This window comes from Candidatus Glassbacteria bacterium (assembly GCA_019456185.1).
Classification (GTDB): Bacteria; Gemmatimonadota; Glassbacteria; order GWA2-58-10; family GWA2-58-10; genus JAJRTS01.
On the sequence record VRUH01000009.1, the window covers coordinates 6,019 to 63,689 of the forward strand.

The 57,671-nt window shown below is 59.8% G+C and carries 40 protein-coding genes and 1 pseudogene (2 of these 41 only partly in view); 31 read left to right on the forward strand and 10 right to left on the reverse strand.

The window, feature by feature from the left end; translation table 11 throughout:
• From mfd to FVQ81_05175, 15 genes and pseudogenes are all read left to right on the forward strand, one after another.
• Positions 1–2,939: pseudogene (mfd, locus tag FVQ81_05105) on the forward strand (transcription-repair coupling factor) (it extends 463 nt beyond the left edge of the window).
• A gap of 143 nt (positions 2,940–3,082) precedes the next feature.
• Entirely contained in the window at positions 3,083–3,514 is a 432-nt protein-coding gene (locus FVQ81_05110; GenBank protein MBW7995946.1) for a hypothetical protein, read from the forward strand.
• 179 nt (positions 3,515–3,693) lie between these two features.
• Complete coding sequence (locus FVQ81_05115; GenBank protein MBW7995947.1) at positions 3,694–3,924, forward strand: hypothetical protein; 231 nt, start codon at positions 3,694–3,696, stop codon at positions 3,922–3,924.
• A gap of 27 nt (positions 3,925–3,951) precedes the next feature.
• The gene (locus tag FVQ81_05120) at positions 3,952–4,320 is read left to right on the forward strand and encodes a hypothetical protein (GenBank protein MBW7995948.1); all 369 of its coding nucleotides are present in this window, start codon (positions 3,952–3,954) and stop codon (positions 4,318–4,320) included.
• A gap of 129 nt (positions 4,321–4,449) precedes the next feature.
• Positions 4,450–5,091: a hypothetical protein gene (locus tag FVQ81_05125; GenBank protein ID MBW7995949.1), complete on the forward strand. Its 642-nt coding sequence runs from the start codon at positions 4,450–4,452 to the stop codon at positions 5,089–5,091.
• Positions 5,092–5,270: 179 nt separating this feature from the next.
• Complete coding sequence (locus FVQ81_05130; protein ID MBW7995950.1) at positions 5,271–5,594, forward strand: hypothetical protein; 324 nt, start codon at positions 5,271–5,273, stop codon at positions 5,592–5,594.
• Between the two features lie 546 nt (positions 5,595–6,140).
• Entirely contained in the window at positions 6,141–8,591 is a 2,451-nt protein-coding gene (locus FVQ81_05135) for a DNA translocase FtsK (protein ID MBW7995951.1), read from the forward strand.
• Positions 8,592–8,843: 252 nt separating this feature from the next.
• Complete coding sequence (locus FVQ81_05140; protein MBW7995952.1) at positions 8,844–11,555, forward strand: N-6 DNA methylase; 2,712 nt, start codon at positions 8,844–8,846, stop codon at positions 11,553–11,555.
• Between the two features lie 144 nt (positions 11,556–11,699).
• Positions 11,700–12,386: an outer membrane lipoprotein carrier protein LolA gene (locus FVQ81_05145; GenBank protein ID MBW7995953.1), complete on the forward strand. Its 687-nt coding sequence runs from the start codon at positions 11,700–11,702 to the stop codon at positions 12,384–12,386.
• A 47-nt stretch (positions 12,387–12,433) separates the two neighbouring features.
• Positions 12,434–13,150 (forward strand): DNA alkylation repair protein, encoded by a 717-nt coding sequence (locus tag FVQ81_05150; protein MBW7995954.1) that lies wholly within the window; start codon positions 12,434–12,436, stop codon positions 13,148–13,150.
• 1 nt (position 13,151) lies between these two features.
• Positions 13,152–14,075 (forward strand): hypothetical protein, encoded by a 924-nt coding sequence (locus tag FVQ81_05155; protein MBW7995955.1) that lies wholly within the window; start codon positions 13,152–13,154, stop codon positions 14,073–14,075.
• Between the two features lie 198 nt (positions 14,076–14,273).
• Positions 14,274–15,647 (forward strand): 30S ribosomal protein S12 methylthiotransferase RimO, encoded by a 1,374-nt coding sequence (gene rimO / locus FVQ81_05160; protein MBW7995956.1) that lies wholly within the window; start codon positions 14,274–14,276, stop codon positions 15,645–15,647.
• A gap of 225 nt (positions 15,648–15,872) precedes the next feature.
• A complete protein-coding gene (locus FVQ81_05165; GenBank protein ID MBW7995957.1) occupies positions 15,873–20,282 on the forward strand; it encodes a hypothetical protein in 4,410 nt (1,469 codons plus the stop codon).
• A gap of 19 nt (positions 20,283–20,301) precedes the next feature.
• Positions 20,302–21,216: a hypothetical protein gene (locus FVQ81_05170; GenBank protein MBW7995958.1), complete on the forward strand. Its 915-nt coding sequence runs from the start codon at positions 20,302–20,304 to the stop codon at positions 21,214–21,216.
• 123 nt (positions 21,217–21,339) lie between these two features.
• On the forward strand, positions 21,340–21,753 hold the full coding sequence (locus FVQ81_05175) for a hypothetical protein (protein MBW7995959.1): 414 nt from the start codon (positions 21,340–21,342) through the stop codon (positions 21,751–21,753).
• A 119-nt stretch (positions 21,754–21,872) separates the two neighbouring features.
• Here the strand turns inward: FVQ81_05175 and FVQ81_05180 are convergent, their stop codons facing one another.
• The 4 genes from FVQ81_05180 to FVQ81_05195 form a co-directional block, all read right to left on the reverse strand.
• Positions 21,873–22,400: a transposase gene (locus FVQ81_05180; protein MBW7995960.1), complete on the reverse strand. Its 528-nt coding sequence runs from the start codon at positions 22,398–22,400 to the stop codon at positions 21,873–21,875.
• A gap of 443 nt (positions 22,401–22,843) precedes the next feature.
• Positions 22,844–23,623 carry a hypothetical protein gene (locus FVQ81_05185; GenBank protein ID MBW7995961.1) on the reverse strand — a complete coding sequence of 260 codons (780 nt, stop codon included), beginning with the start codon at positions 23,621–23,623 and terminating at the stop codon, positions 22,844–22,846.
• Positions 23,624–23,641: 18 nt separating this feature from the next.
• Positions 23,642–25,318, reverse strand: a complete 1,677-nt coding sequence (locus tag FVQ81_05190) for a D-aminoacylase (GenBank protein ID MBW7995962.1) — start codon at positions 25,316–25,318, stop codon at positions 23,642–23,644.
• 49 nt (positions 25,319–25,367) lie between these two features.
• Positions 25,368–27,476 (reverse strand): PBP1A family penicillin-binding protein, encoded by a 2,109-nt coding sequence (locus FVQ81_05195; protein MBW7995963.1) that lies wholly within the window; start codon positions 27,474–27,476, stop codon positions 25,368–25,370.
• A gap of 225 nt (positions 27,477–27,701) precedes the next feature.
• Between FVQ81_05195 and FVQ81_05200 the strand changes: the two genes are divergently transcribed.
• The 11 genes from FVQ81_05200 to FVQ81_05250 all read left to right on the forward strand — a co-directional run bounded on the left by FVQ81_05200 (position 27,702) and on the right by FVQ81_05250 (position 40,972).
• Positions 27,702–28,928, forward strand: coding sequence for a tyrosine--tRNA ligase (locus tag FVQ81_05200; protein MBW7995964.1), 1,227 nt, complete (start codon positions 27,702–27,704; stop codon positions 28,926–28,928).
• 7 nt (positions 28,929–28,935) lie between these two features.
• Positions 28,936–29,721: a radical SAM protein gene (locus FVQ81_05205; GenBank protein MBW7995965.1), complete on the forward strand. Its 786-nt coding sequence runs from the start codon at positions 28,936–28,938 to the stop codon at positions 29,719–29,721.
• 20 nt (positions 29,722–29,741) lie between these two features.
• Positions 29,742–30,989 carry a DegT/DnrJ/EryC1/StrS family aminotransferase gene (locus tag FVQ81_05210; GenBank protein MBW7995966.1) on the forward strand — a complete coding sequence of 416 codons (1,248 nt, stop codon included), beginning with the start codon at positions 29,742–29,744 and terminating at the stop codon, positions 30,987–30,989.
• A gap of 7 nt (positions 30,990–30,996) precedes the next feature.
• Entirely contained in the window at positions 30,997–32,307 is a 1,311-nt protein-coding gene (locus FVQ81_05215) for a bifunctional folylpolyglutamate synthase/dihydrofolate synthase (GenBank protein ID MBW7995967.1), read from the forward strand.
• 23 nt (positions 32,308–32,330) lie between these two features.
• On the forward strand, positions 32,331–34,538 hold the full coding sequence (locus tag FVQ81_05220) for a VWA domain-containing protein (GenBank protein MBW7995968.1): 2,208 nt from the start codon (positions 32,331–32,333) through the stop codon (positions 34,536–34,538).
• Positions 34,539–34,708: 170 nt separating this feature from the next.
• Positions 34,709–35,221: a hypothetical protein gene (locus FVQ81_05225; protein MBW7995969.1), complete on the forward strand. Its 513-nt coding sequence runs from the start codon at positions 34,709–34,711 to the stop codon at positions 35,219–35,221.
• Between the two features lie 93 nt (positions 35,222–35,314).
• Positions 35,315–36,865: a leucyl aminopeptidase gene (locus FVQ81_05230; protein MBW7995970.1), complete on the forward strand. Its 1,551-nt coding sequence runs from the start codon at positions 35,315–35,317 to the stop codon at positions 36,863–36,865.
• A gap of 213 nt (positions 36,866–37,078) precedes the next feature.
• Positions 37,079–38,377, forward strand: coding sequence for a hypothetical protein (locus FVQ81_05235; GenBank protein MBW7995971.1), 1,299 nt, complete (start codon positions 37,079–37,081; stop codon positions 38,375–38,377).
• Between the two features lie 13 nt (positions 38,378–38,390).
• Positions 38,391–39,356 (forward strand): hypothetical protein, encoded by a 966-nt coding sequence (locus FVQ81_05240; GenBank protein MBW7995972.1) that lies wholly within the window; start codon positions 38,391–38,393, stop codon positions 39,354–39,356.
• Positions 39,357–39,572: 216 nt separating this feature from the next.
• Positions 39,573–40,004 (forward strand): hypothetical protein, encoded by a 432-nt coding sequence (locus FVQ81_05245; GenBank protein ID MBW7995973.1) that lies wholly within the window; start codon positions 39,573–39,575, stop codon positions 40,002–40,004.
• A 14-nt stretch (positions 40,005–40,018) separates the two neighbouring features.
• Positions 40,019–40,972: a hypothetical protein gene (locus FVQ81_05250; GenBank protein MBW7995974.1), complete on the forward strand. Its 954-nt coding sequence runs from the start codon at positions 40,019–40,021 to the stop codon at positions 40,970–40,972.
• Here the strand turns inward: FVQ81_05250 and FVQ81_05255 are convergent.
• The 3 genes from FVQ81_05255 to FVQ81_05265 form a co-directional block, all read right to left on the reverse strand.
• A complete protein-coding gene (locus tag FVQ81_05255) occupies positions 40,969–42,465 on the reverse strand; it encodes a sodium-dependent transporter (GenBank protein MBW7995975.1) in 1,497 nt (498 codons plus the stop codon). The two genes, FVQ81_05250 and FVQ81_05255, sit on opposite strands and share 4 nt — an antisense overlap.
• A gap of 115 nt (positions 42,466–42,580) precedes the next feature.
• Complete coding sequence (locus FVQ81_05260) at positions 42,581–43,246, reverse strand: hypothetical protein (GenBank protein ID MBW7995976.1); 666 nt, start codon at positions 43,244–43,246, stop codon at positions 42,581–42,583.
• 203 nt (positions 43,247–43,449) lie between these two features.
• Entirely contained in the window at positions 43,450–47,049 is a 3,600-nt protein-coding gene (locus FVQ81_05265) for a hypothetical protein (GenBank protein MBW7995977.1), read from the reverse strand.
• A 322-nt stretch (positions 47,050–47,371) separates the two neighbouring features.
• On the opposite strand from FVQ81_05265, the gene FVQ81_05270 reads away from it, so the two are divergent.
• Entirely contained in the window at positions 47,372–48,343 is a 972-nt protein-coding gene (locus FVQ81_05270) for a sensor histidine kinase (GenBank protein MBW7995978.1), read from the forward strand.
• A gap of 46 nt (positions 48,344–48,389) precedes the next feature.
• The gene (locus FVQ81_05275; GenBank protein ID MBW7995979.1) at positions 48,390–49,637 is read left to right on the forward strand and encodes a hypothetical protein; all 1,248 of its coding nucleotides are present in this window, start codon (positions 48,390–48,392) and stop codon (positions 49,635–49,637) included.
• A 258-nt stretch (positions 49,638–49,895) separates the two neighbouring features.
• Here FVQ81_05275 and FVQ81_05280 read toward each other — a convergent pair whose 3' ends face one another.
• Entirely contained in the window at positions 49,896–51,698 is a 1,803-nt protein-coding gene (locus FVQ81_05280; GenBank protein ID MBW7995980.1) for a hypothetical protein, read from the reverse strand.
• Positions 51,699–51,714: 16 nt separating this feature from the next.
• The gene (locus tag FVQ81_05285; protein ID MBW7995981.1) at positions 51,715–53,526 is read right to left on the reverse strand and encodes a hypothetical protein; all 1,812 of its coding nucleotides are present in this window, start codon (positions 53,524–53,526) and stop codon (positions 51,715–51,717) included.
• 216 nt (positions 53,527–53,742) lie between these two features.
• Here FVQ81_05285 and FVQ81_05290 point away from each other — a divergent pair, with 216 nt between their 5' ends.
• Genes FVQ81_05290 through FVQ81_05300 form a run of 3 tightly spaced genes read left to right on the forward strand, consistent with a single transcriptional unit; the run spans position 53,743 to position 56,869 of the window.
• A complete protein-coding gene (locus FVQ81_05290; protein MBW7995982.1) occupies positions 53,743–54,942 on the forward strand; it encodes a DUF1343 domain-containing protein in 1,200 nt (399 codons plus the stop codon).
• A 48-nt stretch (positions 54,943–54,990) separates the two neighbouring features.
• Entirely contained in the window at positions 54,991–56,082 is a 1,092-nt protein-coding gene (locus tag FVQ81_05295; GenBank protein ID MBW7995983.1) for a site-2 protease family protein, read from the forward strand.
• A 40-nt stretch (positions 56,083–56,122) separates the two neighbouring features.
• On the forward strand, positions 56,123–56,869 hold the full coding sequence (locus FVQ81_05300; protein MBW7995984.1) for an NAD-dependent deacylase: 747 nt from the start codon (positions 56,123–56,125) through the stop codon (positions 56,867–56,869).
• 82 nt (positions 56,870–56,951) lie between these two features.
• On the opposite strand, the gene FVQ81_05305 is transcribed toward FVQ81_05300, so the two are convergent.
• Positions 56,952–57,671, reverse strand: the 3' portion of a protein-coding gene (locus FVQ81_05305) for a diguanylate cyclase (GenBank protein MBW7995985.1). The gene runs 1,158 nt beyond the window's last position; the window shows 720 of its 1,878 coding nt (coding positions 1,159–1,878); its start codon lies off the right edge, out of view; it ends in the stop codon at positions 56,952–56,954.

The following is a 57,671-nucleotide window of genomic DNA, read 5'->3' on the forward strand; positions in this document are numbered from 1 at the left end:
AGGCCGGTGAAAGCGTGGATCTCGAAGACCTGCTGGGTGGCCTGGTGGATCTCGGCTACCGTCGCGAGGCAATGGTCGAGGAGGTCGGCGGCTTCAGTCTTCGCGGCGGGATTCTCGACGTGTACGGCTACGGGATGGACAACCCCGTGCGGATCGAGTTGTTTGGCGACGAGGTCGAGGAAATCCGCTCGTTCGAGATCGCCGACCAGCGCTCGGTGGCCCGTCTGGAGGAAGCCGTCATGCTGCCGGTGGTGGAAAGTTTCGGCTGGGAGAGAATGCCGGAGGACGAGGAACAGCTCACCGATATCCTGGCCTATCTCGATGATGACAGCCTGGTGCTGTTCGACGATCGTGACGCCGTGCTGGAGGAGGCCAAACGGTTCGAGGAGGAAGTGGAGGGTTATTTCCGCACAGCGTCCGAGCGGCGCGGCGCGGCGATCCGTCCGCCCGCTGAACTATACCTCACAGCAGATCAACTGGCCGCGAGCGTAAAAAAATTCACCCGCGCCGACCTGCGCTCCCTGCACCAGCGCGCAGAAAGCGGAGTCGTCTCCATCCGGTTCGACACCCGCGAGCCCCCGGCGGTCAACCGCAATCTCGACATGCTGCGCGGCCGTCTCCGCTCCGACCACGACGAGGGCCGTCGCAACCTGATTGTCTGCGACAACAAAGGACAGCTGGACCGTCTGGAGGAACTGCTCGGCGAGGCTGTCGAGGCCACCGGGCTGGCGATCGGCAGCCTGGAGACCGGCTTCGTGCTCGGTGAGGCCGGGCTGACAGTCTACACCGACCACGAGATTTTCCACCGCTTCCGTCACCTGCCCTCCCGTCGCCGCTACAAACGCGCCCCGGCCCTGGAGAGTTTCTCGACTCTGGGCGAGGGCGATTTCGTGGTCCATATCGACTACGGGATCGGCCGCTACCGGGGGATCAGGAAAATCACCACCGAGAGCGCCACGGTGGAGTGCTTGTGGCTGGAGTACGCCGACGGCGATTTCCTCTATGTCCCGATCGACCAGCTGGACCTGGTGGAGCGGTTCAGCGCCGAGGACGGCGCGGTGCCGACGATCCACAAGATCGGCGGCAGCCAGTGGGAGAAAGTCAAAAGCAGGACGATCAAGGCGATCGAGGACATGACCGCCGAGCTGATCGAGCTCTACGCCGAGCGCAAGGTGCGCGGCGGACACGCGTTCGCTCCCGACACCCAGTGGCAGCGCGAACTGGAGGAAGCGTTTATCTACGAGGAAACCCACGACCAGTTGCGCGCTATCGACGAGATCAAGGAAGACATGGAAAGCTCCACCTGCATGGACCGCCTGCTCTGCGGCGATGTCGGCTTCGGCAAAACCGAGGTGGCTGTCCGCGCGGCGTTCAAGGCGATCCAGGACAACAAGCAGGTGGTCGTGCTGGTGCCCACCACGGTGCTGGCCCAGCAGCACAATATCACGTTCAGCCAGCGCCTGGCCGATTTCCCGGTCGAGGTGGAAACACTCAGCCGCTTCAAGACCCCGGCTGAGCAGAAACAGATTATCAAGCGTCTGGCCGAAGGCAGGGTGGACGTGATTATCGGCACGCACCGCCTGATCAGTAAGGACGTCAAGTTCCAGGACCTCGGCCTGCTGATAATCGACGAGGAGCAGCGGTTCGGGGTCAGGCAGAAAGAGAAGCTGAAGCGGATCAAGCGCACGGTGGACACACTGGCGATGTCCGCCACCCCGATCCCCCGCACCCTGCATCTTAGCCTGATGAATGTACGCGACCTGTCGCTGATCACCACGCCGCCGCAGGACCGCCTGCCGATAATCACCCAGGTCTGCCCGTTCGGCGAGGGCGTGATCGCCGAGGCGATCCACCGCGAGCTGGCCCGCGACGGCCAGGTGTTTTTCGTCCACAACCGGGTCGGCTCGATCTGCGCGTTCTACGACATGCTGCGCCGGATTGTCCCCGACGCCAGGATCGCGATCGCTCACGGCCAGATGCCCGAGCGGGAGCTGGAAAGCGCCATGCGCCGGTTCCAGGAGCGGGAAATCGACGTGCTGCTCTCGACGATGATTATCGAAAACGGGCTGGATTTCCCCAACGCCAACACGATTATCGTCAACCGCGCCGACAGGTTCGGCCTCAGCCAGCTCTACCAGCTCCGCGGCCGGGTTGGCCGCAGCTACCATCGCGCCTACGCCTACCTGCTGGTACCGCCCCGGCGGCTGGTCACCGATGAGGCGGTTAAGCGCCTTCGCGTGCTGGAGGAGTACACCGAGCTGGGCAGCGGCTACGAGATCGCCATGCGGGATCTGGAACTGCGCGGCACGGGTAATATCCTGGGCAGCCAGCAGCACGGGTTTATCAACGCGGTGGGCTTCGACACCTACCTCAAGCTGCTCAGGGAGGCGATCGCCGCGGTCAAAACCGAGCCCTCCCCGGCGGAAACCGCACAGACGGCCAAGATCAATCTCGACCTCCCGGCGTTTCTGCCCGACGAGTACGTGCCGGACAGCAAGCAGAAACTGGCCCATTACCGTAAAATCAGCCGGATCACCGAACCGGACGAGATCGAGGAAACCGCCGCCGAGCTGGCCGACCGCTACGGTGAACTTCCGCAGGAAGCGCAAAACCTGATGGCCAAGACCTGTCTCCGGGTCCACGCCTCTAAGCTGGGCATGGAGAGCGTCTTTATCAGCGCGGGCTACTGCAAGCTCGATTTCGGCCGCGAGATTCGCTACCGCCTGGCCCAGGTCAGCTTGGCGCTCGAGCGGATAGCGGGCGAAAAGAAGATGGTCAGCCTGCAGCCGCTGGCGGTCATTCTCGACACGCCGGATATCCGGGACGCGCTGGAGTCTATCACCGATGTGCTGGCCGGGATGGCCGCCGACCCGGAGCGCTACGTGGAAGACGCCGTCGCCGACGGCGACAATCCCGCCGATTCCCCTGACGGCCGCTAAGCCGCTTCACTGTCCAAAATTCACTGTCAAGTTTTTTACGGCCAGTTAGCCAAAGTCGCCTGACCGCGCCCGCCTTCGGTCCCGGCGAGATAGTTTTACAGCGTACATCTGCTTTGCCGCCTGAATATTTTTGAAACATTGGCATGGGTTGTGCTGTATTACTATTAGGCAGGCAACTGCCACAGCTTGAGCAGCTAAAACTCAGCGAGGTGGTGCAAATGAAAAAGGCTGTTAACATGGCCCTGGAATTGCTCGGCCACAAGCTGAAGTTCGGGTTCCAGATCAAGCCCGACGGCAGGGAGTCGCTCGAGAAGCGCAACGAAAAAATAGTCCGTGATTTCAAGCAGGGCTATTCGCTGAGCCGGCTGGCCGAAAAATATAACCTGACCGAGAACCGGATTTCGCAGGTTCTCACGGAGTTCGGCGCAAGGCGGCCCAAGTGGCGGAAGATGACTCCCAAGACCCGCAGATGGATCTTTCAACTTGAAAAGAAGGGGCTGAGCAAGGCCGAAATCGGCCGCAAGATCGGCGTCTCGCGCGAGCGGGTGCGCCAGATCCTGCAACAGGGGGCCTGAAAGATTGCGGGTTGATGCAAACCTGAACTTCGGAAAAAGGACCGGCGACGGTCCTTTTTCTTTTGCATTAATCCGCCTGCGCGTTGTAATATTAAGATGGGGAGTGTCGCTCTACTCCATCTCAGTCAGAGCGGAGATCTCCTAGGCATAAAAATTCACCTTATCCCAAGGAGGCGCGGATGACATGGAAACGGGCCTGGACTGGCCTGGTTTGTGTTTGCCTGGTTTTATTGCTCTTTGACAGCGTTCTTGCCCAGGAGCGAACGCGGCGCCGGCAGCCCGGCTGGCAGGGCCCGCCGATTGGAGCAGTGGTTGAGGATTTCGAACTGCCGCTGGTCGATGGCGGCACGTTCAAGCTCTCAGATCAGCGGGGGCGGATTCTTGCCATCGAGATGGGAGCCTGCACCTGACCTCCCTACCTGAAGAAAATACCCGCGATGGACAAGATTGCCGCCGACTTCAAGGATAAAGGCGTTGATTTCTACAACGTCTACACCAGGGAGCCGCACCCGGGCGAAGATTACAGTGAGAAGAACGACGATAAGAGGTTCGATTTCACGGCCAAGAAAGCCACCAAGACCTATGAGGAACGCCAAGCCTACGCGCTCGAGATGATTGAGTCATTTGGTAATAACCGGCCGATTATGATTGACAGGATCGGCAAGGATTGTGTGCAGAACTCTCTCGGCGGCGGCGCGCCCAACAGTCTGGCGCTGATTGACCGTGAAGGCAAGCTGGTGCTCTGGCAGGCCTGGTCCAATGCAGAAGAGCTGAGGGCCGAACTGGAAGAAATGACCGGCCAGTAAAGCCACAACCGGACCGCAGGGGAAAAAGGGTATTTTCCACATGAGCCAGGTTGGCTCAAAGACAGGAGAAGGGAAGGCGGGGGACCCTGCCTTCCCTTCTTTCCAAACTAGATAAATGAAAACTTTTTAATGACTGCAAAACTGAAAATAACCGCAATCGCCCTGGCCGGGCTGATCCTGGCCTACGGTGCAACGCTCGAGGTGGCCGAAAGCAATTTCGCCTGCGGCTACTGCCACACGGACCAGCATGGGAGTTGGAAAGTGTCTTCACACAAGAGCGCTAACTGCCGGGACTGCCACGTTGAGCCGGGAATCGCGGGTGCGCTCAAAGGTCAGGCCCAGGGAGTTCGCGACCTGCTGGTTGCCCTGACCCGGGGCACGCATATCTCACCCCACGAGGACCCCTTGCCCATTTCAACGCAGAACTGCCGGGACTGCCACGGGGCGATTCTTTTCGTAAATGAACTGGGCTACGAGGACCTGCCCGAGAACAGCCTCAAAGGCCAGGGCCTGGTAATCGGCCACCGGGCACATATTGAAAAGTACGGCATGGAATGCGTAGAGTGCCACCGGGGGGTGGTCCATCGCGACCCGGACGCGGTGGGCAAATACAAAACTAACTGGCCCATGATGAAAAAGGACTGCGGCCGCTGCCACGATGGAACTTTCAGCCGGCGCTTCCAACTGACGGTCAGCTCGGTGGAAGACAGGAAAAGCTGCACGGTTTGCCACCCCTACTACGTAGCGCCCCCGGACGAACAGATTGAATAATCTTTCCTGAGGTGTTAAATTTACCCTGTCGTTCGACACTGATCTGATGAAATCAAGTTTAGTACCTCGCAGCTCCGCCCCGGGGATAGTCAATTTCCAGGAATTTCTTTATTTTCCCCCTTTGGGCTGCCATGCCTGAGGAGAGCTTTCTTGCAGGCAATTCAAACCGGGGGAATTTCATGAGCAGCCTGTTCGAGGAGAATGAACAGATCCTGGACGAGCTGGAGCAGGCCGAGTACCGATTGGAGAAAATCAGGATCGATGGCCCGGCAAAGACCGACGGCGATGAGAAAAGCGAGCTGGCTGCCACGCTGAAAACTCTCGTCGTTCGCCTGGTTGAGAATATCGCCAAAAGCGGCGGCAAGATGGACGAATTTGGCGGCGCTGTCGTGCTGGTCGATCTGGCCGACGTGCTGGAGCGTTACGGTGAGATATTCAAGATTCCCGGGCTGGAAAAGAAGCTTGCCGAACTGCGGACTATGATGGACCAGGCAGGAGGCTGAGCGGAATGATCCGCTCAGGCGGCCTGGCTTCTGCCTCTCTCTCCTGTAAGCGGCATGGGCGTTTCCGTGATCAGGAACAGGTCCTCGATCAGTTTCTGCTCCTGCGAACCCGCCGGGGCGTTTTCCCACGAATTGACAAGCTGCTTTATCTGCTCGTTAGTCAGTAGCGCATTTCCCATCTCTGCCTCTCCTCGGCTATTTGTGTCTGCCCGGTTACATGCCTGACAGCAGATGCAAGAAGTGTGCTCAAAATGCCCCTGGATAGATCTTGCGGCCTTTTTTATTGCAGATAACCGGTACGGGCCGGTTTGACTCCGGGGATACGCGCGGAATGCGGGGACCGGGGAAGATACCGGACTAACAGATATCCTGCAATTCTTCCTGCCGACTGCCGGAAATCCGACAGCTGCTCCGCTCTTGTTGTTAGTTGACCAGTAACAGTACGGCCCCTTTGTGACTGATTGAGTAACAGTGCGGCTGCCCATACCGGCGGCCCCTGGCCGTGAATTCGGCCACCACAGCCTAACTGCCCGATTGACAAGGGATATGCACCGCTTTATCTTGATTCAGGTCATCATGGACCGGTATCACAGGCCGGGTTGCGCCCTGATCCACCTAATTCCGCCCGGAGGCGGGCAATTGCCCAGGAAATCATCGAATAGAAAAAACGGCGACCGCAGGGAAGAGGCACTGGGAATCCTGCTGGTGGCCCTGGGGCTGCTCTGCGCGCTCAGTCTTCTGCCGCGCGGGGTCCTGGCCCCGTTCCTGGCTAGCGCCGATCAGGGCTACCGTAACCTGGTGGGACTGGCGGGCAAGTTTGTCAACGAATCGCTCAAGGACCTGCTGGGCGTACTGGCATACGGGCTGCCCGTGCTGCTGGTGGTCTGGGGCTGGCGTCTGTTCAGCGGACGGGGATCGCGCGTTTACGCGCGGATAACAGTCTACTCTCTGGTCATGGGTGCGGCCGCGGTTATCCTGATCGGCCTGGGCGGCGAACCCGAAACAGTTTCGCTGGACTGGAGCGCCGGCAGGCTGGGCAGCTGGCTGGCCGGGATGTTGAGCCTGGGGCTGGGTCCGGTGGGGGCCTATGTGGCGGTGTCGGCGGTGTTTGTGCTGTTCCTGATTTTCTATTCCGGGCTGTCGCTCAGGACTGTCGCGGGCTGGTTGGTGAGGGCGGCGGCACTGGTTGGCGGTCTTCTGGCAACCGCGCTGAAAGTGGTTTCGGACCGTCCGGCAAAAAGGAAAAAACCGCGCAGGGAGAAGAAGCCTCCGGAGGAGCCGCTTTCCGAGGAGCCGGATGACGCCGGACCGGGACCGGAGTTTGAGCCGTCGCCCGGAGAGCTGCAGGAGGATTTCCAGTTCGACCTGGGGATTCTCGACGAGCAGCCGTCAGCGGAACCCGGCGCAGCAAATGAGGACGAGCAGGACGATGAGCAACAGCGCCCTTCGCGCGCCGCGAGCGGCCCCAGCCTGGACACTCCCGCGGGCGAGGGCGGCTACGAGCTGCCGTCCCTGGAGCTGCTCGAAGACCGCAGTGGAGCCGGCCAGATTGTCAGCCGCGAGGAACTGGAGAAAATGGGCCGGGTGCTGATGAGCAAGCTGGCCGATTTCAGTGTCGAGGGCGAACTGATCAATATCACCCGCGGCCCGCAGGTCAGCACCTTCGAGATCAAGCCCGCCACGGGAATCAAAGTCAACAGGATCGCCGCCCTGGCCGACGACCTGGCGATGGCGATGCACGCCAAAAAGGTGCGGATCATGGCTCCGATTCCCGGCAAGGGAGCGGTGGGGGTCGAGCTGCCCAACCCCGTGCTGGAGATGGTTTCCGCGCGCGATATATTCGAAACCGACGATTTCCGCCGCAGCACCCAGCACCTCCCGATCGGCCTGGGCAAGGACCTCGAGGGCCGGATCAGGGTCGCCGACCTCACGCGTCTGCCCCATCTGCTGATCGCCGGTACCACCGGCAGCGGCAAGAGCGTCTGCATGAACATGATTATCGCCAGCATCCTGTTCAATTTCGGACCCGACCAGGTGCGGATGCTGATGATCGACCCCAAGATGATCGAACTCAGCCTCTACAACGACATCCCCCATCTGCTGCACCCGGTGGTAACCGACGCCAGGGAAACCGCCAGGCTGTTCAAGTGGGCCGCCGCCGAGATGGAGCACCGCTACCGCCTGCTCTCGCGCAACAGTGTGCGCAGTATCGAGGACTACAACACCAAGCTGGCCTCGGGCCATCCGGTGAAAGAGCTGGACGGCACCCTTCAGGACGAGCAGGTGCCGATGCCCTATATCATCATCCTGATCGACGAGCTCAGCGACCTGATGTGCAGCGAAGTCAAGAACGATATCGAGGCCGGGCTGGTCCGGCTGGCCCAGATGGCCCGGGCGGTGGGAATCCACCTGGTGGTCGCCACCCAGCGGCCCTCGGTCGATGTGATCACCGGGCTGATCAAGGCCAATTTCCCCAGCCGGCTCAGCTTCCAGGTCTATTCCAAAACCGACAGCCGCACGATTCTCGATGCCGGCGGCGCCGAGCAGCTCCTGCGCAACGGCGACATGCTGTTCGTGCCCTCCGGCCAGTCGGACCCGGTGCGGATTCAGGGCGCCTACCTGTCCAGCGAGGAAGCGGAAAAGCTGGCCGAGCACTGGCGCGGGCAGCCGTGGTTCACCGATGGCGGGAGTGATGAGGAGGACGCCGGCGAACCCGGGCCGCGCAGCGGAATCCTCGAGGACTTCACACCGCAGATCGAGGGGCTGGAGGAGGAAGAGGACCGCGACGAGCTGTTCGGCGAGGCGGCCAAACTGGTGGTGCGCCACGATCAGGGGTCCACCTCGCTGATCCAGCGCCGGCTGAAAGTTGGTTACGCCCGCGCCGGGCGGATTGTGGACCAGTTGGAGTGCGCCGGGATTGTCGGGCCGCCCGACGGCAGCAAACCGCGAGAGGTGCTGATCGCCGAGGAAGACCTGGCTGCTTTCGGCATTGAATAATTTTTCGGAATTATCCCTTTATTGGTATTGACAGATTTTGGCTATCCCAGGCTGGTCAGGCATTTAATGTCGATTATCGGGATTCAAAAAGCTTTTACGACAATGGAGAATTACAAAGAAAACCTTTAACGCGCTTGTCCTGACTCAAGAAGCCAAAGAATGAAAAGATTGGCAGAAGCAAGGGAAGAAAAGAAAGGCGAGAAGGATGTAAAACAAGTTGAGTTCACTTTTATTTAGTCGTGGAAAGGCAAAATGTCACAGTCTCTATCAGAAGGAACTCCGCCGGAACGAGGAGAAGAAAAAATAACTCCGAGTAATATTATCAATAAATACTGTGCATTAGCTTCCCTGAAAAATGAGAGCGATGTGGAACAGTTCTTCATTTTGCCCCTGCTGGTCGATTTGGGGTATAGCTCTGACTATTTAGAAACCAAAGCAAGTATTCATAAAGAGATGGTCGGTAAGGGCAAGAAGCGCAAACGGTACTTTCCTGATTATCTAGCCTACTCACAAAAGGGAAAAGGGAAACCCGTTCTCATAATCGACGCAAAACACCCTGATGAGGCAGCGGAAGATGGTGTGGAGGATTCACAATTATATGCCTCAGTAATCAGACGCCATATGACCGCTCCGAAACCAGACCAATATTGCGTCGGCATAAATGGGCACAAGCTACTAGTCAAGCACTATGATAGTGACAACATTATGCACGACCTCAGTTTTGAGGATTTTGTGGATGGGAATGCAAAATTTGAGTTGCTCAAGCATGATTTGAGCAGAGAAGCGTTAGCCGTCCAACAGAAGACTAAGGCGCAAACCGAGGCTTTTGAATTTAGAACGGTCACCCCCCCGGACCTACCAAGCATATTTGAAATGTGCCATCGGAAGATTTGGAAAGCGGAAAAGAGGAGTCCCGCCTCAGCGTTTTATGAATTTGCTAAAATCATGTTTGTTAAGATCAGCGAGGATAGGAAATTGCACGAAAAGGTATCTTCGCAACCGCCAATAGGTCTAGTTGCTGGATATGTACCCAGAGAATATGTCCGTCTCTCCGTACATTGGATAAATGAAATGGAAGAGGTTACGGACAACCCAATCGATACAATATTGTTTTCGCAATTAGCCCAGTCAATTGAACTGCAAATCCTGCAAAAAGAAAAGAAGAGAATATTTGAACAAGGTGAAGGCATAAGACTAGCGCCGTCCACCGTAAAAGAAGTTATCAAAATACTTGAACATCTTGACCTTTACGCAGTAGATGAAGACTTGAATGGCAGACTGTTTGAAACATTCTTGACGGCTACGATGAGGGGGCAAGCATTGGGGCAATTTTTTACCCCAAGAGCGGTAGTGAAATTTATGGTCAAAATGGCCAAGCTCCGCGCATCGGCAGAACATATGGATAGAGTTATAGATGGCTGTTGTGGTACAGGCGGATTCCTGATTGAAGCAATGGCTAATATGAGTGAGACGCTCAATAATAATAAAGGCTTGAGTCAGATTGAAAAAGATACCCTTATTAAACAATTACGGACGGAAGCCTTGTGGGGTATAGATGCAGGACAAGACCCGCCAATTGCTAGAATCGCCAGATTAAATATGCTTCTTCATAAAGATGGAGGAAGCCGAATTTACTATGCTGACTCGCTGGATAAGCAGTTACGAGTAGAAGCCGGATTACCTATCAGTACGAAACAGGAAATTGATGAACTACGCACTATGTTAGTGACCGACAAGATAAATTTCACCACCATTCTTAGTAATCCACCATTCTCAATGACCTATGAAAGAAAAGACCCTAAAGAATTGAGTGTTCTGAATGATTATAGTCTCTCTATAGATGAAAAGGGCAGGCCGAGAACGTCTCTAAAATCCTCAGTTATGTTTATTGAGCGCTATTGGGATTTGTTAGAGAAGGGTGGCAGACTACTTACCGTAATGGATGATAGCGTCCTCAATACTCGAACTGCTTGCCCCTTCAGGGAATATATCCTAAACCATTTTGTGATTAAGGCAGTAATCTCACTACCAAAAAACGCGTTTGTCAAGGCTCAGGGTTCAGTATCCACATCCGTGTTATACCTTAGAAAAAAAACTGTCCCGTTAGAGCCTCAGCCAAGCATATTTATGGCATTATGTGTGAACATAGGGCACAACGACTCTGGAAAAGAACGCCCGCAGCTTAATGAATTGCCTCAGATTTTGGAACGCTATCGCCAGTTTGAAGAAACCGGGAAATTAAGCGAGCAGTCATCCACCACAGGGTTCATAGTCGATAGTCTGTTGTCTAATAATCCCACCAAGCGACTTGATGCTCAATTCTTTAATCCACGATATTTCACCAGCATGAATTTGCTTGAGAAAATAGCCCAAGAACGCAAGTGGAAAGTTTTTCCGCTGGAAAGTCTGCTAATAGATAGTAAAGAGGCGCTCACTGGTGGTGCAACGCCTTTAGGAGCTGCCTATCCTGATGAGGGTGCGAAGTTCATTCGAGTTCAAAATGTTCGCCCAAACCGTCTAGTTTGGAATCCAGAAGTAGACCACTGTATTGACTCCCATACTCACACCGTTACCTTGAAAAGGTCACAACTAAGAAAAGATGACGTGGTATTTACTATAACTGGTTCTTATGGTATTGCCGCTGTTGTTCCTGACCACTTCGGAGAGGCCAATATGAATCAACATAGTGTACGTATTCGCGTGAATGACGATGTGCTTCCTGAATATTTGAGCGTCGTTCTAAATACAGAACTTTGTCGTCCGCAGATAGATAGGGCAGCCACTGGCTCATCTCGGTTGGCTCTTGATTACACGTCTGTCAGAAAGTTAAGAATTTTACTTCCACCAAACAAAGACGAACAGGCCAAGATAGTAAAATCTGTAATGGATAAACTGATTCAATCTATCAACCTACGCAATCAGTCTGAACAACTTGAATCTCAAATGTTACAGGTGTTGAATTAGCGTCTTTTAAGGTAACTCACTCAGGATTTGAATAAAGGAAGCAATGCCAATAGCGGGATAATTCCGTAATTTTTCCTTTTTCTCGACAAATCTGACAGCGGTCCCATATACTACCACATTTTCTATCATGAATGGCATCAACCGATGAGAATTATCCCCCGGAAAACATGGTTTTATCCGCTGGTGCTTTTCCTGTTGGTTCCCGCAGCCGGCAGCGCCGCTGATTTCCAGGCCGTGCTGGCGGGCATCGACCGCTATTACGAGACGGTTTCGAGCCTCCAGGCCAGTTTCACCCAGCTTGTCGAGGTCCCCGTCCTGGAGAAAAGCGAGACTTTCAGCGGGACGCTCTTTTTCCTCAAGCCGAATCTGATCAGGCTCGAATACAGCAAGCCGGAAGGTCAGCTGCTGGTGGCCGACGGGACGGACTGGTGGTTCTACATGCCTCAACAGGAGGTCCCCCAGGTGCTGCGCGCGCCGATGAAACAGGAGCCGGGCGAGGCTCCGGTCTATATCCTCGGCGGCAGGATGGCCGAACGGTTCAGCGGCAGGCTGACCGGCACGGAAAGGCGCGGCGGAACGGAGTGCTATGTGCTGGAGCTCCAGCCGCGCAGCCGGACCGCCTACTACCGCTCCCTGCGCGCCTGGGTCGGTACCCGGACTTTCGCCACCCGGGCGGTGCGCTATGTCGACGAGAGCGGGAATTTCAATACGTTCGATCTGGCAGGGCACAGGGCGGGAATTGAGCTGCCCCCGGCGATGTTTTCGTTCGAGCCTCCTGCCGAGGCCCAGGTGCTGGAAGCGGAGTCTCCGGGCGGGGAGCGCGCGCCGTGACCGACCCCGGCGCGCAGGATCATGAGGATTTATATCGACGGCAGATGATGACCAGGCCTGGCCGGAGAGATGGTTTGACAGCTCGGAACACGATCAAGCGCTTGGAGGCGATGGGCAGCCGGGAAAATATCGAGGGTATGGCCCGTTACGGAATTAAACCCGGCCGGGCGCTGGGTGTACCGATGACGGCTATTCGTGCCATGTCCCGCGAAATCGGTGTCAACCACGCCCTGGCGCTGGAACTCTGGGACGAGGGTATCCACGAGAGCCGTCTGCTGGCCGCCCTGCTGGCCGACCCCGCGGAAGTGGACGGCGAACTGATGGATCTCTGGGCCGCGGCTTTCGACAGCTGGGCCTTGTGCGACACCACCTGCGGCAGCCTGTTCCGCAAGACCGTCGCTGCCTGGGAGAAAGCCGGGGAGTGGAGCCGTCGCGATGAGCTGTTTGTCAAGCGGGCTGGGTTCACGATGATGGCCTGGCTGGCGGTCCACGACAAGCGCGCGCCCGACAGCAGTTTCACTCCGCTGCTTAAACTCATCCGCCGGGGGGCGAAAGACGAACGCCCGCTGGTGAAGAAAGCGGTCAACTGGGCCCTGCGCCAGATCGGCAAGCGCAACGTGAGGCTGAACTCCAGGGCGATCGCACTGGCTGTGGAACTGGCCGGGACAGGAGGCAAGGCCGAGTGCTGGGTGGCTCACGGGGCTCTTCGCGAACTGACCGGTAGCAAGGTCCAAGGCAGGCTCACCGCAAGGAAAGGGACGTAAGATGGGGACTGTCGAACGGATAATCTCCTCCCTGCGCCGTTCAGGCGCGCTGATTCTCAGCAATATCTGGCTGCTGGGCTGGGCGTTTCTCTATTCGTTCACCGGCCCGGTCCTTTTGCTGGGAGGCACCGGCCTGCCGGTGCTGTACTGGTGGCAAAAGGGACGCTATTTCGAGCCGGGGCTGCTGTTCACCGACCCGGCAGCGTTCGTGCTGGGCCACGGACAGCTTATCCTGTGGTCGCTGGCGGGCAGCTTTGTCGGTTTTGCGATCTACATAATCGTGCTGCTGTTCTACCAGGGAGCGCTGACAGGCGTGGTCGCCCGCGGGATTGTCCCCGGCGAACAGGGGGCGGGCAAGGTCGACCACATGGAGTTCTGGAGCGAGGGTTCCGCTCTGTTCGGCCACAGCATGGGGACAGCCACGCTGGCCTCGCTGCTGCCTCTGCTGCCGGGGCTGGCCCTGCTGGCATTCGTCTCGATCCTGGCCTTCAAGGTACCCGACCTCGTGGCTGGCGGACTGGGTTTCACATCGCCGGTGCTGATAATCTCGGTGGCCGGAGCCGTGGTCACGGGCCTGCTGACCGTTCTCACCGGCTGGCTGGCGTTTCTCTGGTATCAGTTCGCCCTGGCCGCCGCCAGGGTCGAGGGCTGCGCGGCGGGAGGGGCGCTGGGCAGGGCCTGGCGGTTTTTCACCTCCCGCTGGACGCTGGTTGTGGTCTTCGTGTTAGCCATGATCCTGCTCGGTTTCCTGAGCTGGGGCGTGTCAGCGCCGTTTTCGATGGGCGGCAAGTTCGTCCGGGACTGGAGCGCTCCGCTGGGCATGGCGATGCAGATTGTCGGGGCGCCGCTGGGGGCGGTGCTGGGTATCTTCATGAACCTCTGGCTCAAGTGCGCGCTGGTGGTGCTGTTTATCGACAACCGCTGAGGGATATTACGATCTAGGGGCGACGCATGCGTCGCCCGCGCGGGCATTAGTGAGTCTCGGTAGTTTGATATGCCGGAGGGTAAAGACACAAGGAACACACTCCGCCAGTTTCACGGGCACCCCTCTTGATAGAGGGGAATTTCGGGTGTAGGGGCGGACCCATCTGTCCGCCCGCTGAATTTGTGAGAGGAGAACGAGTTGCAGACAGATGCCGGTCGGGCTATTCCTGTCGGTCTGATTACCCTGGGCTGCGCCAAGAACGAGGTGGACAGCGAGTACATGCTGGCCGACCTTCGCAACGGCGGGTTCGAGCCGGTGGAGGACCTGGCCGTGGCCGAGGCGGTGGTGGTCAACACCTGCGCCTTTATCGAGCCTGCCCGCGAGGAGGCGGTGGAGACAATCCTCGAAGCCGCCCGTCTCAAACAGACCGCTGCCTGCCGGGTGCTGGCCGTGGTGGGCTGCATGGCCCAGCGCTACCGCGCCGAACTGGCCGAAAGTCTGCCCGAGGTGGATATTTTTATCGGTGTCGGAGCGGACCAGCGCTCGCTGCCGGACCAGCTCCGCGGCAGGCTGGGTATCGCCGCTCCCGCTTCCTGCGACCTTCCCGCTGTCCCCCGCGTGGTCGAGACCGCGGGCCAGGGCTGGGCCTACCTCAAGGTGTCCGAGGGCTGCAGCAACCGCTGCAGCTACTGCGCGATCCCGCTGATCCGGGGTTCGCTGGCCAGCCGCACCGCCGGGGATATCGTGGAGGAGGCCCGTTATCTTGAGAGCCTGGGCGTGAAAGAGCTGGTGCTGATCGCCCAGGATGTCACCGCCTGGGGCGCGGACCGTCAGGGTTCACCCGCCGGTTTGACCGGCCTGCTGGAAGATTTGCTGCAAGAAACCTCGGTCCCGTGGATCAGGCTGCTCTACACACACCCGGCTCGTCTGGACGAGCAGGTCCTGCGGCTGATCGGCGCGGAGGACCGGATCGTGCCCTATCTCGACATGCCGGTCCAGCATGCCAGCGACAGGATGCTGGAGCGCATGGGCCGCGGAGTGAACCGCGAGGAGATGATCGAGCTGGTCGGGATGGCCCGGCGGCTGGTTGACAATCCCGTGCTGCGCACCACGGTGATGGTGGGGTTTCCCGGCGAGGGCCGGCGGGATTTCGAGCAACTGCTGGAGTTTATCGCCCAGGTGCGGTTCGACCGCCTGGGCGCATTTGTCTACTCCCAGGAGGAGGGCACCCGCGCGGCCGACTGGCCGGACAGCGTTCCCCGCGCCGAGAAGGAACGTCGCCTGGAGGCGGTGATGGAACTCCAGCGGGATATCAGCGCCGAATTGAACCAAGCGCGGGTGGGCCGGACAGTCCCGGTGCTGGTGGAGCGGCAGGCAGCTGCCGATGAGGCTCCCGGCGGGCAATACCGCTGGGCGGGACGCAGCCGGGCGCATGCTCCCGAGGTCGACGGCCAGGTGTTTTTTACCGATTCAGTCGACGGGGAAAATTCAATCTCTCCGGGACGGATAATCCCTGTCTCGATCACCGAAAGCGGCGACTACGACCTGTTCGGCGCTCCGGCCGCCGGGTGAGCGAATGAGATGCGCGCCGCGGTCCTACAGGTTGTGTTTTTGGCGCGCCGGAATTAAAATTATCCAGTCACGCCGTTTCAGCGGATGAAGCGGCGTTCGTGCACGGTCCCGGGCGGCCGGCGGAGACGAATGTCTCCGGGGATGTTTCGGGACCGCAGACCGCGAGGGGTGCCGGCAGGGGATGCCGTATCCACTCGGGCAAATTTACCACTTTATGGGCCGACCATGCCGACCATTTGTTCCGGAGCCAAACCAGCCGCCAAGCATCTCGGGACAATTGCCCTCCTTGCCTTGCTTCTCTGTCTCCTGTTCGCGGTTCCCGCATTTGCCCAGGACCAGCCCGTTGTCGTCTCCAACGTCAAAGTTGAGCCTAACCCGTTCAGCCCCAACAACGACGGGGTCAACGAAACCACAAAATTCAGTTTTACGCTCACCGAAGCCTCCGCGGTCACAATCGAGCTGGTCTGGTTTTCCAATCCGGTGGTGGTCGATGGCGTCACGCTGCATTCAGGCCCGCTCAACGACACTCTGCGCCTGGGCGACTCGGACGTGCCGTTCGCCTCGGATATGATTTATTTGGACAGTGCGGCTGTAAGCGGTCTCAACGAATACATCTGGGACGGCATGCTCGGCGCCCTGCAGGTGCCGGACTCGACTTATACCTACCTGATCCGCGCCGAGGACCTGGACGCCGACGACCAGTTCACCACCCAGCCGGTTACCGGTACTCTGCAGATCGACAGCAACCCGCCGGTAATCAGCTCGGTCGGAGTTTCACCCAACCCGTTCAGCCCCAATGGCGATAAGATCAACGACGAAGCGAATATTACATTTACCCTCTCGGGATTGCCGAATAACGCGAAAGTAGGCGATATCGCCTTCAGCATCAGCTACGATAATGAAGGTAATCCAATATCATTCAATCTGGACACCGGGAATACGACCGACGAGTTTCTCAACAGCGACACACTAGACGTCCCTTTTGCGCCGATAAAGTTGCAGTTCATTCCGAAAAATCTGAACATCGAGTCTATCAGCTTTGTCATCCAGGGTGGACGGGTTCTGGATTCAGGGGACACCGTGGCGGTATCGTCCAATGTGGAAATCCCCGGCCATGATCAGGATAATCCAGCGGACCGCAGTGTGACTTCACTGGTTAAATTCAGCTTCATCGATAAGGTATTCAACGAGGATGGGAGCCGTAACGACAATCCGAGCAATCTGGTGGAAGTGCGCACTTTTGCGGGCAACGTTCGGGTGGAGGTGAACAACAGCTCCAACGAGCAGGTGGCGTCATACCTCGAGCTCGATCCTCCGTTTATCGGTAACGGGTCATATACCGCATCGCTGGCAACGGAACTGCCCGACGATACCTACACCTTCATCATCACCGCTGTTGACGAAAGCGGAAATCTGGCCAGGCAGACAGGCCAGGTGACCGCGATCAGCGAAGCCTTTGCGATATCAGGCTTGGTTGCATCTCCGGACACTATCAGCCCTGCGGACCAGAACAATCGATTGGATTTAACCACAATAAGCTACACCATAAACCGCGCCGGTACAGTGACACTGCAGATTTTCAGGGACAGCACCGCATTCGTCCAGAATAATCTGGTGAGAACTTTGTACAGTAATCGCGAGCAACAGGAAGGGTCTCACAATATTAGTTGGGATGGCAAAAATGATGTTGGAGAATTCGTCAGCCAAAATCTGGAACAGAATTACCGTGTTATTCTCTCGGTATTTGACCCGATAACTTTTGAGACTACCGAATCCAGAACATTAGTCCGGGTAGATAATGCGCCGCCGGAAGAAGTATTTCTTTCTCCATTGCCGAGGAGAACGAATCAGGGTACTCTGGCTGTTGACGGACGCGCCAGTGCCAACGATTCGGTTATAATCTATCTCAATTCTGAAATTCAGACTATTACAGAGGCGGGTTCTACAGGTGTTTTCACAATTCAACTTGTTTTGGGCGGTGATGGCATTAAACGCATATTCGCGCATAGTTTCGATCGAGTCGGTAACGGCCCCACTGTCAGCGACACCCAGGCAGTTATACTGGACACTCAGCCACCGGTGGCGGTAGATACCGTAATTCGCTCAGGTGGTGAAAGAATTTCCCTGATCGGCACGCTGCTTACATCGTTCGGCCCCTCCGATACACTCGAATTAGTGCTCTCTGACACTTCCGGAGCCGCCACGGGAGTCGAACTGAGCAAGACCAGCCTGAGGGTGGCCGGTCCCTCAGGACGGGAAATCAGCGGCAGCGTATTGTTGGTTGAACCGGATACGGTGCGGTTCGTTCCTGCGACCGAGCAGACAGCGCTGGGCACGGACACCTTGATCGCCACGTTCGCCGACAGTCTAGGCAACCAGGGATCTCTTCGTGTAGTATTCAACCTCGGTCAGGCCCGGCCCGCGCCCAGCCTGGACAGCCTGAGTGTCAACCTGTCGCGCGGCGGGTATCTTAACAGCCTGCTTGACCTCTCGCAGAGCGGCAGTCAGTGGATTTTCACGGCCCATATCACCGACCACAGCGGCACCGGGCTTGACAGCGCCGCCAGCACGGTGGCGATGATCAACCGCTCGACCCAGGATATTATCGAGGGCGACTGGCGGGTGGTTAACGGCAATATCGAGTACACCGTTACGCAGAATATCGCCACCGACGGCTCGATGGACGGCTGGTTCGTGCTGGTGATGGTTGTCAACGACGACGATCCGGCCACCGCCACCCTGGTCGGCTCCGACTCGCTGTTCAACGACACCCGCCGTCCCGACACGCTGAGCGTGACAGCGGACTCGGCGAGAGTGGCAGTGACTCTTCGGGACATCATTCCGGGCTCCGGTGTGAGTCTGCTGCAAAGCAGGATCGACGTGCCGGCGGTTGCCTCGCAGCAGAAATCATTCACCAACGACGGGGACAGCACGCTGTTCGTGGAGTTCGATCCGCCGCTGGGCGCGGCGGGGATCTATTCGATCGATATCACGGTTTTCGACCGGGCGGGCAACTCGCGCCAGCTCACCCGCCAGTTCGCGATCGGCGGTGAACAGGTGCGCCCGCGGGTGGTTGCGGCAAGCGAACCCTACGGCGGTCCGGTGCGCACGGAAGATATCACCCAGCCGCTGCGCTCGTGGGTTCTGCTGGAGGATGTGGCCGGGGCGGGGATCGACTGGGACGCTACTGCAATAACTCTGCTGTCGCCCGATTCATCAGCACTCGAGGGCACAGTGGCCCGAACCGGAGACACGCTGGCCCTGACACTCGACGGCCTGATTTCAAATAGCGGCGAAGCAGACGGCCGGTACTCGCTGAACGTCCATGCTGTTGACGTTTTGGGCGGGGAGCTGGATACGACTCTGAGTTTCATCCTGGACAATGTCGCTCCGGACACCGTGGCAGTGGTATTCGTGGGTGACAGCAGCACGATCCGCGTCAGTGTCACGGACCGCCCGGCTGTTGAGGGTACGGACTCGTCGGGGGTGGTTATTTTGAGCGCGTCGGCCGCAATGTCCGGCCCGGATGGTCAGCCGGTGCAGTTTGTCACCAATTACGATGGCAGCAACACGCTCATTATCACAATAGTGGGCGGCAAGCCGCAGGCGGCTGGCATTTATATCCTCAGCCTGTCGATTCTCGATGCCGCCGGCAACAGCCGCACGGTTCAGATCCCGTTCCCGCTCAATGTCACCGGCATACTTACCGTTTTTCCGCCGGACAGCTCGATCGTTAGCGGAGGGCTGAGCGCGGTCGTGGTGTGGGCCGACGGCCTGCCGGAAGACGAAGCGGCCGGGAGCGGCAGCACGATTCGGGTAACCCGCAACGGCGTACTGGCGGGCGGAACGAGCACTGTAGTCGGGGACAGCCTGGTATTTACGTTCAGCGACACCCTGGCGGTGGACGGGACCGACGACGGCCTGTACGCGGTCGAAGCGTTCTACGACGCGGCTTCGCTGGGACAGCAGCGTGATGTCAACACGATATTCACCAATGACAACCTTCCTCCCGACACTGTGAGTGTCGCAGTCGATCCCTCTGCCGGCGGGACCCTGGTCACGGTGGCGCTGACCGACGGCGGCAGTTACCCTCAGGTAGCGGGTATCGACCGGGACGCCACCAGCGCGGTGGTGATCGATCCCTCGGGACGGGAGTTCTCGCCGCTGAGCAGGCGCTGGCTCGATGAAACCACAATCGAGTACAGCCTGGCGGCGTTCTCACAGGGAGGCCTGCATAAGCTGAGGCTGACCGCAACCGACCTGGCCGGGCAATCGGCCCTGTTCAGTATTCCGGTGGTCAATAACGAGGGAACGGGCTCCGGGGCCAGCACGGCCTATGTCGAGGAGGTCCCGGCGCGGACAAGCGCTCATATTAGTTTCGTCTCCGGGCGCGGGGGCACCACTATCACCAGGGCCATCCTGCGGATCTTCAACCTTCGCGGCGACCTCGTGCGCAGAATCGACGCCACCGGCAGGATCGGTTCCAACGGCAACCAGGTGAGCGCCGAGTGGCTGCTGGCAAACGACGGCGGCAAGTATGTCAACAACGGCGTGTTTATCTACTACTGGGAAGTGACTTTCAGCGATGGCCGCACGGAGCGGATTCGCAAGACCCTGGCTGTCGCCAGAAGATAGCGCGGAGTGAGCTGGTAAGGTGACTCGGATCAAAACGACAATCCTCCTGATTTCTACTGCGGCACTGCTGCTGTCGCTGCCCGTGGCGATCCTGGCCGCGTCCAGCTCGGTGACCGCCGGGGCGTTCGCCAGCTACCCGGTGAGTGTCCGGGGCGCCGGAATGGGCGGAGTGTACGCGGCGGTGGTGGAGAACCTCGGCGGCGCGTACCATAACCCGGCCAGGCTTGGTTTTACCGACAGCCGTTCGACCGGGATCAGCTACGCCGACATGAGCGGGCTGGGCCTGGTGCGCAACATTTATCTGGAGTATGTCCAGCCGGATAAGGGCTACGGCGCGGCGGGGCTTTACTGGAACTGGCGCGGCACCGATGTGGAGGGGCCGGGCGGCGAGGGCGAACTGGGGTACGCGGAGAATACGGTTTCCTACGGGCTGGGCAAACGGTTCGGTCAATATTTCGCGGTCGGCGCGGCTCTGAAAGGCTATTTCATCTCGACTGATATCGACGACGCCGGGGGCAAGGGCGGAGCGCTCGACCTGGCGGTGTTTGTCCGTCCCGACCCCTGGACCACTGTCGCTCTCGTGGTGCGCAACGCGATCAGCCGAGTGGAGTGGGACACCGGTCTGGGTGACAAACTGCCGCTGGAGATCGAGCTGGGAGCCACGTATCTGATAATCGACGGGCTGTTGGGGGCCGCGGAACTGCGGTTCGAGCAGGGCCATTTCAATTCGTTCGCCCTGGGAGTCGAGTACGTGCTGATGCCCGAACTGGCCACCGCCCGCGGCGGCCTCACCCACCGTTTCGACCGCACCTATCCCTCGTTCGGCCTGGGGTTCACCCCCGGCGCGTTCCGGATCGACTACGCCGCCGAGATCGACGCGGGCGGCAGCGGTCTGGGTACAACCCACCGGCTGGGAATGAGTATCGATTTCTGATTAAAAAAGATAGTTGACTAAACCCCCGGTTTTCTGGTAAAATACAATCGAACATCGCATTACGATGAAGCTGACAGGTTTTTGCCCAACCGATGGGCGGAACCTAGACTGGGGGGTTTGACAATGAAACAGAAATTGGCTTCCATCGGCCGTATCCTGGTGCTGGCAGTCGGCCTGGCCACCGCCGCGGTGGCGGTGCTGGTGATGGTGACCAGCGACGACCTGGCCGTACGGGTGACCGCCCTGGTGGCCCTGGCCGGAGGCGTGATTATCCTGCTGCTGGCCGCGCTGATCGACAGGGTGAGCGTGTTCGGCCAGATATTGCGTCACGTGCAATACCTGACCCAGAGCTCGCAGTACACCGCGCGGCTGGTGCACGAGATCACCGAGGTGATGCACGCGATCCAGGAAATGGAAGAGCAGCAGCAGAACCCGGGAAAGATTAGCGGCGGCGGCAACTCCGGTGGGGGACTCACCGAGGAGTTGAGCGCCGAGGAACTGGAACTGGCCAGCACGCTGCAGCAGTTCGAGGAGTGAGATCGGGTATAATTGGGATATTAAAAAGGGCGCTGAAAAGCGCCCTTTTTCTTTGGAGCTAATTCAAACCAGGCGACGCATGCGTCGCCCCCTGCGGCATCTGCAAATATTCCGACTTATCACGGTTTTTCCCTGTCGATCTCCCAGCGTAACTGATTATTTAGTATGTATTCCCGGATATCCGGCAAATCATCACCTTTACGTATAACGCGCTCGTAGTAACCTCTTTGCCAGACCTGCACACCTGGGGAACCACGTAAGAGATTGATCTCTCTTGTCGCGGCGGATTTGAACGGGCCTATAATCGCTCCAAGGGAACCCTTTGCAGGTCCGGACAATCTTTGCGTAGGGGCGATGCATGCGTCGCCCGCCGTATGTTCAGGGATATTTATCAATCCATGGATATGGTTTGGCATGACAATGAATTGATCCAAGGTCACTAAAGGACAATGGTTTGGAATTTCCTCCCAACATCTACTTACTATTCTTCCAATGGCACTCAACCTCATCTTTCCAATAATAACATCTCCAAAAAGGCATTTACTATCTTTGGTCGAGATGGTAACAAAATATGCTCCCGGCGAGGTATAATCGAAGTCAGGCAAGCGAATGTTTTTGCGGTTTGACTTTTCAGGTAATTTGTTCATTATTGGGCAAAAAATTAACGGGCGACGCATGCGTCGCCCCTACTTTTTTTCTACTTCCCCTTCAAAGAAATCCAGATGTGGATCATGTCCGCCAGGAAAATCAGTAACCAGACAAATGACAATACGAATCTTGTTTGATCATCGACTACCACAAGAGATTGAAAGCGTAGAAAAAATACCCCGGCTACAACCACCACCACGTAAACCCAGCCCTGCCACGTTATCGGCCTTAGTCCCCAGCCGAAATAGCGCTTGGTGGTAAACCACTCCTTCTTTACCGATCACTTCTTTAGTGCCCTTTTGTTATTAGATTGCTCCAATAAGAATCCCCTCTATCAAGAGGGGTGCCCGCGTCAGCGGGCGGGGTGTGTGGATTTCGCGTAAACATGCGGGCGAACACCAGGTTCGTCCCTACGGGACAGAAATACCTGTTTGCAGCTCCATCATTTTTTCAGCGCCCGCACAGCCTTGCCCTGCTCCACCCATGTCTCGTGCAGGGTCAGCAGGTCGGATAAAATCTCCAGCATCCGCACGCCCATCCTGTAGTAGCGCTCGGCGTTCTCGATTTCGCACGGCAGGGCCAGGGGCACGCCGGCCTTGTCAGCCACCGCAATCACTTTCTCCGTGGCCGCCAGCACCTTGTCGTTGTAACGCTCCGGCCTCCGCAGGCCGAGCGACAAGCTGTAGTCGGCCGCCCCGAACATCACCCAGTCCAGCCCGTCCACGGCCAATATCTCGTCCAGGTGCGGCATGGCGTCCACGTGCTCGATCATCACCCCCACCATCGGCTCGGCATCGCTCCACTCCACCCAGGGTTTGCCGGCGTCGGTGCCCCAGTCGGCGGAAAAACAATCGCCGGCGTAACCGCGGATACCTTTCGGCGGAAATTTGGCCGCCCGCACTACCGCCTCGCAGTCGTCGCGGGTGACAATATTAGGCACCAGCACGGCTCCGGCCCCGATCTCCAGCGCCTTGCGCACCAGGTAAGGGTCGTCTTTGTCCACTCTCAGCACCGGGCAGATATCGGCGATAACGGCCGCGCGGATCAGGTTCTCGGCAGTGAAATCGCGCCGCCACGAGTGCTCGCCGTCGATCCGGATAAAATCCAGGCCGGCGTGTCCGGCGATCTCGACTACATTCGGGCTCCAGGAGTGGACCGCCGTACCGACCGCCACGCCTCCTCCGGAGAGAATTTTTCGCAGCTTGTTGGATTTGTGAGTCATCAGGAATCCCGAGTGAAATTACGGTTGATAGCCCGGCCCGCGCACGAACCGGCCGGGAGTGGCACCGGTATGCTCCCCCGCGGCGACCACCGGCGTACCGTTGACCAGCACATACTCGACTCCGGTGGCGAACTGCATCGGCTCCTCGTAGGTGGCGTTGTCCCGGATAGTGGCCGGGTCGAATACGACCACGTCGGCGAAATAGCCCGGAGCCAGCAGACCGCGGTCGGTCAGGCCCAGGTTTTCGCAGGTCAGGCCGCTTATCCGGTGGATCGCCTGTTCCAGTGGAGCCACCTGCTGGTCGCGGACATAGCGGCCCAGGAACCGCGCGTAGGAACCGTAGGCCCGGGGGTGCGTGCTCGAGAGCAGGAACACCCCTTCGGGAGCGGCAGAGAGGGCGTCGCTGCAGATACCCACCCAGGGCTGGGAGAGCTTGAGCCGGATATTGTCCTCGCTCATTGCGAAATAGACCATCTGCACCCGGCTGTTATCCTTCACCACCAGATCCATCGCGGCCTCGGCCGGGCTGACATCCCACATTTCAGCTATCTCGGTCAATGTCTTGCCGGTCAGCGGCTTGAGCGAATCCTGCTGGAGCCCCACCACCAGGCAGCCGTCCGAACCAGACAGGTCGAAGAAGTTTTCCCAGTCCTCGCCGCGATGGTTCATCTCATCGGCGACTTTCCGGCGGATGCTGGGGTCCTTGAGATTTGCCACCCACCGGTCATGGCCGCCTTCCTGCACCCAGGGCGGCATGGCCCCGTTGAGTCCCGTGCTGGCGGCGGTGTAGGTGTAAACATCGGCGGTGACATGCAGCCCCTCGGCCCGGGCCAGTTCGATCTTTTCGATAGCCTGGGCCAGCTTGGGCCAGTTGTCCTCGCCTGCGGCCTTGAGATGAAACACCTCGCCGCGGATCCCGGACTCGCGGACCACTCTCAGGAACTCGTCGAGCGCATCCAGCAGCCCGTAGCTTTCCGAGCGAAGGTGGGAAGTGTGGAGGCCGTTGTACTTGGCGGCCGCCTTGCACAACGCCACCAGCTCGTCGGTTTCGGCGTAGAAGCCCGGAGCGTAGATCAGCGAGCTGGCCACGCCCATCGCTCCCTCGCGCATCGCCTCCTCCACCAGTTCGCACATCCGCTCCAGTTCCTCGTCGGTGGGGGGGCGGTCCTCGTAGCCGATTACGTAAATCCGCGGAGTGGCCGCGCCGATAAACGAGCCGACGTTGCAGGAGACACCCTTGTCCTCCAGGAACTGGAGGTAGCCGGCCAGCGAGGTCCACTCGATATCGTATTGGATATCGCCCTGGCGGGCCTTCATTTCGTGTTTCATCCCCTCGGTCAGCGGCCCCATCGACTCTCCCTCGCCGGTGACCTCGAGCGTTACGCCCTGCATGATGTCGCTCTTGCTCCGGCCGTCCTCGATCAGCGACTCGTTGGCCCAGCTCATCAGGTTGACAAACCCCGGGCTGACCGCTTTTCCGGCAGCGTCGATTTCCAGCCCGGCTGTCGCGCCCTCAGGCAGCTGGCCCACCGCGGCGATAGTGTCATCCACAACCGCCAGATCGCCGGTGTATCCCGGTGCGCCGGAGCCGTCGTAAATCGTTCCGCCGCGGATGATAATGTCGTAGCGGGGGGGACTTGAACAGGCGAGAGCGAGGCAGGCGGTCAGGGCTGTCAGCAGGGTGAAGCGGGTCATCGGGTGCTCCTTTCTCCGTTCGTGGGTACGAGGCTTTTCCCGCGCTGAGTCAGCGGGAGTATATCGAGGGTTTGTGCACGTAGCACTCCTCGTAGTCGGCGGGCTCGGTGCCCACCTTGAACATCTCGGTATAAACCCGGTCCTCGGGGCAGAAACGGGTGGCCAGCAGTCCGGAACTCTTGCAGACCAGCCTGGTGGTCAGGCCCTCGGGGGGAGCGGGGAACTCATGCAGCTCGGTCATCCCTTCATGAGCGTCGCGCATGAAATTGGCCCAGACAGGCACGGCCAGCACGCTGCCGGTGCCGCGGTTGACAATCCGGCGCGGCTGGTCGAAGCCGATCCACACGCCGCAGACCAGGTCGGCGGTGTAGCCCACGAACCAGGCGTCAGTGTAGTTGTTGGTGGTGCCGGTCTTGCCGCCTGCCGGCAGGGTGAACCCCAGCCGTCGCGTGCCGGCGCCGGTGCCGAAATCGACCACATTGCGCATCATATCGAGCACGATATAGGCGGTCTGCTTGCCCAGGACCTCCTCGCGCATGGGACGGTAGCGGCGGACCAGGTTCCCGTTGCGGTCAGTGATGGCGGTAATAGTCATCGGCCCCACCCGCACGCCGAGGTTGGGGAAAGTGGTGTAGGCGCTCACCAGCTCGATCGGGTAGACATCGGCGCTGCCCACGGCGATACTCTCCACCGCCGGGATCCGGGTGGTAATTCCCATCCGGCGGGCGTAGGCGGCCACGGTTTCCGCGCCGACAGTCATCAGGGTCTTGATCGCCACCAGGTTGATCGAGCTGATTATCCCGGCGCGCATGGTGATCGCCCCGCGGAACTCGCCCGTGTAGTTCGAGGGCCGCCAGAGTGTGCCGTCGGCCTGCTCGATAGCGATCGGGCTGTCCTCCACCACCTGGCAGGCGGGGATCCCGTTGTCGATCGCCGCTGTATAGACGAACGGCTTGAACGCACTGCCGGGCTGGCGCAGGGCCTGGACGGCGCGGTTGAACTTGCTCTCCCAGAAATTCCGCCCCCCCACCATCACCCTCACTCCCCCGTCGCCCGGGTCCATCGCAACCAGTGCACCCTGGAGATACTCAGTCTCGGTCAACTCCCGCACCGAGAGGCTGTCATCGCCGATTACCTCGCGCCGCGTTTTGTGGTTGAACGGCCTGATCTGGCCGCTTTCGATCAGCTGAATCTGCTCCTCGAGATATTTCTCGGCGGCCTGCTGCATCGACAGGTCGAGCGTTGTGTAGATTTGCAGGCCGCGATGGTACAGCTCGTCCTCGCTGTAGTCGCCCAGGAGCTTGCCGCGGACATAGTCCACGAAATAGGGAGCTTTCCAGCTTTCACGGCTGACCGGGTTGACACGGATCGGGATGCCGCTCACCGAATCGGCCACCGCCTGGGTAATCGCACCGGTCTGAGCCATGCAGGTCAGCACCCAGTTGCGCCGCTCCATCGCGTTTTCCGGGCTGTTGAGCGGACTGTTGCGGCTGGGTGCGTTCGGCAGACCGGCCATCAGCGCGCACTCGGCTAGGTCAAGCTTATCGACCTGCTTGTCGTAATAGGTCCGGGCTGCCTCGGCGATTCCCCAGGCTCCGCTGCCGAAATAGATCTGGTTGAAATAACGCTCGAGAATTTCGTCCTTGGTGTAGGTCCGCTCGATCTGCCAGGAGAGAATCGCCTCGCGGATCTTGCGCGTGTAGGTACGCTCGCGGGTGAGGAACAGCTCGCGGGCGAGTTGCTGGGTGATCGTGCTGCCGCCCTGGCGGATCTGGCCGGATACCTGGTTGATATACAGCGCGCGGATGATCCCCCAGATGTCGATGCCCCAGTGGCTGTAAAACTTGCGGTCCTCCACTGCGATCAGCGCCTGCTTCAGCTCGGCGGGGATCATGTCCAGCGCAACCGGTGTGCGGCGCTCGGTGTACAGCTCGGCAAGCAGGCTGGAGTCCCTGGCGAACACGCGGGTGACCAGGTTTGGCGGTTCGAGCTCCATCTTGGCGATCGAGGGCAGCCCGGATTCGAAATAACGGAAGAGCTGGTAACCCATCCCGAGGCCGAAACAGATCGTGCTGACCACCACCAGCATCACGATCTTGAACAGGTTGTTTGCCCGCGGCGCGCCGTTTTCCTGATTTTCGTCCCGATCGGCCATCATGGAATTCCGTCAGTTGGTTACGGTTCTTTCAGCCAGCCAGCAAGATAAAATATAACGCTAATTATGGCAAGCTCTTAAGGTGTGCCGGTCATTTGTCAGTGCCTTATTTAAAGCCAGAAATGACTTGCGTTTTGGCTTGCCGGGTGTTAATTAACTGACTCTATTATAGGATATTAGCCGCTTTTGCCCGGAATGCGCTCAGCCCGCAAAGGACCAGGTTTCTCAATGGCTTTTCCACCGTTAAACGAACAGATGGACGTTATCCGCCGCGGGCTGGAGGAAATAATCAGCGAGGAGGAACTGGAGAAAAAACTGACCCGCTCGCTGGAGGACGGCAAACCGCTGACTGTCAAGCAGGGGTTCGACCCTACCGCCCCGGATATCCATCTCGGTCATACGGTCAGTATCCAGAAACTGCGCGATTTTCAGCAGCTCGGCCACCGGGTCGTGTTCCTGATCGGCGATTTCACCGCGATGATCGGCGACCCCACGGGCCGCAACGAGACCCGCAAGCGGATGACCCGCGAGGAAGTGCTGGAAAACGCGGAGACCTACAAGAAACAGGTCTTCAAGATCCTCGACCCGGAGAAAACCGTGGTCGATTTCAACAGCCGCTGGCTGGGCAAGCTGGGCGTGGAGGGCGTGCTCGAACTGTGCGGACTGCATACCGTGGCGCGGATGCTCGAGCGCGACGATTTCGCCAGGCGCTACGAGGAAGGCCGGTCGATCTCGATCCTCGAATTCCTCTACCCCCTGTTCCAGGGTTACGACTCGGTGGCGCTGGAGGCCGACGTGGAGTTCGGCGGCACGGACCAGAAGTTCAACCTGCTGGTGGGCCGGGAACTTCAGCGCCACTGGAAGCAGGAGCCGCAGGTGGTGCTGACCGTCCCCCTGCTGGTGGGCACGGACGGGACGATGAAGATGAGCAAGAGCTACGGCAACTACGTGGGGATCGATGAAAAGGCAGAGGAGATGTACGGCAAGCTGCTGTCAATCCCGGACGAGCTGATCCACAGCTATTTCGAGCTGGTCAGCCGGGTCAGCATGGAGCGCCTGGAACAGATCAGGGAAGAGTTGACGAGCGCTGAGGCCAAACCGCGCGATTTGAAGCACGAGTTGGCCCTGGAAGTTACCGCGCTCTACCACGGCCACGACGGCGCGGCTGCGGCCCGGGCGCATTTCGAACGCGTGTTCGTGCAGAAAGACCGCCCGGAGGATGTGCCGGAACACAGGATCAGCGCCGGCGGCGAGCCGGTGTGGCTGCCGGGCCTGCTGCGGAAAATCGGCCTGGTCTCCAGCTCCAGCGAGGCCAACCGGATGATCCGCCAGGGCGCGGTCACTATCGACGACGAGAAAGTGGGAAACACAGATCACAAACTCGAGCCCAGGGGGACCGTTTTCGTCCGCGTAGGCAAGCGACGGTTCGCCAGGGTGATTTTCACCGAGGACTGATCGGACAATGGAATCCAGGCCTCTGCAGCAGGATATTATCTACGGGCCGATCAACAGCCGCCGGCTGGGTGTTTCGCTGGGCGTCAATATCCTGCCCACCAGGCACAAGGTCTGCTCGTTCGACTGCCTCTACTGCCAGTACGGCTTCACGCCGACCCAGCAGGAGCGCTGGCACGTGGACATGGAGGAACTGCCGGCCCCCGGCAAGGTGGCGATGGCGCTGATGGAGGCGCTGCCGGGCCGCCCTGAAATCGATGCAATCACCCTGGCCGGCAACGGTGAGCCGACCCTGCACCCGCAGTTCCGTAAAATCTGCGAGGTGGTGGTCCGCCAGCGGGACATGTACTGCGAGGGCGTACCCGTCTGTATCCTGTCAAACAGTTCGACTGTCGGCAGCACGGAAGTGCGCTCCGGCCTCAGCTTGCTGGAGCGCCCGATCATGAAACTCGACGCCGGCACCCAGAAGACATTCGAGCGGATCAACCGGCCGCGGCCCGGTGTGAAGCTGGCCAAGATTCTGGACGGCCTGGGCAAGCTGGAGCACCTCGAAATCCAGTCCCTGTTCGTGGGCGAACCTGCCGATAATGCCACCGACAGCGAGGTCTCGGCCTGGCTGGGCCATCTTGTGACGCTCCGGCCTGAAGCGGTGCAGCTTTACACGTTTGACCGCAGGCCCGCCGACAGTGCCCTGCAGCCGGTGAGCAGCGCGCGCCTGCGGGAAATTTCCGAGCTGGTGAAAGAGCGGCTGCCGGTTGCCAACGTGCAGATATTTTTTCCTGACAACCATCAGTAAGCGCAAAACCCGGAGTCGATATGGCTGAGTTGGCGATCAACGGCGGTAGGCCGGTACGCGAGGACGAGTTCCCCCGCTGGCCGGTCTGGGACGAGAGCGAACTGGAGGCCGCCGCCGGCGTGATCAACAGCGGCGAGTGGGGGATGGCCGGCGGAGACAGGGTGCTGAGCCTGCAGGAGAAATTCGCCGCCTACCAGGACGCAGCCCACGGGGTCGCAACCACCAGCGGCACCACGGCCCTGCGCACGGCCCTGATCGCCGCGGGACTGCCGGCCGGAGCCGAGGTTATCGTCCCGGCTTACACGTTCGTGGCCAGCGTCACCGCCGTGCTGGAAGCCAACATGATCCCGGTGTTCGCCGATATCGACCCGGACACCTACACGCTCGACCCGGCCTCGGTGCGGGAAACGATCACCGGGAATACCGGCGCGATCATGCCGGTGCATATCGCCGGACTGCCCGCGGAGATGGACGCAATCGGGCGGATCGCCGACCAGCACGATCTGGTGGTTGTCGAGGACGCCTGCCAGGCCTGGGGCAGCGAATTCCGCGGCCGCAAGGTGGGGGCTGTCGGCGCGATGGGTACGTTCAGCTTCCAGAGCAGCAAGCATATTACCGCCGGCGAGGGCGGGATGATTGTCACCGACGACGAGGAGCTGGCCGAGCGCTGCACCAGCCTGGTCGACTGCGGACGCACCAGGGGCGGGGCCTGGCACGAACATCACCTGCTCGGCGGCAATTACCGTCTGAGCGAACTCCAGGCCGCGGTGATCCTGGCCCAGCTCGAGCGCTACGGCGAGCTGCTGCGCCGCAGACAGGAATCGGCCGCCTTTCTGCGGAAGGCCCTGGGCGAAATTGACGGGATTGATCCGTTGCTCCTGCCGGACTACGTGACCGCCACAAGCTGCCACCTGTTCGTGATCCGCTACCGCCCCGAGGCGTTCGGCGGCCTGAGCAAGGAGCTGTTTGTCCGGGCGCTCAACGCCGAGGGCATCCGTCCGGCCCACGGCGGCTATTTTATCCCGGTCTACCGCCAGCCGGTGCTGCTGGAAAAGAATGTCGGCCCGTTCGACCTGGTGGTGCGCCACTCTTTCCGCGGCAAGCCGCTCGACTATGGGGAGTTCGATTGTCCCGTGTCCGAGCGGGCCTGCGGCGAGGAAGCTGTCTGGCTGCTGCAGAACCTTCTGCTGGCCGGCGCCGAGGGCCTTGAGCAGATCGTGGAGGCGGTGCGCAAAATCAGCCGTCACCACGGAGAACTTCTGAACTGAGTTTTCCATGCCGATGACTTTCCAGCAGGCAGCCGACTGGCTGTTCGGCCTGCAGAGATTCGGTGTCAAGCTGGGTCTGGAAAAAGTGACCCGCCTGCTGGAAGAACTGGGAAACCCCCACCGCGAGTTCGTTTCCTGTCACATAGCCGGCACCAACGGTAAAGGTACCGCCGCGGCGGCTGTCGACGCGGTCCTGCGCGCGCACGGCGTGCGCTGCGGCTTGTATACCAGCCCCCACCTGGTTTCGATGCGGGAGCGCGTGCGGGTGGATGGCGATAAGGTGCCGGGGGAGTTCGTCGCAGCCTGGGTGGAGCGCCACCGTGATTATCTCGAGGCGAACCGGGTGACCTTTTTCGAGGTGGTCACCGCCATGGCGTTCGACTGGTTTCGCAAATCAGGGGCAGAGGCTGCCGCGGTCGAGGTGGGAATGGGCGGCAGGTTCGACGCTACCAATGTGCTGAACCCCGGCGCCAGCCTGATAACCTCGATAGGCCTGGAGCATACGCGCTTCCTGGGCGATACGCTGGCCGAGATCGCCGCCGAAAAGGGAGGGGTCGCAAAGAAAGGTGTGCCGCTGATCTGCGGGGAGAACCGTGTCGAGGCGTTCGAGGCGATTCGCTCAGAAGCCGTCCGCGCCGGCGCAGACCTGCGGCTGTTCGACAACGAAGTGAACTGGAAAATGCTGGCGGGAGACGGTTCCGGCAGCCGGTTCAGTTACAAGTCCCCTGCCGCAGAACTGTCTGAAATCGATGTGCCGTTAGTGGGCAGGCAGGCTGTTCGCAATGTCTGCCTGGGGATCCGTGCCGCCGAACTTACGCTTGCCGCCTTGGGTATAAGTGTTGATCCGGCGGCGCTGACGAACGGACTGTCCGGCCTGTGCTGGCCGGGACGGTTCCAGCGCGTTACAGGTCCGGGGGAGACGGAACTGGTGCTCGACGTGGCGCACAACCCGCCGGCTTCGGCCAAGCTCAGGGAGAACCTGGAACTCGTATTTCCGGACCAGGAGGTCACCGTCGTCTCGGCGATGGCCGGCGACAAGGATTTCGGCAATTTCCTGGAGCACCTGCTGTCCGTAGCCGGCGCGTTCATTTTCCCCTGCGTCGATTTCGGTACGGCGGATACCCAGAGCGGTGCGGCGGAGCCGTCGCGGATGGCCTCTGCGCTCGAGGATCTGACAGGGGGTCGTCTGGCCGGGGAAATCTGCGCCGGGATGGCCGAGGCGTTGGAGCTGGCAAGCGAGTATAACGGCCCGGTGGTGGTCTGCGGCTCGTTCCACACGGTGGGCGCCGCGATGGCGGAACTGGGAATTGAACCCTGAGCATTACAGGGTACGGAGTTTTCTTGAGCGAACTGGTGTTAAATATCAGGCATGCCGCCATGTGGCCGGCCAGTGTCGTGGCCCTGGCCGTGATGGTCGTGGTCTGGTGGACTTACCGCCGGACCTATCCGCCGCTGAGCGCCGGTTACCGCCTGCTGCTGGCCGGACTGCGGAGCGTTGTCGTGCTGCTGCTGGGATTGCTCGTGCTGGAGCCGCTGGTGGCTCTCAGCACGGAGCGAAACCGTCCCGAGCGGCTGGCCGTGCTGGTGGACCGGTCGGCCAGCATGCTCCTGCCCGTGTCGTCCCGGCCGGGCGAGAGCGCCGACAGCAGGTTGAATGCTGCCAGGGAGTTCTCCGGGATGCTTGCCACCGCTCGGGATACAACGGTAACAATATTCGGCTTTGGGCGTGGTCTTGCAGAGTTGGAGGGCGAGGCCGGGCTGGACGAGCGCAATCTCGAGGACCGCACCGACCTGGCCGGAGCGCTGGAACAGCTTCGGTCCGGCGCAGGACCCGGTTGGGACAGGGTTGTGGTGATCAGCGACGGGATGGTTAACGCCGGCATCGATCCGCTGGCTGTCCCGGGTGTGAGCGGGATGAGGGTGGACGCGGTGCTGATCGGCAGCCGGCCGGTTGTGGCCGACCTGGCCCTGACCGGAATCGAACAGGTCGCCCCGGCGTATGAGGACGGTGAGGTCGAGCTGGAGCTGACAATTGCGCGCACCGGCGAGGTTCGCGGTCTGGCGGCTGTGGATGTGTTTCTCGATGGGCGCAAGGTGGCGGAGCGGCGGGTGACGCTGGCCGGCGAGGGCGCGGGAATGAATTCTGCGCGGGTGACTTTTGACGCTCCGGAGGCGGGCGATTACTGGCTGCGGGCGGAGATTCGCGGGGGCGGGGAAGAATGGAGCGCGCTCAACAACAGCCGCCTGTTCCGTCTACGGGTCCGCAAAAGCCGCCGCACGTTCCTGCTGGTTTCCAACTCCCCGGACTGGGACCTGACATTTGCCGCCAGGGCGCTGGCGGCAAACGAGGACTGGGAGGTTGAGATGGTCCTGGCGCTTGAAAACGGTATCCGCCGCAGTAAAGCCGGCCGGGGGTTCCGCCCGGGCGGAATGCCCGCGGCCGCGGAACTCGCTGAAACCGCGCTGGTGGTTCTCCACGGAAAAATTCACGAGTTCGGCAGGAGTTTGCTCGACAGGCTGGCCGCCCGGGCCGGGGAGGGCGCATTCGCGCTGGTTGTCTGGCCCGCCGGTGATTTCAATCCGCGAGCGCTTCCTTCCGGATTGGCTTCCCTGCTGCCGTCGGCTCCGGGTGCAGGCGCGATAGTGCCGGTGGAAGCTCCTCAGACTCCGGCCCGTCTGTTGACCAGAGACCGGTACGGCGTGCTCGACGCTCTCGCTGGCGGCGGCGCAATCGACGGCCTTCCGCCGCTGACAACTGTTTACCGCGGAGTTCAACTGGCCCGTTCGGCCGAGGTGCTGGGCCGCGCCGGGAGCCGGGGTCCGCTGGCGGGCGAGGGTCCCCCCGTGCTGTCGGTACGGCCCACCGACGGGGTGCGCTGCGCCCTGGTAACCGCCCAGGGACTGTGGCGCTGGCACATGCAGCGTCAACTGAGTGACCCGGAAGAGGCCGCCCTGTATTTCAGGATGTGGCGGGAACTGGCCGACTGGCTGACCTCTGCGGAAAAGAAATCGCCGCTGGCTCTGGCTCCCCAGCGCGAGGTGCTGAGCAGGGGCATGCCTGTGAGGCTTGAGGGTACGATCAGCGAGGAACCGGTGGAGACCGGAACAGTCGTGCGGGCTTTCCTCTGGCAGACCGGCGGCACGGGATCGCTGGACACGCTGGCTGTGCGCACGGTTTCACTGGCTGGCGGAGAGAGAGAGTTCACGGTCGATTTCGGCGTATTCCCGCCCGGACGCTACAATTTTACGGCGGAAGCCTCGGCAGGAGCGGACACATTGAGGGCCGGCGGCGAACTGGCTGTCGAACCGTACAGTCCCGAGCTGGCCGAGCCTGGCCCCGACAGCACGCTGCTGGCAGCCTTGTGCGCCGCTACCGGCGGCAGGCTGGTCCGGGGAGTGGAGCAGGCCGGGGAGCTGTGGAGCATGAACCAGGTCACCGAACCTGTGACTACCGTAATCGCACTGGCGCGCACATCCTGGATCTACTGGCTGCTGGTTGTCCTGCTTGCCGCGGAGTGGGTTTTGCGCAGGCGCAAGGCTCTATCCTGACCGGCATAAGCCCATCGGAGTGTTGACAAAGAGTTATCAGCCGGATATCTTGTAGATTCCCACAGAGGACTTTTAGCATGGGAAAAGAACGGCTGCCGTGGAAACGGAGCCGGGTACGTAAGCCGAAGCAGGATTAACCGAGGGATTTTACATCCGGAGTCTAAAGGCATATGAGCGAAAATAGAAGTCAGGACATCCAGTTGGTCAAGCTGGCGATCCAGGTGGAGAAAGACGGGCAGGGTTTCCTGGAGCAGTTTTCCGGCAAGATCGAAAATGAAGAGAGCGACATCAAGACGTTTATCGTCCAGATCCAGGAAGCCGTGGCGGAGGACCTGGAGACGCTCGAATCGGTGATGAGCGGGCTGGAAGACGAACAGTCGGCTGCCGAGATGGAAGAGAAGTCGCTGGACGATTATATCAAGGAAATGCAGGCCGTGCGTAACGAGAAGTTTTATCCGGCCGACAGGCTCAAGGATCTGTTCGAAGATTTTTTCAACCCGATCCGGGTGCTGGATTTTATGTCCGAGGCGCTGAAAGAGCAGGCGGAGTTCTATACCAACTGCGCGGATAATATTTTCTACGAAAACGAAAAGAAAGTTTTTCTCGAGTTGGCCGGACGTAAAAACGAGCAGGCGAATGAAGCCAGGGGAAAGAAGAAAGAGATCATATCCAGGTTTCCCTGAGTCCGGATCCCCCGCTAGGAATCATTGATATTACAGCGCCTCCAGACCACGGTCCGGAGGCGTTTTGCTTCTCGGCAGATCAGGGAGGGCAGGATGAAAGTCGAAATCGTAAAGCAGCTGGAACTTGGCGGCGGGGCACCCGTTCTGATAGTTCCGGTGGTGCGGGACAGTCTGGAAAAAGACCCGCTGGCAGCCCGGCTCAACCGTCGCATGGGCGGACATCTTGCCGAGGCCGCGAATCAGGAAAATTTCAGCGGCAAAGCGGGCCAGGTAATCACGTTCAACGTCCACGGAGCCAGGCTGCCCGGCCGGATTTGCCTGGTGGGGCTGGGTGAGCAGGACAGCCTGGACTGCGAGAAATTCCGCCGCGCCGCCGGCAGGGCCGCCGATGTCCTTCGTTCCTGGAGCGCCGCCAAAGCCCTGCTGGCCTGCCGGATTCCGCCCCGCGGCGCCGGAATCGCCGCGGGTGATGTCTGCGGGGCGCTGGTCGAGGGGATGACGCTGGGTCTGTACCGGTTCGAGAAGTACAAGAGCGCGGACGCGGAGAACCCATCGTATCCGGGACTCGAGGAGTTGGAGTTATTTTTCTGCGACGGACGGGGAACGGCTCTCAGGCAGCAGTCCGAGGCATTGAGCGCTGTGGTCGGCCGGGCGAGGGTCGTGGCCGGCGGAGTAATCGCCGCCCGCGAGCTGGTCAACGAGATCCCGACCGAGCTGACCCCGGAGCGGCTGGCTGAGAAGGCTGCGGCTCTGGCCGAGAGTCACGAGGGGCTGAGCTGCCGGGTGCTGGACGAGCAGGAGATGGAGCGCGAGAAGATGGGCGCCAGTCTGGCGGTGGCCCGCGGCAGCGCCAACCCGCCGCGCTTTATCGAGCTGAGCTGGGAACCCTCCGGGCCGGTGAGTTCCGCTGAGCGGCTGGTACTGGTGGGTAAGGGAGTCTGTTTCGACAGCGGCGGGTTGAATATCAAAACCGGCCCCAACATGAGCACGATGAAGATGGACATGTCGGGCGCGGCGGCGGTGATCGGCGCGATCGGAGTGATCGCGGAGCTGAAGCTGCCCGTGCGGGTGACAGCCGTGGTGGCGGCGGTGGAGAACATGCCGGGCGGGCGCAGCTACAAGCCCGACGACATTGTCCGCGCCCTGGACGGCACCACGATCGAGGTCGGCAACACCGACGCCGAGGGCCGTCTGACCCTGGCCGATGCCCTGGGCTGGGCTGTCGGCAGGCTGGAGGCCACCCGGATCGTGGAGTTGGCCACGCTCACCGGCGCGTGCGTGGCCGCCCTGGGTCCCACGACCGCCGGGCTGTTCGGCAACGACGAGGCGTGGTCGTCGCGGGTGATGGCCGCCGCCGGGTTGTCGGGAGAGAAATTCTGCCGCCTGCCGCTGGACGGGGACATGCGCGAGGATATCAGGAGCGATTTCGCCGACGTGAAGAATGTCGGGGCCACACGCTGGGGCGGGGCGATCACCGCCGCGCTGTTCCTGCAGAAGTTCGCCGGCGACACGCCCTGGGTGCATCTCGATATCGCCGGGCCCGCCTGGGCGGAGAAGAAGCGCCATTACCAGGGTCCGGGCGGCACGGGCTACGGCGTGCGGCTGCTGGTGCGCCTGGCCGAGGACCTGGCCGCGGACAGGTAGATACGTTACAGAATGGCAGCACAGGGGCCGTCCCCCACCTCGCGGGGGGGCGGCTTTTTTTTGTTTCTCAACCGGGCGAGAGGGGAAACGAAAAATATTTTGCGCAGAATCGTCAAAACGTATGCAAGTGCACAAAGTGCGCTGGACTGCGGGGCCGGGGTCTATTAAACTGGGAGTGTAATGCATTATCATTTATTCCGGGAGGGCGGGAAAATGGCTTTGCAGACTGGCGGAGAGAACGCGGGCGGAGGCGGGGGGCTGGACAAGCTTGACCATTTCATGGACCATGCGCTGGAGAGCGTATTGTACTTGGAAAGGGTGGACGATGCAGTGGGGGTGAGGGCGCGCCGGGTATACACCCGGCTGGAGCGGAAAGCGTGGGCGGTAGTGGAGGATGGGCAGGTGGGCGGCGAACAGGCGCGGGCGATGGCCGGGCACGGCAGGGAGATTTCCGCGCTGGTTGACAGAATAATGCCCACCGTCAGGAAATATGCCCGGTTCCCGGGGTTTCCACGGGAATTGCACTGGCTGAGGGACGAGTTCCGGGAAGTGGCGCAAAACCTTCCCAGGTACAGGCAGGTGATGAACACGGCCGGCAGGGAACTGGTGCGGGAGGGCCTGCGGGATTTCCGCCTGACCGTGCACGGTCAGGATTTAAGCGACTGGAACGGCGGGCAGGGGAAATACATCGCGGTGGATTACCCCGCGGCCGCGGCCGGTGACGAGCCGAAAGTGGAGCTGCGGTTCCAGGGGCCGCAGGGCATGCCGGTACTGATCGAGTACGAGGAGACCGGGGAGTCGAAGGCCAGGAACTGGGAAAACGGGCTGGACAAAAAAGTTATCAGAAAGGGTACGGATGATGAAAAAGTTCCGCGTGAGGAAATGACGGAATTAGAATACGAGGATGCAAAATATGAGGCCCGCAATTCGCTGGCTATATCCTTGCCCGGCGAGAGCAGTCCATGCCGGGTGAAATTCCGTACCCGTGGCCTGAGCGCGGAGTACGCTTTTCAGGTTGCGGTCGCCAATCAGATGCCTATCTTGTTTAAGCTGGATATTACTTACACGGCGCATGGGTTTATTAAGATTGACCATGATGGGATAAATTACACGGGATACGGGAGGACCGAGGCCAGTTGGGGCTTACCTGAACTAAGGGACTTTATCGATAAGTTTGCCAGCCTGCACTTTAAGGAAACTGAAGGCGAAATGCCATACATCGGCAACAAGGCGGTGCGGGATGGAGTAAAGTACGGCGAGCATACCGGTAAAAGCCATGCCAGGGGTTACGCCGTGGATATTGATTTTGGTGTTGATACCGGTAATGATTTAGTTAAAGAAGGTAATTACGATGAAGACGCCCACAGGGCGCAGATTAAGCGTTATCTGGTATGCGGGGCAAACTATGTTTTGGTAGGTAACCCAAAACTGGCAAACGAATTTGATGGGCGGGTTGTATTGGATAATGAGGGAAAACACAAGGATCACGATCATGTTCACGCGCCCCATTGAAGGAGAGAAAAACATGAAGTGGAATATCGGTATTATATTGATTATTAGTTTATTGCAAGGACTTCTTGTTAACACTTCAATGGCTTCAAAGAAATATGTTGTTCAAGAAGAGAAGGCCATGATTGTTGTTGATTCAGTTGAGAATATTGTTAACAGGATCACTGTACGGAACATATATCATTTATATAGTATTAAGCTTTCTCCCAAGAGCAGGTATCTTGCCTGGAAGGAGTTTTGGCGAGATATCAGTACTTGTAAGTGCAATATACCATTGATTGAAGCCCCAATGATCCTGGTCATAACGGACCTCGATACAGGTGTTTCAGACACAATTTGTCATACATTTGACTATGTTTGGTCACCAAGCGAGGATAAACTGACTTTTATCTATTATGAAGTAGAGGAGGATAAAAAGTGGGGTAATCACCACTCAGCGGGGCGTTCTGTTTGGCTATACAACGCCACGAGCGGTGTTCGCGAGGAGATCAGCGGAATCATCTGCCATGAATATACCAGCCTATATTGGTCAGAGTATAAAAATACTTTGTGCGTGTCATGTCTTAGTGGTTCGGATAGACACTATGATCCAGTAACTGGACAAGTATTGGAGGCTTGGGGATACTACCTGAAAGTATCACCCGATGGCAAATATGGTTTTTACGATAATAAAGAAGATGCGGCTGAGATATATGACCTGGAGAGCAAAAAGAAAATACAGCTTATTAAAAGTGCAGATTCCAAGTCTACAGCGGATGAAATCTATGCTGGATTCTTGGAATGGGGTAAACTGGATGGTAAGACCATTGCTTATGTAAGATTTATGTATCTGGAATACGTGGACTGCGAAACCGGCCGGATGTATAAAGTCACCCCTCCCTCCCCGGACATAGACCCAATCGCCGACCTGGTCGGCTTCCGGGACGGCCGCCCGGTATGGGCCAAAATCCACGGAGACAAGGCGGAGCTGTTTTACTACTGAGAGCAAAAAGAATAGTGTTATTTGAGCCGCTTTCCCGCAACATGAGGGGGGCGGCTTTTTTTGTTTTAGCGGCGGTGTTACCGGGAGCAGGCGAGAGCATGAAAGTAACGTTCTGTACCCGTGGCCTGAGCGCGGAGTACGCTTTTCAGGTTGCGGTCGCCAATCAGATGCCTATCTTAATTTAAGCTGGATATTATTTACACGGCGCATGGATTCATGCATATCCCGGTAAGCGGTACGAATTACAAGGGATACTGTGACCCTGAAAAATCGTGGGGGTTGCCGTCGCTAAAAGCTTTTATCGATACGTTTGCCAGCCTGCACTTTAAGGAAACTGAAGGCGAAATACCATCGATCGGCAACAAGGCGGTGCGGGATGGAGTAAAGTACGGAGAGTATACCGGTAAAAGCCATGCCAGGGGTTATGCCGTGGATATTGATTTTGGTGTTGATACCGGTAATGATTTAGTTAAAGAAGGTAATTACGATGAGGACGCCCACCGTGAGCAGATTAAGCGCTACCTGGAGTGCGGGGCTACTTTTGTTTACATTGGGAATGAGAACCTTGCGGACGAATTTGACAATAGAGTACAGCATGATGACAAAGATGAGCACAATGATCACGATCATGTTAATGCTCCACATTAATAGCAGAGCATGAGATGCGATTTGTTCTATTATTATTTGCAGTTATATGTTCATATCAGCTCATAGTTGCAGGTAAGGCGCATGCAAATTCTTATGTGAAGCTCTCTTCAAAACATAAAATAGAAGTTATTAATTCTGATTGCTTGGATGTGGAGACCGTATTTGATGATACTGATATGCAAATTTACAAAGCTCGCTTATCGGCAACATCAAAATATTTGGCTTGGAGAGCAAAATGGGCGTTGCGGGATACTTGTCTTTGTGAGGACAAAGGAAGGGATCCATTAATTCTGGTAATTATGGACCTAGAATCAAATGCTTCGGATTCAATTTGCCACGTGGGCGATTTTTCTTGGAGCCCAGTTAAAGATCAAATTGTTTATATCAAAATGGATTTGCCAGAAAATGATTATGAATTCTATTCAACAGGCAAAGTATGGATAGATGATGTGAATAGTGGTACAAAACAACAAATCTTTAGCGAAGTAGAAGCCTTTAGAAATATCAATTGGCAAATATGTGATAATAAAATTTATACTAACATTGCTGGAGGTATTGCTGCAATATACAATCCCCTGGATGACAAGACAGCTTATAAAAGTTACGATGCAATTTCACCTGATGGCATCTATGGTTTCTGCCAAACCGTAGATGCTCCCGCTGAACTATATATAACCGACGGCGATCAGAGAATTGAATTGTTACCGGGCGATTATTCTGTATTTAAAATACGCAATGTGTATGCGTTCTTCCTTGAATGGGGTGTTATTGAGGATAAAACTGTGGTTTATGTCGATTCTCATTCTTTAGAGTACATTGACTGCGCCACGGGCCGGATGTACTTGGTGCTCCCGCCCTCGCCTGATATAGACCCCCTTTACGACCTAGTCGGTTTCCGTGACGGCCGCCCGGTGTGGGCCAAGATCCACGGAGACAAGGCGGAGCTGTTTTACTACCAGCCGAACTAGCGCAGCCGCCGGGCCAGTTTGGGGCCCAGCCACAGCGCCAGACACACTGCAACTCCCCACTGGGCCAGCACGCTGCCGATACTGAATGTCCCCAGCGGGTCCCACCAGCGCTCGGCCCAGCCCGCCGAGCGCCAGAACCACCAGCCCAGCAGAGCCACGAACTGCACCGGCACCAGGTACTTGATCACGGGTCCGAACCAGTGCGGCAGATGCATGTCGCCGCTGAGCTCGGAGTCACGCTCCACCATCGCGCTCCTGAACCTGTCGAAACCGTAGCTGGTCACCGCCAGGCAGAACAGCAGGCCGTTGACCAGCAGCCCCAGGCCCCAGACCCAGTCCTGGTTGTCGAAAAAGCCCGAGCTCAGCGCGCTGGGCACTCCGGCCGCGGCGATCAGCGCTCCCACCGCCAGCGTGGCCGCCCTGCGCCCGATACCGATATCGAGCAGGTTGCGCACGGCCATCTCCACCATCGAAATCATGCTGCTCAGCGCGGCCAGCACCAAGGCCAGGAAAAACAGGAACAGCATCGCCTGCCCGCCCGCGCTGCCGCCCAGCAGACGGGGGATCCAGATGAATGTCATCCCGGTGCTGTTTTCGCCGGGAGTGGTCGCCGCCGCCAGGGCGGTTTCGGCAGGCAGCAGGGCGAACACGGTGGGGATCACGGCCAGCGCCGCCAGGATACTGGCGGTGTTATTGGCCAGACCCATGATAAACGCGTTCTCGACCACCCGCTCGCGCGCACGGGCGTAGACCGAATAAGTAAGCAGCAGGCCCCAGCCCGCACCGGTGCTCCAGGCCGACTGGCTCAGCGCCTCCAGGTACACCCGGGGCCGCAGGAAATCGCCAGGGTCGAAACTGAACAGGAAGCGCACCCCCGCGCCCGCGCCGGGCAGCATCAGCGCCCGCACCGCCGAGTAGAGTAAAATCAGCCCCAGTATAGGGATAAACACCTTGGCGGTCGCTTCGATCCCGGCGCGCACCCCGGCCAGCACGATCACGCAGCAGACAGCCACCGCCGCCAGATGGAACCCCACCGCCTGACCGCTGCCGGCGAACGCATGCCAGTACTCCACACCCGTCTCCCCCCCGATCGTGCCGATCAGCGAGCCGGTGAGGTATTTCATGCACCAGCCGGTGACCACGGCGTAATAGCAGAGGATACCCGTGGTGGTGATCGCCACGAACACGCCCATCCACGCGCCGCGCGCTCCCAGCAGCGATGCGAACGAGCCGACTGTCCCGTGACGCGTAGTGCGGCCCATCGCGCTCTCCACTATCAGCAGGGGGATCGACCACAGGAACAGGAACGCCATCCAGAGGACGATAAACACCCCGCCACCGTTGGCCGCAGCCACCCGCGGGAAACGCCAGATATTGCCGGTGCCGATCGCGATCCCGATCGCAGTGACCAGCAGGCCCCAGCGCGAGGAGAATGATTCGCGCGGCGGGGCGTCCAAGTGTCCGGCGGCGTTTGCGTTCACGATAACCTCCATGCAGCAAAAAAGGCCGTCTCCCGGTTGCGGGAGCCGGCCCTGGATGAATCGTCACCGATCCGGTCCGCCGCACTGATTCGCGCGGCGGACCGGATCGGCGGAGCATGAGCCGGGCTTACTGCCATGTGTCGGGCTGGTTGTCTCCATCGGTATCGAAACCGGCCTGGCCCTTGGAGCCGTCCTCGTTGTATTTCTGCCAGATATCGGGCTTCCCGTCGCTGCCCTTGGTGTCATAGGCTATAACCTTGGGCTTGCCGTTGGCATAGTATTCGGTCCAGCGGTCCATGGTGCCGTCGCCGTTGGAGTCCTGCTGCATCTCGGTCTTTTTTCCGTCGGTGTCGTAGAGAGTGATCTGATCGGCCTTGTCGCCCTTGCTGGCGATCTCCACTTTGCTCAGTTTGCCTGTCTCGGGGTTGAAATGCTGCCACTGGTCCAGGCTGCCGTCGTTGTTGCGGTCCTTCTCCACGCGGACTCTCTTACCGGCCTCGAAGATGGTCCAGGTGTCCAGGACCCCGTCGAAATCAGTATCGGCCTCGGTTTTGACCTTGGTCCCGTTTTTGTCGAACCGGCGCCATTTATCGACCGTGCCGTCGCCGTTCTCGTCGGCCTCGATCAGCTCGATTTTAGCCTGGTTGTTGCTGTAGACCCAGGTGTCCTGCTTGCCGTCGCCGTTGCTGTCCTTGCCTTCCTTGAGCAGGTTGGCTTTATCCTGGGCGGCGAGGCCGGCCGCAATAGCGGCGCAAAGGGCTGTGCAGAGGAAAAAAGAGTGTTGCAGACGCATCCGGATACCTCCGTGGCTGGTGTGAAATGTATTTGGAGCACAACGTTAATGTTTTCGCAGTGTTAGATGGTTTATAATTCTAATCAGTCATTCCATAAACCGCAAGACCCGGCGGGTCTGCCACTGGAGCGGTAAAAAGAAACCCCGCCGGGATCGGAAGACTCCGGCGGGGTTAAAATAAGGCCTTAAACGATAGCGTGCAATCAGAAGTCGTAGCCGATCGAGAAGAAATTACGCCGCCGTCCCTCCACAAGCTCCACCGTCCGGTAGAGTCCGTTGGGAGTCTGGTAGTAGTTGGAGTCGTAGTGGTCGAGGGTCTTGGCCATGTCGAAGCGAAGGACCAGGTAGCCCAGGTTGGAGCGGATACCGAATCCGTATGCCGCCTGGGCGTTCTTGAGCTTGAACCACTTGGCGTTGGTTTTGGTGAACGGCTGGAACGTGTCGTTCTCCAGCCAGGCTCCGGCCATGTCGAAAAAGAATACGCCGCCGATTCCCCGCAGGCTGATCGGCAGCGGCCAGCCCATCGCCAGGAAATCGATAAACGGGAAACGGATCTCGACGTTGGTGAACGCCACGTTATGACCGTAGAGGTCACCGTACCACGCGCCGCGGAACGTATACGGGCCGCCGATGTAGAACAGGCGGGGGTCGTTGCCGAAGCGGGTGCCGCCCACCGCGCGCAGCGCCACTGTCACCCGCCGCCAGAACAGCCAGTATTTACGCCAGTCCACCATCAGTTCGGTGTAGCTCAGTTCGCCGAAATAGTGGTTGGCGCTCAGACGGTAGCGGCCGCCGTCCACGGGTCCGGTCAGCCCGTAGGCGCTGTTGTCGTAGACCAGGGCCAACTGCGGTCCGGCGAAATAGCTGGTGCCGTAGTCTACCAGGGTCCTCTCCTGGGGCGGGTAATAACTGTAATAGGGATCGAAACTGATGCCGATAGCTTTCTGGCTGACCATGTAAGCGCTGAGTCCGTACTCGATCCGCCGGAACTTGTTGAACGGCCGGCTGAACAGAAGGCCGGCCCCGCGCCAGAGATTGGCCAGCGCCTCGTTGGTGTTCCCGTAGCTTCCGTAGTAATACAGGTCGCGGAACTGGCTGATGAAGAAGCCCTTGTTCGTGCGGCCCTCCAGGTTCATGTACTGAAAAGACAGGTCACTGTCCTGGATTTTGCCGTAGATATTGGCGCCTATGGCGATATTGTGGTTGCCCAGCTGGTCGCTGAGCGAAAGGAACACGCCGCCGCTGGCCCCGATATTGCCCAAGTAACCGCCGTAGCCCGTGACATAATCGATACTGAACTTCGGCTTGTACTTGGCGTACTCGAAACTGGCGGTATCAGGCAGAGGGATCTTCGAACGGTCCATCTCGAACTCGAAACTGATCACCGGCAGGGAGTCAGGTTTATCCCGCAGCATCAGCAGCGAATCAACTCCGGCCGGCAGCGAGTTCCCGGCTGCGATCTCCAGCGTGGAGTCGGCAGCCATCCCGGCGTTGTCCGCGGCCAGTGCCGAATCGTTACTCTCGGATGTGATCCCGGCCGGTTCGGCATCCCGGGCAGAGAGGTTCCGGGCTGAATCCTGGACGGCAATGAAGCTGTCGCCGAAATCCGGGTTTCCGGTTTTCTCCTGCACCTCAAGGTTGTCTTCATCGGGTCCCAGGCCGGCCATATCCAACTCCGGCACGCTGCCGCTGGAGGGAGCGTCGGCGGGGTCGAAAACCGAATCCGGCGAATCGGCGTGCCCGCTCTTTCCCGTCTCCTCCTGATCATCGGGGACCATCTCCGCTGACGATGAGGTTTCGTACGCCATCGCCGCGACGATTTTCGCGGGACGTTCGGGGTCCATCCGATCACTGTCGGCCGGCGCTGCGAAATCGGCCATCCCTGAAATACTGTCTCCGGCGGCCAGGCGGAGCTGCTGACGGATTTCTTTCATGCGGCGCTGCGAGGCCTCCAGGTGCACCGTGTTGTACTCGAAACTTGTGGTGGTGTCCGGCACCCATTCCCTGCCCATCCGTTCGGGATTGTTGATGATATAGATGTCCCAGCCGGAGTTGAAAAAAGCGCTGAACGCCAGCCGTCCGCTGCCGCTCGACCATGACAGGCACGGGCTGTTCGCGGTGATCCCCGACACGCCGGTAAGGATATCGCTCACCTGGTAGTCCCTGCCGTCGACGAAATCGTGGTAGAAGATATTGGGGATGCCTGTGCGGTCGGAGACGTAGGCCAGCTTGCTCCCGTCCGGCGACCACTGGGGCGAGATGTTGTTGCCGAAACTGTTGGGAAGTACGGTGTATTGGCCGGTATCGAGTTCCAGCACGGCGATCCGGTAGTCGGAGAAAATCAGCTTGTCCAGATCGGTGCCGGGCCCGAATTCGGTGGTAAACGCGATCCTGTTGCCGTCCGGCGACCAGGCCGGGTCACGCTGGGTGTAGCTGTCGTCGGTGATCTGTTCGATCGATCCGGTTTCGATTTCGATGGTGTAGAGGTTGCTCAGTCCGCCGTCGATCCCGCTGAACACGATCTTCCCGCCGTCGGGCGAAAAATCCGGCGTCAGCACGCCATCGAGCCCCGGGCTGAATTTGTGCACCACTTTCTTGTTGTAGTAATTGTAGACGAAAACCGCTTCCTCGGGCCCCACTTTTCCGACATAGGTCAGGAACCGGTCGTCGGGGCTCCAGTCGAGACTCGTGTAGAGGAACCGCAGGTTCTCCAGTTCGGGGTTGCGCTGCCCGCCCACCAGGGTGCGGCCCTTGCGCCCGTCGATAGCGCTGGCCACGCGGATATCGATATAGCCGCTCTTGTTGGTGGTGAACGCGAATAGCTCGCCGGTGGAGTTCAGCGCCGGGGTTGTGTTGAAACTGCTCCCGTCACGCTCGTGGTTGGTGAGCTGGCGGCTGAAATCCTCCGGTTTCTGGAAGTTGACAATCTGGGGCAGGTATGTTTTGCGGATGTCCTCGTTCCACTGTTTGCTCAACGTTTTTATCTCCGCGCCCACAGATGAGCGGAACGCGTTGTCGAGGCTGCTGAACAGCGAGGTTTTCTGCAGTATCTCGCCCACCTTGCGGTGGCCGTAGCGCTGGGCGATAAAGAACCAGAAAGAGTGGCCGAACGTGTAGGCTCCCTGGGGCATGTAGCTCAGCTGCTCCAGGGTCATCAGGTAGCCGTTGAGCGCCGCGTCACGCAGCCACATCTCCGTATTGGCGGTCATTTTGCCGATACTCAGCTGCTCCACCATGCCCTCGATAAACCACAGCGGAGGCATGAAAGCGAACGGGTTGGACACCGGCGTGCTTTCTCCCCAGAGAATATCGATCTGGAACGCGTGGGCCAGTTCGTGGGTCAGCACGTGCTCGAAATCCTTCCAGCTTCCAGTAAACGGCAGGATCACCCGTTTCTTCATGAACTCGTTCACGCCGCCCAGTCCCTCCCTGATTTCCTCCGGCAGGACATTGGTCTGGGAGAAATCGGTGAAGCTGGCGTAGAGGATCAGCGGGATCCGCCGCTGCGGCTTGAAATTCAGGATTTTGCTGTAGCGCGTATAGGCGCGCTCGGCCATCCGGGCGGCGTCAAGCACCATCGGCCGCTCTTTCTCGTAGAAATAAATATCGAAGTGTTCGCTCTTGAGCACTTTCCAGTCGAAATTATCGTACTGGACCTTGTTCTTACCGAACTGGGCCATGGCCGGGCCGGTATCGATGGCGGCGATGGCGAGAAGGGCGAAGAGCAGATACGTATTACAAAGCCGGATCAGCCAGCCTGGATTTGAATTGCGGGCCGTGGGGCATGTCCGATGGTTTTTCATGGCAGGAAACCCTCACTCTGATATTACGGAAGCCGGGCAGTGAAGAAGGCCGGCCGCCAGTCATCTATCACCTGATCACCTCACCGCGGACGGCCTCTTTTGCCGCCGGCGTACCTCTTTATACATTGCTGGCAATGAAATGTTTCCAACTTTATCCACAAAATGAACAGTCAGCCCGTTAAGCCAAACCGCTTGCGCAGGGTGATAACCGGGGGTATCTTAAGACTGAGCAGTAAGTTATATCTCAATTCTAACCTCATCCGCCGCCGGGGTCAATACTGCCGGCAGGCGGCGCGGAACCTGTATCCGCGGACCGGCGACCATGACTAAAAACTACCTGGCGACGTACGGCACCATCTCCCAGGCGGCCGGGGAAGCGGTGGACTTGGTGATGGGCCTGAAGGCGAAGGTTAAGGGCAAGTGTTTCGGGCCCAGCAGAGAATTGCAGGACGATGTCCGCAGGCTGTACGAAAGCGAAGTGCTGGAGCGCCTGCAGTTGATCGGCCGCCTGATAGTCGAACTGGGCAAGATGAGGCCCCGGCGGTTCGCCACCGGCTTGAGCAGGCTCTCGCTGAATCTGGGCGACAGCGCGGAAAGCATGATCGAGGTGCTCTATATCCCGGGTTACCGGGAGATTCAGAAGGTGGCTGTTTCATTGCTTGACCACATTCAGCGTTCGCTTGTATATTTTCGTAAGACTATTGCGCGCAAGCAGGACCCGACCATGTTCAATGTCAACTACCTGTTTCGCGACATCCAGCTTGCCGCCTGCCCGTGGCGCGAGGGTTTGCTGCCGCCCGGCGACGAACGGCTGGTGCGGGTGAAGTTCAACGATAAGCTGGACGAGAACCTGCCGCACATGGTGGGGGAGGCCGACGGGATCTACCTGGCCCTCTACCAGATAGTGTGCAACGCGCTTACCGCCGCCGGTGACAGTGGAACAGTCAGTCTCTACTCGAGGTATTTTGAGCGGTTCCGGCAGTTGCAGGTAACCGTGGCGGACAACGGTCGGGGTGTGGACCGGCAGGGAGTGCTCAGCAGCGCGATGAGTGTCGAGGCGGTCGACCCCGGCATCGCCGATGAGATCCGTCGCGACGACTCCGACTATAACAACAGAGTTTTTGAACTTATGTGCCGCCCGCGGGTAAGTACATTTGCAGACCGCAACAGCGCCCACAAGGGAATCGGGCTGACTCTGGCCAGCGAGGAAGTGAAGCGGCAGGGCGGCAGGATGGAGATTTACAGCAAGCCGGGACGTGGTACCACGGTCCAGTTGTTTTTCACGATTAAATAGAAAATAATAATCCTCCACATTCCAGCACATCAGCCGAGAGGGAAAATTGAAGCTCCCAGCCGTCCTCCATCGCCTGTCAGTCAGCCTGTTGCTTTCAGTCTCTTTGCTTGCCCTGGTTTTCTTCTGCTCTTGCAGCATGTTCGGCTACAAACCCACCCGGTTGGAAACTGAAACCGGCGTCCTGTATTCGGACCTCCTGCAGATCGCCGGCAACAAGGCCAACGGCGCGTTCGGCAGTCTCAACGGCGGGTTTCCTACCCACACCAGTAACGGGAGCTGGGTCGATGACGAGGATTTTGCCTGGGCCAGGGGCTATTATCCCGGCATCCTGTGGCTGATCTACCAGAGCAGCGGCGACACGTCCGCGATCAACCTGGCCAATGTCTGGATGCAGAGCCTGGAACCGATGAAAAGCCAGGGAGGCGGCTTCGGCCTGGGCATGGTTTTTTACCCCACCTATGTTGCCGGCTACCAGATCATGGGTAACCAGTCCTACCGGCAGGTGGCGCTTGAAGCCGCCGATAAATTGAGTTCCAGGTTCAACAGAGCCGGTTTTTTCCCGGCCTGGGGCGAGGCGGGAGACGCTGTCCTGGGCCGGAGGCTGTCGATTGAGAGCCTGATGGACCTCGACCTGCTCTACTGGGCCAGTGAAGCCGGCGGAAACCCTGAATACGCCCGTCAGGCCACCAGCCACACGGCGTTCACGGTCAGCCGTCTGATCGACGGGAACGGCAGGATCCTCCACGTCGCTGACTTCGACCCCGGCACCGGGGCCATCTTCGGAGAGAGAACACCGGAACTCGCCGAGAACGAAAAGTACGCCTCCAAGGGTTACGATGCATCGAGCGTCTGGGCCCGGGGCCAGGCGTGGGCGGTCTACGGACTGGCCAGCGCTTACCGTCACGAGCAGAACACGGTGTTCCTCAATGCCGGCCTCAGAACCGCCGACTACCTGATTGCCAACCTGCCCGGCGACGGGATTCCGCTGTGGGATTTCGAACTGCCATCGGGCGCCGACAGGCAGAAGGATACCTCGGCCGCCGCTATCGCCGCGGCCGGGCTGCTGAAACTGGCCAAGCTGACTCCCACCGCCGCCCAGCGCAAGAAATATCGGGATACGGCCTTCACCATTATCAGCCAACTTAATAACGCCTACATGACCCAAAACGCCAGGGGTCTTCTGGACGGGGGAGTTTGGACCAAGAGGGGAAGCCGGGGAGTGTCCGGAGCGACCTCGTGGGGCGATTACTATTTTATCGAGGCGCTGCTGCTGCTGCAGGATATCGGGGCCTGAGGCGGAAAGCTCGGAGAGACATCCGGAATAACCGAGGCGCGGTGGAGTATTCCACCGCGCCTTTTTTTATCGATAGCACGCCTCGCAGCTCGCGGTGGAGCTGAAATTCGATTCTCGCCGGGGGACTGCTTGCAGTCTGGTCAAAGCCGATGCGAGTTCGTGCCCCCCCAATAGTTTTGCTGCTTTTGCCGAAACAGTTAGAATTAATTCAACAACCTCGCAGCTCTGCTGCACAGGAGTTCAATACTGATAACTTCTTCAATCTACCGAGAACGAGATCTCCACCCACTCGCCATCGTTTTTCAGCGGCACGGCCAGCACGCCCAGCGCGTTGTGGATATTCTCCGGCACGCGCACATCGCCGTAGGGAGAGTAGGTATAATACGGCCACCTCAGCCGCGCGGCCGGCGGCAGACTGGCATGCCAGCCGTTGTGCGACAACTCGCCGACTCCGCTCAGGTCCAGCCGCCTGGCGCTCAGCGTGAAACTCCGTCCCGCGCCGGCCTCCAGCGTACCGCCGGCGTGCAGCACCAGCGGAAGGTGGAGATAGGCGGTGTCGGGACGGTCGTAGGTGAATTCGGCCTGGGCGCGGACCACGGCGCGCGTATCGTCCTCGATGTCGAACGTGAAGCGCAGGCTGAATCCCTCGTGAGCCACGCACATCGTGTCGGCCTCCCGCGATCCGGCGATCAGTGCGTCCAGCGGGAGGTAGCTCCACTCCCCGTCGGCGCGGTGCACGGCGAACGTGGCCAACTCCGGCTGCCGCTTGCTGTTGCCCCCGCCGATAATGTGGGCAGTTTTGGCGTGCCAGAGGCTGACCGGCACAATCCGGTCCAGGTAGAACTGGCTCAGCGGCCGCTCCGGACCCACCAGCGCGCTCATCGAATAAACCCAGCTGCCTTTTTTGCAGGCTACCGCCGGGCGGTCGAGAGTGTGGCGGTAGGAATGCTCCTGCTGGGGGATCGTGGTTTCGACACCGTCCACGTGGTAGTAGGCGTCCTGGGCGATCCGGGCCAGCGATTCGAGTCCCATCGCCTGCAACGGCTCGTCGCCGTCGCCCAGGGCTGTCAGCAGACGGAAGCGGGCGTAGCGGCGGCCGTGGGGGAAATGGCTGAACGCGAACAGGCCGTAGGAGGCCCGCGGAGAGAAATGGCTGCGGTTGCGCTGGTCCACGGTGTGGATGTCGATCCCGTCGGGAGTGGTCCAGTGGGTGTGGAAATCGGTGTTGAGCCTCATCGCCCGCATGGCGTCGGGCTCGGATGAGTAGTGCCAGAGCAGGCCCGCCACCGAGACGTTGAGGTAGTCGTAGCTCATGGTCGGCCCGTTGTGCTCCTCCCAGTAGCCTCCGGGCCGGATATGGTTGACAAACCGCTTGAGCGCCGGCTGGACTTTCTCCACCCACTCCGGGATATCGAGCACCATGCCCATCCGCCACACCGTGGTCGCCCGCAGGCCGAGATGATTGGGGCTGAAGCCCAGAAAGGGCGACGTGTATTTTGGTCGGTTGATTCTGGGGAACACCTCCTCGGCGGCGATCAGCTCTCCCGCCCGGCGCAGGGCTCCGGCCCACCTTGCCGCCCGCCCGCTGTCCAGATGCGGCTTGAGCAGAGCATAGGCCTCGGTCCAGCAGTACATGGTGCGGTGGGCGTCCAGCGGGTTTGTCGGCTTGCCGTTGACCCGGGGCAGCACGCTGCCGTCGGCCTCCACAATCCCGGCCAGGTAGTCGCCGGCGCGGATCGCCGATTCCAGGGCCTGCCGGCTGCCGCGATAGCGGTTGGCCGGATTATCGGTGTGGTAGAGCAGGGCGGGAGCGTAGATGAACTGCATCCAGGTTACCCGCCAGCCCGACTCATCGGGATCGGAGACCGCGGGCATGGCGGTGCGGTAGCGGCCATCGGGCGCCTGCAGCTCGAGCGCCTGATCGAGACTGCGGGAAAGCACCTCGTAGTAGAGGTCCGGCAGCTTCTCGCTGCTCCAGTGGGGATGGTGATCCAGAGTGGCTGCTTGCAGGTGGCAGGCCGAGAAAGCCAGTGCGGCCAGCGCGACGGTGAAAATTTTCATCCAGAGCCTCCGCAGTTTAATCAACCCTAATGCGCACCTCGACCCACTCACCATCGGGCAGAGTCACCGCTGCGCGCCCGACCGCGTTATGCAGGTTCTCGGGCACGCGCACCGAGCCGTAGGGATAGTAAGTGTAGAACGGCCACTCGAAACGGCTGCCCTCGGGCAGCGATGCGCTCCAGCCGTTGTGCGCAATCCTCAGCGCTCCCTCGCGCTCGATCCGTTCGGCGCTCAGGGTGGAACTCTGTCCGTTGACCGTAACCGTCCCGCCGTCGTGCAGGCGGAACTGAAGCTGGAGCAGGGCGGTGTTCCGGTGGTTGTAGGTGTTTTCAGCCTTTGCGCGGATCAGGGTGGTATTGTCGTCCACGGTCACGAAAGTCAGCCGGCAGGAGAACCCCTCCTCGGCCACGCAGAGCGTGTCGCCGTCCCAGCTTCCCCTTAGCAGACCGTCCAGGGGATGGGCGTCGAGGTCCCCGTTGCGCACCGCGGCGAAAGTGACGATTCCGGGCTGGCCTTTGCTGTTGCCGCCGCCGATAATCGCGCCGGTGCGGGTATGCCAGAGGCTGACCGGCATGATCCGGTCCAGGAAGAACTGGTTCAGCGGGCTGTCGGGCGAAACCAGCGCGCAGATCGAATAGACCCAGTTGCCGTTTTTGCGCACCACCGCGGGCCGGGCGGCCAGGGTGTGACGGTAGGAGGGTATCTGCTGGGGAATTTCCGCCTCGGGCCCGTCGCTGTGGTAGTGGGCGTCCTGGGCCAGCCGTCCCAGGGCCGAGAGCCCCATTGACTCGAACGGATCGCGTTTATCTTCCAGGGCGGCCAGTAGTTTGAGCCTGACCAGACGGCGGCCGGCGGGGAAGTTGCTGAAACTGAACAGGCCGAAGCCGGCGCGTGGACGGTAATGGTTGCGGTTGCGCTGGTCCACGGTGCTGATATCGATCCCGTCGGGAGTGGTCCAGTGGGCGTGGAAATCAGTGTTGGCCCGGATAGCGTCCAGGGCCTCGGGGTCCTTGTAGTAGTGCCAGTAGTACGCGCCGACCGCGGTGTTGAGGTAGTCGTAGCTCACCGTGGGGCCGTCGTGCTCGGCCCAGTAGCCTCCCGGAGCCACTTCGCGGACAAACCGGGCCAGCGCCGCGCGGCTGTCTTCCACCCAGTCGTCCAGGCCCAGCAGCATCCCGATCCGGTTGACAGTCGTGCACCACAGGCCGAAATGGTTGGGGCTGGTACCCAGGAACGGGGCGGTTATCCGGGGACGGGTCATCCGGCTGCGCATGTCGTCGCACAGCCGCTGACCGCCGCGGTGAAGAGCCTCGCGCCAGCTGCGCTCGCGTTCGGCCCCCAACTCGTTTTTCAGCAGGCCGTAAACCTCGGCCCAGCAGTAGAGCGCGCGGTGCGAGTCAAGCGGGTTGGTCTTTACTCCGTCAACCACCGGCACGAACAGGCCCTCCTCGTTGACAATCGAGGCCATCCAGTCGCCGGAGCTGAGCGCGGAGTCGAGCGCGCGCCTGTTCCCGGCAAGCGGGTTGGCCTCGTGCTCGGTGACGTAGAGCAGGGCGGGAACGTAGATGTACTGCATGATGTACATGCTGAACGAGCGGACGTCCTGTTCCGTGTCGGCCGGAATCCTGGAGCGGTAACGCCCGTCGGGGGCCTGGAACCGCTCGGCTTTGTCGAAACTGACGGCCAGCACCTCGTAGTAGAGGCCGGGCAGGCTGCCGCCGTATTTCCAGTGCGGGTGGTTGTCCAGGGTGGCGGCGCGATTCAGGGCGGGGAGTCCCGCAATCAAAATGGTAAGAAGGACCAGGGTTCTGTTGGTAAAAAACCTCATCGGGGCCTCCGGATTTGAGGGTGCCGGTGGACAGCTGAGACAGGAGACACTGAAATTGAATTTAATTCAATCCCACCGGCAAGCAAGGGCCGCGGCGATTGCCAGATTGCTCAGATGTGTTAGATTGGAGGAGTCAGGACTCGGGAGACAGGAGTCAGAAGTCAGGAGAAAAACAAATCCACCGGCCGGGAGCGAATCGAAGTATTTCGGGGATAAATATTGAGCAGGACAAAAATAATCTGCGGGGCCGAGCGCCTGCTGAACGAAAGCGAATTCACCGCACTGGTGGCCGGCCGGACTGTCGGCGCGGTGGTGAACCAGACCGCGGTGCTCGGCGATTACACGTTCTGGCCGGCAGTACTCGGGGAGCGTACCGGCGCCAGACTGGAGGTGCTGTTCACCCCGGAGCACGGCCTGTGGGGCGAGCAGCAGGACCAGGTGGCCAGCCCGGCGGCGGATGAATCATCGCTGGGAGCCAGGGCGGTCAGCCTGTACCTTGCCGATCCGGAATCCCTGAAGCCGGACCCGCGGACGATGGCCGGTCTGGAGGCCGTGCTGTTCGATATCCAGGACGTTGGCAGCCGCTACTATACATATATCCATACGCTGGCCTACGTGATGGAGGCCGCGGCGGAGGCGGATGTGCAGGTGGTGGTGCTCGACCGCCCCAACCCGCTGGGGGGCGGGATGGTGGAGGGCCCGGCGCTGAGGCCCGGATTCGAATCGTTTGTCGGACGGTTCGCCGGGATGCCGGTTCGTCACGGCCTGAGCGCGGGAGAACTGGCCCGCTGGTTCCACAGTGAGTGCGGAATCGGTGAGGAACCGGTAGTAGTTCCGCTTTCCGGCTGGCGACGGGAGGACACAGCTTTCGACTATGATTGCCCCTGGGTGACACCCTCGCCCAACATGCCGACCCCGGACACGGCGCTGGTGTATCCGGGGATGTGTCTGCTGGAGGGGACGATTATCAGCGAGGGGCGAGGCACCACCCGGCCGTTCGAGATTTTCGGCGCGCCGTGGCTGGACCCGGTCGAGACCGCCGGACTGTTGAATTCGTTGAGCTTGCCGGGAGTACGCTTCCGTCCCCAGCGCTTTATCCCCACGTTCAACAAGTTCACCGGCCAGCTCTGCGGCGGCTGCCAGCTGCATGTCACTGACCGGGATGAGTTCCGGCCGTTTGTCACCGGAGCGGCGGTCATCAGGGCGGCTCACCGGCTGGCTCCGGAAAAATTCGGCTGGCTGGAGCAGGCCTACGAATTCGTGGAGGATATCCCGGCGATCGACCTGCTCTTCGGCAGTGAAAAGCTGCGGGCGGCGGTGGATGCAGGAGTTGCATTCGAGGACGTGCGCGAATTGTGCCGGGCGGATACACAGAGCTGGATGGAACAGTGCGGGGGGGTGCTGCTGTATCAGTAAGGCAGGGTTGTGGTGCTTTGCGGGGCATTCTGAATCGAAGGAGATGGAGTGGAAAACTATTACCGTTTCTCCGCCGCCGGCCGTGAGCTTGAAGCTTACCTGAGCGTGCTTTATACTCGCTACCGGATGATGGATCTGCGTCACGAGTGGGTGATCCGCGGAGTGCTGAAACCCAGGTTCGCCGGCATGCGGCACCTGGTGGAGAGCTACCTGAAAAATTTCAATGGCCGCTATAATTTCGAGCGAGTGGGCGATGAGACCTACCTGACGATCAGCGCCACGGTATCGGGAACTCTAGGCGCCGGAGCGGCCAACCGGAAGTGGCTGCTGCACCTGGGGCTGTTCGTGGCCACCGTGTTCAGCACGATGCTGGCCGGGGCGCTGCGCGAGGGCGGAGACCCGCTGTCCTCGCTGGCCGAGTTGAGCCTGGGGATCCCGTTCGCGGCGGCGATCATGACGATCCTGCTGGTTCACGAGCTGGGCCACTATTTCGCCGCGCGCCACCACGGGATGGACGTAACCCTGCCGTTTTTCATCCCGATGCCGCCGCCGATGATTTTCGGCACGATGGGGGCGCTGATCAAGATGCGCTCGCCGATGTTCAACCGGCGGATGCTGCTGGATGTGGGCGCAGCCGGACCGATCGCCGGCTTTGTGGTCAGCGTGCCGGTGCTGATAATCGGGCTGATGCAGTCGGACTGGACGACTTTTCCGCCCAGCTATTTCGTCCTCGGCGACTCGCTGCTCTTCGGCTGGCTGACCGACTGGATCATGGGACCGCGTCCGGAGGGGATGTTCCTGAATATGAGTTCGCTGGCGTTCGCTGGCTGGATCGGCTTTTTCGTGACCGCGATGAACCTGATGCCGATCGGCCAGCTCGACGGCGGGCATATCGGCTATGCGCTGCTCGGGAAAAAACACGGCAGGTTGGCGCTGGCCGCTTTTGCGGCGATGATCTGCCTGTCGTATTTCTGGCCCGGCTGGCTGTTCTGGGGCCTGCTGATCCTGCTGCTGATCAGGGTCAAGCACCCGCCGGTGCTGGATGAAGCTATTCCGCTGGACAGGCGCCGCCGGCTGATTGGGGCGGTGACGATGCTGATCCTGCTGTTGACATTCATGCCCCGGCCGATCCTGGCCTGAACGCGGAGACCGCAGCCCCGTGAAACAACCGAATCCGGAACTGATCGAGCGGGCGGCCGAGTGGATCGCGGCGGCCGAAAATACGGTGGTTTTCACCGGGGCGGGGGTGAGTGCCGAGAGCGGGATCCCCACGTTCCGCGACGCGCAGACCGGGATGTGGGCCAAGTACGACCCGTCGCGCCTGGCCACGGTGGAGGGATTCCTGCGCGACCCGCGTCTGGTTTGGGAGTGGTACGCCTACCGTCGCCGCCTGGTGCGCGAGAAGGAGCCCAATCCCGGCCACGAGGCGATCGCCGAGCTTGAGCGCTGGTCGGACGAACTGACGGTGGTGACCCAGAACGTGGACGGCCTTCATCACCGGGCAGGCAGCACCAGGGTGATAGAGCTGCACGGCAATATCACGCGGGTTAAGTGTTTCAAGGGCGAGCACGTTTATCCCGACTGGCGGGGCAGCGACAACGGGGAAGAGGAACTGCCGCCCTTGTGCGGGGAATGCGGAGAGATGCTGCGGCCGGACGTGGTCTGGTTCGGGGAGCAGTTGCCGGAGGATGCGCTGGCCGAAAGTTTCAGACTGGCAAAAAACTGCGGGTTGATGCTGGTGGTTGGCACCAGCGGCCAGGTGCAGCCGGCGGCGTCGCTGCCGGTCGTTGCGCGGCAGGCAGGGGCGCGGGTGATCGAGGTCAACCCCGAGCCGAGCGCGATTACCCCGACCGCCGATTTTCTGCTGCGCGGAAACAGCGGCGATATGCTGCCGCGGGTGATAGAGCAGTTGAAAAAGCTGAAATGAATGAAAAATTTAGCCATCGTTAAAAAAGGCGGACCTCAGGAGGTCCGCCTTTGCACTATTTCGATAATGAAGTCCGGCAAGTCTACTTTGCGTCGGCCTTGACAGTGCAGACCTGGTTCTTGCCGGCCCGTTTGGCCCGGTAGAGCGCCTTGTCTGCCAGAATCAGCAGGTCCTTGGGATTGTCCAGATTGTTTTTTTCCATGGCGAAAACGCCCAGGCTGATAGTGACGTTCAACGGTCCCTGATCGGCCATGACTTTGTTCCTCTCGACTTTCTTGCGGACATTATCCCCCACGCTCATCGCCTGCCTGAGCGTGGTGTCCGGCAGCAGCAGCACGAACTCCTCGCCGCCGTAGCGGGCCACGATATCGGTTCCGCGCCGGCCTCTCCTGAGCAGATCGGCCACCGCCACCAGGACCTCGTCACCCAGTTGATGGCCATAGGAGTCGTTGAAGTTCTTGAAATCATCGATATCGGCCATCAGCAGGGCCAGCGGCCGCCCGTGGCGCTGGGCGCGGCTGAATTCGCGGTTGATCGATTCCATCAGAAAGCGGTGGTTGTAAAGACTGGTCAGTCCGTCGGTGACAGCCAGAGTTTCCAGCTGATTGTTTAGCTGGTGGAGCTTGTTGAGCAGGAGGTCTTTTTCCTTCTCCACCCGGCTGCGCGCGGTGATATCGACCAGGCTGACCAGCAGGTTCTTGAACTTGGCTCCCTTGCGGGGGACCGCCACGTTGAGAATCATACGGAGGTGGTTCTGCTTGATCGTCAGGAAGTCGGATTCGCCCTGGAAATTTTTCTCGCC

Bases quoted from the DNA above. Each gene is read 5' to 3' on its own strand.
- FVQ81_05110 (MBW7995946.1), top strand. From the start codon at position 3,083: ATGGGTTGTGCTGTATTACTATTAGGCAGGCAACTGCCACAGCTTGAG.
- FVQ81_05115 (MBW7995947.1), top strand. From the start codon at position 3,694: ATGACATGGAAACGGGCCTGGACTGGCCTGGTTTGTGTTTGCCTGGTT.
- FVQ81_05120 (MBW7995948.1), top strand. From the start codon at position 3,952: ATGGACAAGATTGCCGCCGACTTCAAGGATAAAGGCGTTGATTTCTAC.
- FVQ81_05125 (MBW7995949.1), top strand. From the start codon at position 4,450: ATGACTGCAAAACTGAAAATAACCGCAATCGCCCTGGCCGGGCTGATC.
- FVQ81_05130 (MBW7995950.1), top strand. From the start codon at position 5,271: ATGAGCAGCCTGTTCGAGGAGAATGAACAGATCCTGGACGAGCTGGAG.
- FVQ81_05135 (MBW7995951.1), top strand. From the start codon at position 6,141: ATGCACCGCTTTATCTTGATTCAGGTCATCATGGACCGGTATCACAGG.
- FVQ81_05140 (MBW7995952.1), top strand. From the start codon at position 8,844: ATGTCACAGTCTCTATCAGAAGGAACTCCGCCGGAACGAGGAGAAGAA.
- FVQ81_05145 (MBW7995953.1), top strand. From the start codon at position 11,700: ATGAGAATTATCCCCCGGAAAACATGGTTTTATCCGCTGGTGCTTTTC.
- FVQ81_05150 (MBW7995954.1), top strand. From the start codon at position 12,434: ATGACCAGGCCTGGCCGGAGAGATGGTTTGACAGCTCGGAACACGATC.
- FVQ81_05155 (MBW7995955.1), top strand. From the start codon at position 13,152: ATGGGGACTGTCGAACGGATAATCTCCTCCCTGCGCCGTTCAGGCGCG.
- FVQ81_05165 (MBW7995957.1), top strand. From the start codon at position 15,873: ATGCCGACCATTTGTTCCGGAGCCAAACCAGCCGCCAAGCATCTCGGG.
- FVQ81_05175 (MBW7995959.1), top strand. From the start codon at position 21,340: ATGAAACAGAAATTGGCTTCCATCGGCCGTATCCTGGTGCTGGCAGTC.
- FVQ81_05180 (MBW7995960.1), bottom strand. From the start codon at position 22,400: ATGAACAAATTACCTGAAAAGTCAAACCGCAAAAACATTCGCTTGCCT.
- FVQ81_05185 (MBW7995961.1), bottom strand. From the start codon at position 23,623: ATGACTCACAAATCCAACAAGCTGCGAAAAATTCTCTCCGGAGGAGGC.
- FVQ81_05190 (MBW7995962.1), bottom strand. From the start codon at position 25,318: ATGACCCGCTTCACCCTGCTGACAGCCCTGACCGCCTGCCTCGCTCTC.
- FVQ81_05195 (MBW7995963.1), bottom strand. From the start codon at position 27,476: ATGATGGCCGATCGGGACGAAAATCAGGAAAACGGCGCGCCGCGGGCA.
- FVQ81_05200 (MBW7995964.1), top strand. From the start codon at position 27,702: ATGGCTTTTCCACCGTTAAACGAACAGATGGACGTTATCCGCCGCGGG.
- FVQ81_05205 (MBW7995965.1), top strand. From the start codon at position 28,936: ATGGAATCCAGGCCTCTGCAGCAGGATATTATCTACGGGCCGATCAAC.
- FVQ81_05210 (MBW7995966.1), top strand. From the start codon at position 29,742: ATGGCTGAGTTGGCGATCAACGGCGGTAGGCCGGTACGCGAGGACGAG.
- FVQ81_05215 (MBW7995967.1), top strand. From the start codon at position 30,997: ATGCCGATGACTTTCCAGCAGGCAGCCGACTGGCTGTTCGGCCTGCAG.
- FVQ81_05225 (MBW7995969.1), top strand. From the start codon at position 34,709: ATGAGCGAAAATAGAAGTCAGGACATCCAGTTGGTCAAGCTGGCGATC.
- FVQ81_05230 (MBW7995970.1), top strand. From the start codon at position 35,315: ATGAAAGTCGAAATCGTAAAGCAGCTGGAACTTGGCGGCGGGGCACCC.
- FVQ81_05235 (MBW7995971.1), top strand. From the start codon at position 37,079: ATGGCTTTGCAGACTGGCGGAGAGAACGCGGGCGGAGGCGGGGGGCTG.
- FVQ81_05240 (MBW7995972.1), top strand. From the start codon at position 38,391: ATGAAGTGGAATATCGGTATTATATTGATTATTAGTTTATTGCAAGGA.
- FVQ81_05245 (MBW7995973.1), top strand. From the start codon at position 39,573: ATGCATATCCCGGTAAGCGGTACGAATTACAAGGGATACTGTGACCCT.
- FVQ81_05250 (MBW7995974.1), top strand. From the start codon at position 40,019: ATGCGATTTGTTCTATTATTATTTGCAGTTATATGTTCATATCAGCTC.
- FVQ81_05255 (MBW7995975.1), bottom strand. From the start codon at position 42,465: ATGGAGGTTATCGTGAACGCAAACGCCGCCGGACACTTGGACGCCCCG.
- FVQ81_05260 (MBW7995976.1), bottom strand. From the start codon at position 43,246: ATGCGTCTGCAACACTCTTTTTTCCTCTGCACAGCCCTTTGCGCCGCT.
- FVQ81_05265 (MBW7995977.1), bottom strand. From the start codon at position 47,049: ATGAAAAACCATCGGACATGCCCCACGGCCCGCAATTCAAATCCAGGC.
- FVQ81_05270 (MBW7995978.1), top strand. From the start codon at position 47,372: ATGACTAAAAACTACCTGGCGACGTACGGCACCATCTCCCAGGCGGCC.
- FVQ81_05280 (MBW7995980.1), bottom strand. From the start codon at position 51,698: ATGAAAATTTTCACCGTCGCGCTGGCCGCACTGGCTTTCTCGGCCTGC.
- FVQ81_05285 (MBW7995981.1), bottom strand. From the start codon at position 53,526: ATGAGGTTTTTTACCAACAGAACCCTGGTCCTTCTTACCATTTTGATT.